General features: G+C 61.9%; 51 protein-coding genes and 1 tRNA gene (2 of these 52 only partly in view). 20 read left to right on the top strand and 32 right to left on the bottom strand.

Annotation, left to right across the window (positions count from 1 at the left end):
• Positions 1-484, bottom strand: the beginning of a protein-coding gene (msrP, locus tag I6L38_RS20730) for a protein-methionine-sulfoxide reductase catalytic subunit MsrP (RefSeq protein WP_201885268.1). The gene continues 518 nt to the left of window position 1, outside the view; only the first 484 of its 1,002 coding nucleotides appear in the window; its start codon is at positions 482-484; the stop codon falls past the left edge of the window.
• Between the two features lie 370 nt (positions 485-854).
• On the opposite strand from msrP, the gene I6L38_RS20725 reads away from it, so the two are divergent.
• Positions 855-1,355, top strand: a complete 501-nt coding sequence (locus I6L38_RS20725) for a DUF1097 domain-containing protein (protein ID WP_201885269.1) — start codon at positions 855-857, stop codon at positions 1,353-1,355.
• Between the two features lie 73 nt (positions 1,356-1,428).
• Here the strand turns inward: I6L38_RS20725 and I6L38_RS20720 are convergent, their stop codons facing one another.
• The 4 genes from I6L38_RS20720 to I6L38_RS20705 all read right to left on the bottom strand — a co-directional run bounded on the left by I6L38_RS20720 (position 1,429) and on the right by I6L38_RS20705 (position 4,820).
• Positions 1,429-2,709, bottom strand: a complete 1,281-nt coding sequence (locus tag I6L38_RS20720; protein ID WP_017779308.1) for a sigma 54-interacting transcriptional regulator — start codon at positions 2,707-2,709, stop codon at positions 1,429-1,431.
• Positions 2,706-3,221 (bottom strand): hypothetical protein, encoded by a 516-nt coding sequence (locus tag I6L38_RS20715; protein ID WP_017764803.1) that lies wholly within the window; start codon positions 3,219-3,221, stop codon positions 2,706-2,708. The genes I6L38_RS20720 and I6L38_RS20715 overlap by 4 nt, the downstream gene beginning before the upstream one ends.
• An 8-nt stretch (positions 3,222-3,229) precedes the next feature.
• On the bottom strand, positions 3,230-4,630 hold the full coding sequence (locus I6L38_RS20710; RefSeq protein ID WP_201885270.1) for a HAMP domain-containing sensor histidine kinase: 1,401 nt from the start codon (positions 4,628-4,630) through the stop codon (positions 3,230-3,232).
• Positions 4,631-4,727: 97 nt separating this feature from the next.
• Entirely contained in the window at positions 4,728-4,820 is a 93-nt protein-coding gene (locus I6L38_RS20705; protein ID WP_005306410.1) for a YnhF family membrane protein, read from the bottom strand.
• A gap of 129 nt (positions 4,821-4,949) precedes the next feature.
• On the opposite strand from I6L38_RS20705, the gene I6L38_RS20700 reads away from it, so the two are divergent.
• Entirely contained in the window at positions 4,950-5,453 is a 504-nt protein-coding gene (locus tag I6L38_RS20700) for a 2-amino-4-hydroxy-6-hydroxymethyldihydropteridine diphosphokinase (protein WP_201885271.1), read from the top strand.
• 3 nt (positions 5,454-5,456) lie between these two features.
• On the opposite strand, the gene I6L38_RS20695 is transcribed toward I6L38_RS20700, so the two are convergent.
• A complete protein-coding gene (locus tag I6L38_RS20695) occupies positions 5,457-6,161 on the bottom strand; it encodes an SDR family oxidoreductase (protein ID WP_017787107.1) in 705 nt (234 codons plus the stop codon).
• Between the two features lie 116 nt (positions 6,162-6,277).
• Between I6L38_RS20695 and I6L38_RS20690 the strand changes: the two genes are divergently transcribed.
• Positions 6,278-6,682, top strand: coding sequence for a CBS domain-containing protein (locus I6L38_RS20690; RefSeq protein ID WP_201885272.1), 405 nt, complete (start codon positions 6,278-6,280; stop codon positions 6,680-6,682).
• Here I6L38_RS20690 and I6L38_RS20685 read toward each other — a convergent pair.
• Positions 6,679-7,215, bottom strand: a complete 537-nt coding sequence (locus I6L38_RS20685) for a DUF2301 domain-containing membrane protein (protein WP_201885273.1) — start codon at positions 7,213-7,215, stop codon at positions 6,679-6,681. The genes I6L38_RS20690 and I6L38_RS20685 overlap by 4 nt on opposite strands.
• An 86-nt stretch (positions 7,216-7,301) precedes the next feature.
• Here I6L38_RS20685 and I6L38_RS20680 point away from each other — a divergent pair, with 86 nt between their 5' ends.
• Positions 7,302-8,066, top strand: coding sequence for an ABC transporter substrate-binding protein (locus I6L38_RS20680; protein ID WP_005306420.1), 765 nt, complete (start codon positions 7,302-7,304; stop codon positions 8,064-8,066).
• Between the two features lie 82 nt (positions 8,067-8,148).
• Here I6L38_RS20680 and asnC read toward each other — a convergent pair whose 3' ends face one another.
• On the bottom strand, positions 8,149-8,610 hold the full coding sequence (gene asnC, locus I6L38_RS20675) for a transcriptional regulator AsnC (protein ID WP_005306422.1): 462 nt from the start codon (positions 8,608-8,610) through the stop codon (positions 8,149-8,151).
• Between the two features lie 153 nt (positions 8,611-8,763).
• On the opposite strand from asnC, the gene asnA reads away from it, so the two are divergent.
• Positions 8,764-9,756, top strand: a complete 993-nt coding sequence (asnA, locus tag I6L38_RS20670; RefSeq protein WP_010635824.1) for an aspartate--ammonia ligase — start codon at positions 8,764-8,766, stop codon at positions 9,754-9,756.
• A 210-nt stretch (positions 9,757-9,966) separates the two neighbouring features.
• Here the strand turns inward: asnA and I6L38_RS20665 are convergent, their stop codons facing one another.
• From I6L38_RS20665 to rluD, 4 genes are all read right to left on the bottom strand, one after another.
• Positions 9,967-10,791 carry an MBL fold metallo-hydrolase gene (locus tag I6L38_RS20665; RefSeq protein WP_216988891.1) on the bottom strand — a complete coding sequence of 275 codons (825 nt, stop codon included), beginning with the start codon at positions 10,789-10,791 and terminating at the stop codon, positions 9,967-9,969.
• Positions 10,792-10,849: 58 nt separating this feature from the next.
• Positions 10,850-13,423 (bottom strand): ATP-dependent chaperone ClpB, encoded by a 2,574-nt coding sequence (gene clpB, locus I6L38_RS20660; protein ID WP_010635822.1) that lies wholly within the window; start codon positions 13,421-13,423, stop codon positions 10,850-10,852.
• 173 nt (positions 13,424-13,596) lie between these two features.
• A complete protein-coding gene (pgeF, locus tag I6L38_RS20655; RefSeq protein WP_043170616.1) occupies positions 13,597-14,334 on the bottom strand; it encodes a peptidoglycan editing factor PgeF in 738 nt (245 codons plus the stop codon).
• Between the two features lie 119 nt (positions 14,335-14,453).
• A complete protein-coding gene (rluD, locus tag I6L38_RS20650; protein WP_010635820.1) occupies positions 14,454-15,434 on the bottom strand; it encodes a 23S rRNA pseudouridine(1911/1915/1917) synthase RluD in 981 nt (326 codons plus the stop codon).
• Between the two features lie 117 nt (positions 15,435-15,551).
• On the opposite strand from rluD, the gene I6L38_RS20645 reads away from it, so the two are divergent.
• The gene (locus I6L38_RS20645; protein ID WP_005306434.1) at positions 15,552-16,307 is read left to right on the top strand and encodes an outer membrane protein assembly factor BamD; all 756 of its coding nucleotides are present in this window, start codon (positions 15,552-15,554) and stop codon (positions 16,305-16,307) included.
• 142 nt (positions 16,308-16,449) lie between these two features.
• On the opposite strand, the gene I6L38_RS20640 is transcribed toward I6L38_RS20645, so the two are convergent.
• The 7 genes from I6L38_RS20640 to yqhD all read right to left on the bottom strand — a co-directional run bounded on the left by I6L38_RS20640 (position 16,450) and on the right by yqhD (position 26,589).
• Positions 16,450-17,778 carry a CoA-disulfide reductase gene (locus I6L38_RS20640; protein ID WP_043170615.1) on the bottom strand — a complete coding sequence of 443 codons (1,329 nt, stop codon included), beginning with the start codon at positions 17,776-17,778 and terminating at the stop codon, positions 16,450-16,452.
• A gap of 78 nt (positions 17,779-17,856) precedes the next feature.
• Positions 17,857-19,257: an L-cystine transporter gene (locus tag I6L38_RS20635; protein ID WP_005306439.1), complete on the bottom strand. Its 1,401-nt coding sequence runs from the start codon at positions 19,255-19,257 to the stop codon at positions 17,857-17,859.
• Positions 19,258-19,423: 166 nt separating this feature from the next.
• Positions 19,424-20,731, bottom strand: a complete 1,308-nt coding sequence (locus tag I6L38_RS20630; protein ID WP_043170633.1) for a serine dehydratase subunit alpha family protein — start codon at positions 20,729-20,731, stop codon at positions 19,424-19,426.
• A gap of 315 nt (positions 20,732-21,046) precedes the next feature.
• Entirely contained in the window at positions 21,047-21,799 is a 753-nt protein-coding gene (locus tag I6L38_RS20625) for an ABC transporter substrate-binding protein (protein ID WP_017781197.1), read from the bottom strand.
• Between the two features lie 96 nt (positions 21,800-21,895).
• Positions 21,896-23,380 carry a Re/Si-specific NAD(P)(+) transhydrogenase subunit beta gene (gene pntB / locus I6L38_RS20620; RefSeq protein WP_005306445.1) on the bottom strand — a complete coding sequence of 495 codons (1,485 nt, stop codon included), beginning with the start codon at positions 23,378-23,380 and terminating at the stop codon, positions 21,896-21,898.
• 11 nt (positions 23,381-23,391) lie between these two features.
• Positions 23,392-24,918 carry a Re/Si-specific NAD(P)(+) transhydrogenase subunit alpha gene (gene pntA, locus I6L38_RS20615; protein ID WP_010635814.1) on the bottom strand — a complete coding sequence of 509 codons (1,527 nt, stop codon included), beginning with the start codon at positions 24,916-24,918 and terminating at the stop codon, positions 23,392-23,394.
• 507 nt (positions 24,919-25,425) lie between these two features.
• The gene (yqhD, locus tag I6L38_RS20610; protein WP_043170614.1) at positions 25,426-26,589 is read right to left on the bottom strand and encodes an alcohol dehydrogenase; all 1,164 of its coding nucleotides are present in this window, start codon (positions 26,587-26,589) and stop codon (positions 25,426-25,428) included.
• 145 nt (positions 26,590-26,734) lie between these two features.
• On the opposite strand from yqhD, the gene I6L38_RS20605 reads away from it, so the two are divergent.
• Positions 26,735-27,637 (top strand): AraC family transcriptional regulator, encoded by a 903-nt coding sequence (locus I6L38_RS20605; RefSeq protein WP_019839392.1) that lies wholly within the window; start codon positions 26,735-26,737, stop codon positions 27,635-27,637.
• Between the two features lie 17 nt (positions 27,638-27,654).
• Positions 27,655-28,182 carry a lipocalin family protein gene (locus I6L38_RS20600; protein WP_216988890.1) on the top strand — a complete coding sequence of 176 codons (528 nt, stop codon included), beginning with the start codon at positions 27,655-27,657 and terminating at the stop codon, positions 28,180-28,182.
• 49 nt (positions 28,183-28,231) lie between these two features.
• On the opposite strand, the gene I6L38_RS20595 is transcribed toward I6L38_RS20600, so the two are convergent.
• Positions 28,232-30,124, bottom strand: coding sequence for a methyl-accepting chemotaxis protein (locus tag I6L38_RS20595; RefSeq protein ID WP_043170612.1), 1,893 nt, complete (start codon positions 30,122-30,124; stop codon positions 28,232-28,234).
• 242 nt (positions 30,125-30,366) lie between these two features.
• Here I6L38_RS20595 and I6L38_RS20590 point away from each other — a divergent pair, with 242 nt between their 5' ends.
• Positions 30,367-30,885 (top strand): class IV adenylate cyclase, encoded by a 519-nt coding sequence (locus I6L38_RS20590; protein WP_043170611.1) that lies wholly within the window; start codon positions 30,367-30,369, stop codon positions 30,883-30,885.
• A gap of 49 nt (positions 30,886-30,934) precedes the next feature.
• On the opposite strand, the gene I6L38_RS20585 is transcribed toward I6L38_RS20590, so the two are convergent.
• Positions 30,935-32,305, bottom strand: coding sequence for a phosphatidylserine decarboxylase family protein (locus tag I6L38_RS20585; RefSeq protein ID WP_216988889.1), 1,371 nt, complete (start codon positions 32,303-32,305; stop codon positions 30,935-30,937).
• Between the two features lie 294 nt (positions 32,306-32,599).
• Positions 32,600-32,676: transfer RNA gene (locus I6L38_RS20580), tRNA-Trp, on the bottom strand.
• A gap of 209 nt (positions 32,677-32,885) precedes the next feature.
• Between I6L38_RS20580 and I6L38_RS20575 the strand changes: the two genes are divergently transcribed.
• From I6L38_RS20575 to I6L38_RS20555, 5 genes are all read left to right on the top strand, one after another.
• Positions 32,886-33,428, top strand: a complete 543-nt coding sequence (locus I6L38_RS20575) for a hypothetical protein (protein ID WP_216988888.1) — start codon at positions 32,886-32,888, stop codon at positions 33,426-33,428.
• A gap of 99 nt (positions 33,429-33,527) precedes the next feature.
• Positions 33,528-33,722, top strand: coding sequence for a hypothetical protein (locus tag I6L38_RS20570; RefSeq protein WP_139431056.1), 195 nt, complete (start codon positions 33,528-33,530; stop codon positions 33,720-33,722).
• On the top strand, positions 33,703-34,623 hold the full coding sequence (pyrB, locus tag I6L38_RS20565; protein WP_005306463.1) for an aspartate carbamoyltransferase: 921 nt from the start codon (positions 33,703-33,705) through the stop codon (positions 34,621-34,623). Before I6L38_RS20570 ends, pyrB begins: the two co-directional genes overlap by 20 nt.
• A gap of 16 nt (positions 34,624-34,639) precedes the next feature.
• Positions 34,640-35,104, top strand: coding sequence for an aspartate carbamoyltransferase regulatory subunit (pyrI, locus tag I6L38_RS20560; protein WP_005306465.1), 465 nt, complete (start codon positions 34,640-34,642; stop codon positions 35,102-35,104).
• A gap of 218 nt (positions 35,105-35,322) precedes the next feature.
• Positions 35,323-35,814 carry an arginine repressor gene (locus tag I6L38_RS20555; protein WP_005306467.1) on the top strand — a complete coding sequence of 164 codons (492 nt, stop codon included), beginning with the start codon at positions 35,323-35,325 and terminating at the stop codon, positions 35,812-35,814.
• Between the two features lie 156 nt (positions 35,815-35,970).
• On the opposite strand, the gene I6L38_RS20550 is transcribed toward I6L38_RS20555, so the two are convergent.
• The 4 genes from I6L38_RS20550 to arcA all read right to left on the bottom strand — a co-directional run bounded on the left by I6L38_RS20550 (position 35,971) and on the right by arcA (position 40,794).
• A complete protein-coding gene (locus I6L38_RS20550) occupies positions 35,971-37,377 on the bottom strand; it encodes a YfcC family protein (protein ID WP_005306469.1) in 1,407 nt (468 codons plus the stop codon).
• A 123-nt stretch (positions 37,378-37,500) separates the two neighbouring features.
• A complete protein-coding gene (gene argF, locus I6L38_RS20545) occupies positions 37,501-38,505 on the bottom strand; it encodes an ornithine carbamoyltransferase (protein WP_005306471.1) in 1,005 nt (334 codons plus the stop codon).
• A 79-nt stretch (positions 38,506-38,584) separates the two neighbouring features.
• Positions 38,585-39,511: a carbamate kinase gene (gene arcC, locus I6L38_RS20540; protein WP_010635806.1), complete on the bottom strand. Its 927-nt coding sequence runs from the start codon at positions 39,509-39,511 to the stop codon at positions 38,585-38,587.
• Between the two features lie 62 nt (positions 39,512-39,573).
• Positions 39,574-40,794 carry an arginine deiminase gene (gene arcA / locus I6L38_RS20535; protein WP_005306475.1) on the bottom strand — a complete coding sequence of 407 codons (1,221 nt, stop codon included), beginning with the start codon at positions 40,792-40,794 and terminating at the stop codon, positions 39,574-39,576.
• Positions 40,795-41,540: 746 nt separating this feature from the next.
• Here arcA and I6L38_RS20530 point away from each other — a divergent pair.
• From I6L38_RS20530 to I6L38_RS20520, 3 genes are all read left to right on the top strand, one after another.
• The gene (locus I6L38_RS20530; RefSeq protein ID WP_010635804.1) at positions 41,541-41,717 is read left to right on the top strand and encodes a hypothetical protein; all 177 of its coding nucleotides are present in this window, start codon (positions 41,541-41,543) and stop codon (positions 41,715-41,717) included.
• A gap of 98 nt (positions 41,718-41,815) precedes the next feature.
• Entirely contained in the window at positions 41,816-42,463 is a 648-nt protein-coding gene (locus I6L38_RS20525) for an AAA family ATPase (protein WP_005306480.1), read from the top strand.
• 1 nt (position 42,464) lies between these two features.
• Positions 42,465-42,833 carry a hypothetical protein gene (locus tag I6L38_RS20520; protein WP_005306483.1) on the top strand — a complete coding sequence of 123 codons (369 nt, stop codon included), beginning with the start codon at positions 42,465-42,467 and terminating at the stop codon, positions 42,831-42,833.
• A gap of 601 nt (positions 42,834-43,434) precedes the next feature.
• Here the strand turns inward: I6L38_RS20520 and I6L38_RS20515 are convergent.
• The 6 genes from I6L38_RS20515 to I6L38_RS20490 form a co-directional block, all read right to left on the bottom strand.
• Entirely contained in the window at positions 43,435-45,168 is a 1,734-nt protein-coding gene (locus I6L38_RS20515) for a methyl-accepting chemotaxis protein (protein WP_043170610.1), read from the bottom strand.
• 51 nt (positions 45,169-45,219) lie between these two features.
• Entirely contained in the window at positions 45,220-46,230 is a 1,011-nt protein-coding gene (mglC, locus tag I6L38_RS20510) for a galactose/methyl galactoside ABC transporter permease MglC (protein WP_017779549.1), read from the bottom strand.
• Positions 46,231-46,246: 16 nt separating this feature from the next.
• Complete coding sequence (mglA, locus tag I6L38_RS20505) at positions 46,247-47,767, bottom strand: galactose/methyl galactoside ABC transporter ATP-binding protein MglA (protein ID WP_017781206.1); 1,521 nt, start codon at positions 47,765-47,767, stop codon at positions 46,247-46,249.
• Between the two features lie 52 nt (positions 47,768-47,819).
• Positions 47,820-48,806, bottom strand: a complete 987-nt coding sequence (gene mglB / locus I6L38_RS20500; RefSeq protein WP_094698389.1) for a galactose/glucose ABC transporter substrate-binding protein MglB — start codon at positions 48,804-48,806, stop codon at positions 47,820-47,822.
• Positions 48,807-49,040: 234 nt separating this feature from the next.
• Positions 49,041-52,118, bottom strand: coding sequence for a beta-galactosidase (locus I6L38_RS20495; protein ID WP_201889679.1), 3,078 nt, complete (start codon positions 52,116-52,118; stop codon positions 49,041-49,043).
• A gap of 218 nt (positions 52,119-52,336) precedes the next feature.
• Positions 52,337-53,341: a substrate-binding domain-containing protein gene (locus I6L38_RS20490; protein ID WP_201881037.1), complete on the bottom strand. Its 1,005-nt coding sequence runs from the start codon at positions 53,339-53,341 to the stop codon at positions 52,337-52,339.
• A gap of 205 nt (positions 53,342-53,546) precedes the next feature.
• On the opposite strand from I6L38_RS20490, the gene galE reads away from it, so the two are divergent.
• From galE to galK, 3 genes are all read left to right on the top strand, one after another.
• Positions 53,547-54,560 carry a UDP-glucose 4-epimerase GalE gene (gene galE / locus I6L38_RS20485; protein ID WP_201881039.1) on the top strand — a complete coding sequence of 338 codons (1,014 nt, stop codon included), beginning with the start codon at positions 53,547-53,549 and terminating at the stop codon, positions 54,558-54,560.
• Between the two features lie 107 nt (positions 54,561-54,667).
• A complete protein-coding gene (locus I6L38_RS20480) occupies positions 54,668-55,714 on the top strand; it encodes a UDP-glucose--hexose-1-phosphate uridylyltransferase (RefSeq protein ID WP_043170604.1) in 1,047 nt (348 codons plus the stop codon).
• Positions 55,711-56,521, top strand: the 5' portion of a protein-coding gene (gene galK / locus I6L38_RS20475; RefSeq protein WP_005306510.1) for a galactokinase. The gene runs 338 nt beyond the window's last position; 811 of the gene's 1,149 nt are visible here — the first part of the coding sequence; its start codon is at positions 55,711-55,713; the stop codon falls past the right edge of the window. Before I6L38_RS20480 ends, galK begins: the two co-directional genes overlap by 4 nt.

Below are 56,521 nucleotides of genomic sequence, written 5' to 3'. Positions count from 1 at the left end.
CCGCCAGCGCGAGACCGCTCCAGGGCAGCACCATGGACCAGGCCTCCACGCAGCGCAGCCGGTAGATGCGCTCCTCCAGCGTGCTCTTGTTGATGAGATCCCACACATCCAGGGTAAACGGCTTGGCTACCTCCCCTTCCACCTTCAGGGTCCAGGGCTCGGGTTTGAGGTAGTGGCCGTTGCGGGCCGGATCCCCCTTGTCGGTGCCGAGCTCGTAGAAGTTGTTGTGGGTGGTGGCCTTCTCCTCCGGCGTGAGGATCAGCCCCTCCGGCCGGGCGGCAGCGTGGATGTTGAGCGCCCGGGTGGAGACCGGTGCCGGCTTGTCGCCAGAGAAGAGATCGAGCACCCCGGCCTGGGTCGGCAACGCCAGGGTGGCGGCGCCGAGCCCCAGCCCTTTCAGGATCAGGCGACGATCCTGATAGACGGCTTCCGGCGTGACATCCTGTTCGGTGAGGTGATGGGCAGAGCGGCGCTTGAGCAACATGGAAAAACTCCCGGGGCGATGAGGGTAACAATCATAAGACCCGCCCCGGCCGAGTTTTATTTCACGGAAAATTACATGAACTGATAGAGGGGCAGTGCCTTGGCCATGGTTCCGACCAGAAACAGCACTACGAACACCAGCAGGGGAACGATCACATTTGGCACCATCAGACTCACTCCATGAGCAGGACAGGGCCTCTAACTATGGTGCAGACACGACCGCCTCACCATGAATTTTTTTCGCGAGCGCAAGCGTATTCCTGAGTTGAAATGAGTGATGCAGATCACACACAATTCCGCCCCTGCTTGCCGCCCCCCCTGCGCGGGGTAGGCTCCCCTTTTTCCGGATTTCACTACTGAAGAGTCACGCCATGAGCCCATTGATCGCCATCGCCATCACGACCGGGATCCTCTCCGCCGTCTGGGGCTGGGTCGCCGTCACCCTCGGCCTCATCTCCTGGGTCGGCTTCCTCGGCTGCACCAGCTACTTCGCCTCCAGCGGCGGCTACAAGGCGCTGCTGCAGACCCTGCTGTGCAATGCCAGCGGCATGCTGTGGGCCCTGTTGCTGATCCATGGCGACGCCTGGTGGGGCGCCGGGGTGGCGGGCTACCTGATGACCGGGGTGGTGGCGACCCTGATGTGCGTGCAGGCCAGGCAGCAGTGGCTCTCCTACATTCCCGGCACCTTCGCCGGTTGCTGCGCCACCTTCGGAGCGGCGGGAGAGTGGCGACTGATCCTGCCATCCCTGGTGATAGGTGCGCTGTTCGGCTACCTGATGAAGGCGAGCGGCCTCTGGCTCTCCCATAAAACCCAGAAAACCCAGAAAACCCAGAAAACCCAGGCCACGGCGGGCGTCACCGACCCGGCTTGAACCGGCCTAACGTGACCGATCCGGTCTGAAACCAGAGGGGCGGCCCGTCATCAACGGGCCGCCCCTCTGTCATTTATCCCTTCGACTTGAAGTTCGCCGCTTCGATGCCGTGCCGGTTCAACAGCTTGTAGAAGTCGGTGCGGTTTCTGCCCGCCATGCTGGCCGCCAGGGTGACATTGCCCTCGGTGGTGCGCAGCAGCCGGATCAGATACTCCTTCTCGAACTCGGCCCGCGCCTCGTTGAACGAGGGGATGCCACCACTGCCGCCACTCAGGGCAGACTCCACCATGGCGGCGCCGATCACCGGGCTGCAGCAGAGACTGGCCAGCTGCTCCACCACGCTGTAGAGCTGGCGCACGTTGCCGGGCCAGGCCGCCGCCGCCAGCAGCGCCAGCGCCTCCGGCGAGAAACCGAGGGCGGCGCATTCGCCGTGGCGGCTGCGATACTCGTCCAGCGCCTGCCTGGCCAGCAAGGGGATATCCTCGCTGCGGGCACTGAGGGGCGGCATTGTGATGTTGGCCACGTTGAGCCGATAGAAGAGATCTTCCCGAAAGCGCCCCTCCTCCATCGCCGCCACCAGATCCTGATGGCTGGAGCTGATGACCCGCACCTCAGGCGTGCCCTGGCCGTACTCCTGCAATACCTGCAGCAGCTTGGCCTGCAGCGACTCCGACAGATCCCCTATCTCGTCGAGAAACAGGGTAGCCCCCTTGGCCTGCTCAAACAGGCCGGACTGGCCATCCTCGCCGAACAGCTGCAGATCCAGCGCCGCCCAGGGCAGCGCGGCACAGTTGATCACATACAGCGGCTGATCACGCCGGCTGCTGGCCTGGTGCAGGGCCTGGGTCATCACCCCCTTGCCGGAACCGGAAGGGCCCATGATCAGCACCGGCACCTCCATGGTGGCGATGCTGCTGGCCTGGATCAGCAACTGCTCCATCTGCGGATTGCGGGTCAGGATCAGCGACTGCCACTCCTGGCGCTGCTTTGGGCGCGTCAGGCTCAGCGCATGCTCTATGGTGGCGAACAGCTCGTCCTTGTCGATGGGCTTGGTCAGAAAACTGAATACCCCGGAGCGGGTCGCCTGAATGGCGTCCGGGATGGTGCCGTGGGCGGTCATGATGATGACCGGCAGCCCCAGCCACTGGGACTGGATCCGCTCGAACAGCGCCAGCCCGTCCATGCCGGCCATGCGCAAGTCGCTCAGCACCAGATCGGCCCGTTGCTGACGCAGCCGGTCCAGCGCCCCTTCGGCGCTGTCGGCGGTATCCACCTCATAGCCCTGGCTGCGCAGACGCATGCTCATCAGCTTGAGCAGGCTGGCATCATCATCAACCAGCAGGATGCGACTCATTTCAGCGCCTCGCCGTTGCCATTCAGCTTGCGCTGATTGAGCTGCTCATCGATGGCGGAGAGCTGCTCGATCTGGCGGCGCAGACGCTGCACCTCCTGACTCTGATCGTCGCGCCGGCTGTCACGGGCCAGCAGCTCCTCGCCGAGGGCAATCCAGCTGCGCAGGAAGGCCTGGGCATCCAGGCCGAGCTCGGGCAGCAGGCTCTTGAGCTTGTCCAGACCGGCTCGCCGGCTGGCCACCGATTCGGATGGGTGGGTGTTGACCATGGCCAGGCTGACCCGGCTCTCGAGGTCGGTAGCCCCCTTGAGGCGCTGGCGCTCCTGGGCCCGTTGCTGGGCATGGCTGGCCAGCAGCCAGTCCGAGTATTGCAGGCGCACCTGCATCTCCTTGTTGGCAAACTCCATCCGCTTGGCGAGGGCAAGATCCGGCGACGCCGCCGGGTCACGCGCTGGCAGCAGGGAACAGCCTGTGAGCAGGCTCATCATCAATACCGGAACAACACATTGTTTCATCTTGGGCTTCACTTCAACGTCAACCGGAAACAGACATCCGCCTGTTCATCTTCAACCAATACCAACTCGCCGCCAAGGCTCATCGCCGATTCCCGGGCGATGGAGAGCCCCATTCCGGAGCCTTTCAGCAAGCCCTGGCGCACAATACTGCCCTGCTCGAAGGGTTCGAAGATCCGCTCCCGTTCGGCCACGGGAATGGCGGGCCCCTCGTTGGCCACCTCCAGCCAGCTGCCGTTGCCATCCTGCCCGGCACGGATCCAGATCTGCCCTCCCTTGGCGCCGTAGCTGACCGCATTGGAGAACAGATTATCGAGGATCAGCCGCAAGCGATATGGCTCAGCTTCCAGCGTGATCGGATCGGTCGGCAAGTGTACACTGATTTGTTTGGATTCCAGCGCCAGCCGGTATTCTGCAGATAATTCTGACAGCAGGGGCGCCAGCGCCACCGGCGTCAAAGTGAACACCTCCTGCTGGCTGAGCCGGTTGAAATCGAGCAGCCGCTCAATAAGGGTCTGCAGACGCCGGCTGTTCTCCTCCAGCATCTGGCAGATCTCCTGCTGATCCTGGGTGAGCGGCCCTACAAGCTGCTCGGAGAGCAGATCCGCCCCCTCCCGCAGCACCGCCAGCGGGGTCTTCAGCTCGTGGGAAACGTGGCGCAGGAACTGGTATTTCTGCTGCTCCAGCTCCTTCAGTTTGTCGTGCAGCCAGCCGATCCGCTCCCCCAGCAGCACCAGTTCGGCCGGCCCGTCCACCGGCCGCTTGTCCGGCTCCACACCGGCCCCCAGACTCAAGATCCGCGACTCAATCTGACGCACGGGGTGGATGATCAGGTAGGTAAACAGCAAGACCAGCAGCAGGCTGAGCACCGCCACGAAGCCGCTGACCCACCAGATCTCGGTCATCAGGGCGGCGATGGTGGCCCGCACCTTGCTGACGTGATCGTCTACCTGACTGCGAGTGATGATCTCGAGCTGCTGGTTGGCCTCGTTGAACTCGTCAAACTTGGGGCTGTTGGATTCGGCCTTGGCACGTGCGAGATCCTGCAGGCTGTCGAGCCAGACGAGGGCCTGCTCGATGCCGCCATAGGCCTCGGCGTCAGGAATAGAACTCTGGTGGGCGGCCAGCTGGTCGCGGTAGCTCGCCAGCTGCTGCTGGTAACTGGTCAGGATGCGCTCATCCCCGAGCACCGCATAACGGCGCAGGGTGCGCTCAAGATCGATGGCCTGGGTGGTCAGCAGAGTGGCCCGGCGGGTATCGCGCACCGCCCGCTCCAGCTCATCGCTGGTCAACTGGCTGAGGTGGTCGAGGGCCTGGCTGTCATGCCAGATCATGCCGCCCAGCGGCATCAACACCAGGACGAACCCCATCAATACCACTTGCAGCAGGGAGCGTGGGCGTACCTTGGTCATCTTGTGCAGTCTCACTTCATCTGGGGTGGGTCAGCATATCCGCACTCCCCCAAAAAGCAAAACCGGCCAGAAGGCCGGTTCATGCTCTCTTCCGGGGTCACGCCAGACCCACGGATACCACACAGATAATCAGGATCATGGCCAACGCACCCGAGGCGGTCAGCAGTGCCCATTTCAGTTCCACACTCATGCAAATCTCCTTTCTTGCCAAGATGATAGAGCCTGATCACAACAGACGAACAGATGTTAATGCATAGTTAAGCCGATAACCGTGAGCTGTGTAAGAATTTCAGATGAGCCCTATCAAAGGACTGATGACATGTTCTATCTGTGTAGCATAGGGTCGAATCTTGACCCCCACCAGCATGTCGGCCAGGCGGTTGCCGAGCTGCTTGCCCACTTTGGCCGCCTGCGGCTCAGTTCGGTGATCCAGACCAAGCCGGTCGGCATGCATTCAAGCCATGACTTTCTCAATTGCCTGTTCGTCGCCGAGAGCGAGCTGGCCCAGCCCAGACTCAAGGCACACTTCGTCGCCATGGAGCTGGCCCACGGCCGGGATCGCAGCGATCCGCACTGCAAGGTGCAGGACCGCCCGCTGGACATCGACATCCTGGCCAGCAGCGAGGACGACGACTTCTCCGCCGCCCAAGTTGACGCCTATCTCGACGAGCTGTTGGCAGAACTCTACGGCAAAGGAGAGGTGCACGACCCCAAGGTGACCCTGCCGCTGCACACCCGGCTGATGGCGGGCAAGGTGATCGAGGAGGGGCAGGTCGGCCTGGCCCCCGTCGCCCTGCAGCACGACCTGGCCATCCCCTGTTGATGGCTAGATGACGGCCAGACCGCGGCCACCATCCACCCGGATGCTGGCCCCGGTCATGTAGTCGTTCTGCATCAGCAACTGCACCGCCTGCCAGATGGGCGCCAGCCCCCCTTCCCTCGCCAGTGGCGTCTTCGCCAGCACCTGTTCACGCCACGCATCCCCATGCTCGTCGAGAAACAGAATGGGGCCAGGCTCTATGGTGTTGACCCGGATGGCCGGCGCCAGCTCGCGAGCAAAGCTCATGGCGAGCGAATGGGCTCCCGCCTTGGTGGCCACATAGCTGGCGAACTGGGGCGCCGGGGCGTGGATATAGATGTCGGTGATGTGGATGATGCTGGCGTTGGGATGGCGCGCCAGCTGAGGGGCCAGCCCCCGGTTGAGCTGGAAGGGGGCCGCCATGTGCACCCGGTAGAATTGATCAAACTGGGCCAGCTGGGCCGCCGGCTCGCTCGCCTGCGGCTCAAAGGCCGAGGCGTTGTGGATCACCAGCGCCAGATCTGGCTGGGAGGCCAGCACCTCGATGAGCCGGCCCACCTCTTGCTCCCGGTTGAAGTCGGCCTGCACCAGCGTCACCCCCAGCGCCCGCAACCGCGCCAGCTCCGGTCGCTCGCTGCGATAGCTGCCGGTTACCTGCCAGCCTGCCGCCACCAGCTGTTCGCACAGATAGAAACCGAGCCGACGGCCACATCCTGTCACCAATGCACGCATAATCCCTCCTCTCTTATCCGCAGGAATGCCTATCGATCCCCACGGCACAAGCCATTGGCCGTTGCCGCCATCCGGTGGGCATAGTGGCACCATTGCCACCCTACGGAGCCACGTCCATGTTAAATATTCGCGACCACATGAGCCGCCTGACCCACTCCCTCACCCCGCAGCTCGGCCTGGCCGACGCGCTGGACCGACTGCATGACGCCGGCCTGAGCGGCCTGCCGGTGCTGGACCCGCAGCAGCGGCTGATCGGGTTTCTCTCCGAGCAGGATTGCATCCCCAGTCTGCTCACCGGCAGCTACCACTGCGATACCCGCACCCGGGTGGAAGACCTGATGAACCGGACACCGCTCTCGGTCAGCCCGGACGACAGCATACTGGAGCTGGCCCGCCAGATGACCGAGGCCAAACCCAAGGTCTATCCGGTGCTGGAGGGCAATCGGGTAATAGGCATCATCAGCCGCCGGCAGGTGATGCAGGCCCTCAACACGCAGATGAAGGCCTGCCTGCCCACCTAAATCTGGTAACGCCCCTTGTCGCCGATGTCGAAGTGCAGGGGCATCCGCCACTTGGCCAGCGCGAGCAGGCAGAGCAGCGCGCCACACACCAGCGCCACCAGGGCGGCGGCCCAGCCGATGCCGGTCAGCTCCAGCAGCCACAACAGGGGCAGCAGCAGGGGCACCGCCCTGATCCCCGGAATGGCGAAGCAGAACTGCTCCTTGAAGGCCAGCCCCGCCAGCGTGGCAAGGGCCGCTCCCAGCACCAGCACACCCGGCGCCCCGCTCGCACTGAGCAACAGGGCGCCCCAGCCCAATCCCTGCAGCAAGAAGCGAATGCGCTTGTCATAGACATGCAGGCACAGGCCGCATACCCCGCTGGCCACGGCCAGCGCCGTCAGCCACTGTGCCGGCGTCAAAAAATCCTGCCCGATCAGCAAGCTTGCCCCTCGACACAGCAGCAGCAAGGCTGCCAGACTCAAGCTCAGGCGATAGAGGCAGACCGACAGCCTGTCGATGCCGTCCAGCTCGCTTTCAATTTCAGGGTTTGCCATATACAGTCGCCTCTACGAATCAGGGGCAACCCAATATACTGGTATCAGGTGCCAAATAATCTTCAAATGGGTTCAGGAGAGGTAGTTTGCGTGTAATCCACCTGCTTTGGCTACTGTTCCCGCTCAGCCCCTTTGCCAGGGAGCTGATCGTCTGTGGCACGATGGAACCCCCGCTCAAATACCTCGATGCCGCTCAGCAGCCCAGGGGGCTCGATGTCGACATCGTCACCGCCATCTTCGGCAGACTCAAGATCCCCATCAAGATCGAGCTGGCCGATTCCGGTGCCCGTCTCACCCGCAACGCAGAAACCGGTGTTTGCGATGTGGTGATGACCCACTCCTACAAGGCGGAGCGGGAACGCTACCTCATCTACCCCCAGCAGGCCCATATCCGCCACAGCTGGCACTTTTTCGTGCGCAAGGCCGATCTGCTGAAGATCCGCTACGAGACGCTGAGCGATCTGAAACCCTGGCGCATCGGAGTGACCAAGGATTTCTCCTATACCCCCGAGCTGGCCGCCGCCCTCACCGATCCCTCCTATCACTTCCAGGAGATCACCATGAACCAGCTGCAGCTGCGCAAGCTGCTGGCCGGACGGATCGATACGGTCCCCATGCCGCTGGTCACCGCCTTCGCCCAGATCAGGGAGGAGGGACTGGAGGGCAAGCTCGACTACCTGCCCAAACCGCTCAAGAGCAGTCCCTACTTCAACACCTGGGCCCGCGCCCGCGCCGACCAGAATACCCCGGCCCAGATGGCGGCCTACGACGCCGAGCTGCTGCGCATGAAACGCGATGGCCGGCTCAAGGCCCTCTACGACAAGTACGGCATCCCCTATATCGAACCCTGATCGGCCGGTCAGGGCTTCACATCCCGCAAGCTCGAGTTTTGCAGCGAGACAAGCGTCTCGCAGCCCCCTCATGCAACCCGGCTCAAGGCTTCACATCCCGCAGGATCGGGTTCTGCAGCGAGATCAGGGTCTCGGTGGACTGTATCTCGTCGATGGTCTGGATCTTGTGGATCAGCACGGTCTGCAACTCGTCGATGGAGCGGGTCATCACCTTCATGAAGATGCTGTAGTGGCCCGTGGTGTAGTAAGCCTCCACCACCTCGTCCAGCGCCTGCAGCTTGGCCAGCGCCGAGGGGTAATCCTTGGCGCTCTTCAGGTTGATGCCGATGAAGCAGCAGACGTCGTAGCCCAGCTTCTTGGGGTTCACCTGCACCCGCGTTCCCTCGATGATCCCCGCCTGCTTCATCTTCTCCACCCGCACATGGATGGTACCCGGGCTGACCAGCAGTTGTTTTGCCAGCTCGGCGTAAGGCAGACGTGCATTCTCCATCAGGGCGGTGAGGATGGCCTGATCGAGATTATCGATCCGATAATTTTCCGGCACTTTTTTGCACTCCCTTTGATGATTCATCATTAATCACCCGCATATTTTGAAGAAAAAAATACACAAAGCCTATTTCTATTATCGAATATTGAATTTAGTTGGCGATCTGTTGAAGAATCCTCACATCCAACGGGTTCAAGACAGGTATTCAGCATGAAACAGCACTACATTCGCAGCCAGCAACAGATCAGCTTCGTCAAAGAGATGTTCTCCCGCCAACTCGCCCAACAACTGGGTCTGATGGAGGTACAAGCCCCCATCCTGAGCCGGGTCGGTGATGGCACTCAAGACAACCTCTCTGGCCACGAGAATGCGGTGCAGGTCAAGGTGAAGACTCTGCCGCAGCACAGCTACGAAGTGGTGCACTCACTGGCCAAATGGAAGCGCCAGACCCTGGGCCGCTTTGGCTTCGGTCCGGGTGAAGGCATCTACACCCACATGAAGGCACTGCGTCCGGACGAGGATCGCCTCACCCCCATCCACTCCGTCTACGTGGATCAGTGGGACTGGGAGAAGGTGATGCCGAGCGAGCGCCGCGATCTGGCCTACCTGCAGGAGACGGTGCGTGGCATCTGGGCCGCCATCAAGGCCACCGAGCGCGCGGTCTGTGCCGAACATGAGCTGACCCCCTTCCTGCCGGCCGAAATTCAGTTCGTGCACAGCGAAGAGCTGCTGACCCGCTACCCGGATCTCGACGCCAAGGGGCGCGAGCGCGCCATCGCCAAGGAGCTGGGTGCCGTGTTCCTGATCGGTATCGGCGGTGCCCTCTCCCACGGTGAGCGCCACGACGTGCGCGCCCCGGACTATGACGACTGGAGCAGCCACAGCGAGCTGGGACTGGCCGGTCTGAACGGCGACATCCTGGTGTGGAACCCGGTGCTGCAGGACAGCTTCGAGATCTCCTCCATGGGGATCCGGGTCGACGCCGAGGCGCTGCGCCGCCAGCTCGCCATCACCGGCGACGAGGATCGCCTGCAGTACGACTGGCACCAGGATCTGCTGGCCGCCCGGATGCCGCAAACCATCGGCGGCGGCATCGGTCAATCCCGTCTGGCCATGCTGCTGCTGCAAAAAGAGCACATAGGTCAGGTTCAGGTCGGTGTCTGGCCGGCCGAGATGAAAGCCGCCGTGCAAGGCATGCTGTAACGAATGAAGGCCAGGCCGGCGCGATCGCCGCCGGCATGGCGACAGGCAAGTGGCCGTCGGGGTTGAGCGAGCGCAACCCCGGCAGGCTGTAAGAGGCAAGACCGGCAGCGGCCTTGCTTCGCCATCGGGGGCTTGCCCCTGCGACCCGCTCAACCCACGTCAGGTCGCTTCACTACATTCCTCCCGGCAATCTTCGGATTGCCGTTTTTTTTACGCCGAAAACCGGTATTCGAAACCGGCTCCGATCTGGCACTGGCGCGGCAGTTCCGCTTTCCTGCTGCCGGTACAGTGGCAGGCAAACAGCTTCTCCACCGCCTCCTCCTGCAGATAGGCGCCAAGCGCCGCCGCCCGCTGCGAACCGGAAAACTTCAGGTGCAGACCGCCGATGACGGCGTGGATCCGCTCATCGCCACATACCTCCCTGGCCCGCTCGATAATGTTCTCGGTCCCGGCGTGACCACAGCCGATAAAGACGATGAGCCCCTGCTCACTCTTGTAGGCCAGCGCGGAATCGTCGCTGATAAGGTCTTTCTCCACCCGTCCGTCCCGCATGATGTAGCCAAGCAGCGAGGGGGGGGCCCGCTCGCGCCGCGCAATGCTGCCGAGGAACACCAGACGCTCCGAGAGCCACACAGGCTCGGCCGAGCAGTGGGGGAACAAGCCTCTGACCGCCAGCGACTCCCGTTCCAGCACTCCCGACAGGCGATAGAGGTTGCGCCGCCAGAAGGGAAGCGGCAGGAAGTAGCCCCGCTCGCAGAACACGTCCGGGCAGGCGATGAGAGGAATGGGAGTCGGATAGACGGGCAGCGAGCCTACCCCGCCCACATGGTCGTAGTGACCGTGAGAGAGCACCACATGGGTAAGCGAGGCGAGATCGATCCCCATCACGGCGGCGTTGTGGCACAGCGCCCGGCCACGGCCGCTGTCGAACAGCACCCTGAGGCCGTCGCACTCCAGCAGCAGCGACAGCCCCTTCTCGGGCAGACAGCCAGGCAGATGGACATCGTCATCCACCAGTACGGAAAAGGTGAGCATGCAATTACCCCTCAAAAAAAACGCAGGCTCGGGGCCTGCGTTTTTATCAGCGATCCAGTTATTGGGTCATGGTGAGGCCGTTGCTGTCGGCCCCCAGCAGCAGTTTCTTGCCGGGGACGATGCGGCCGGAGAGCAGCGCCTGCGCCAGCGGGTTCTCCACCTTGTGCTGGATCGCCCGCTTGAGGGGACGCGCACCGTAGACGGGGTCGAACCCGGCGTGCACCAGCTTGTTCAGCAGCGCTTCGCTCACCTCCACCTCGTAGCCCTGGGCCTCCAACCGGCTCATCAGGCTCTTGAGCTGGATGCGGGCGATGGACTTGATGTGCTCCTCGCCAAGCGGGTGGAACACCACTGTCTCGTCGATCCGGTTGATGAACTCCGGCCGGAAACTGCGTGCCAGCACCTCCATCAACATGGCCTTCATCTCGTCGTAATCCTTCTCGGAGTGGTGCTCCTGAATCAGATCCGACCCCAGGTTGGAGGTCATGATGACCACGGTGTTGCGGAAGTCCACGGTACGACCCTGACCATCGGTCAGGCGGCCATCATCCAGCACCTGCAGCAGGATGTTGAACACATCGGGGTGGGCCTTCTCCACCTCGTCCAGCAGGATCACCGAGTAAGGGCGACGACGCACCGCCTCGGTCAGATAACCGCCCTCCTCGTAACCCACGTAGCCGGGAGGCGCCCCCACCAGACGGGCCACGCTGTGTTTCTCCATGAACTCGGACATGTCGATCCGCACCATGGCATCCTGGGTATCGAACAGGAACTCGGCCAGCGCCTTGCACAGCTCGGTCTTGCCCACCCCGGTGGGCCCGAGGAACAGGAAGGAGCCGATGGGGCGGTTCGGATCGGAGAGACCTGCGCGGGAGCGGCGAATGGCGTTGGAGACCGCCTCGACCGCCTCCTCCTGGCCGATCACCCGACTGTGCAGTTGATCTTCCATCCGCAGCAGCTTCTCGCGCTCCCCTTCCAGCATGCGGGCCACCGGAATCCCGGTCCAGCGTGCCAGCACGTCTGCGATCTCCACGTCGGTGACCCGGTTGCGCAGCAGGCTGGTCTCCTGCATCTCGGCCTGGGTGGCGAGATCCAGCTGTTTCTCCAGCTCCGGAATGCGGCCGTACTGCAGCTCGGACATGCGGCCCAAGTCCCCTGCGCGGCGCGCCACGTCGAGATCCTGACGGGCCTGCTCCAGTGCCGCCTTGATGTGCTGGGTGCCGGCGAGGGCGGCCTTCTCGGCCTTCCACACCTCTTCCAGCTCATTGTATTCCCGATCTTTTTCACCGATCTCCTGGTTGATCAGCTCGAGCCGTTTGCGGCTGGCGTCGTCATCCTCCTTCATCAGCGCCTGCTGCTCCAGCTTCAGCTGGATGATGCGCCGCTCGAGCCGGTCGAGGGACTCGGGCTTGGAGTCGATCTGCAGCCGGATGCTGGCCGCCGCCTCGTCGATGAGGTCGATGGCCTTGTCCGGCAGCTGACGATCTGCGATGTAGCGGTGCGACAGCTGGGCCGCCGCCACGATGGCGGGGTCGGTGATCTGCACGTGGTGGTGCAGCTCGTAGCGCTCCTTCAGGCCGCGCAGGATGGCGATGGTATCCTCCACGCTCGGCTCTTCCACCAGCACCTTCTGGAAGCGGCGCTCCAGCGCGGCATCCTTCTCGATGAACTGGCGATATTCATCGAGCGTGGTGGCCCCGACACAGTGCAGTTCGCCCCGCGCCAGCGCAGGTTTGAGCATGTTGCCCGCGTCCATGGCCCCCTCGCCCTTGCCGGCGCCGACCATGGTGTGCAGCTCGTCGATGAAGAGGATGACGTTGCCCTCCTCCTTGGCTAGGTCGTTCAGCACCGCCTTGAGCCGTTCCTCGAACTCGCCGCGATACTTGGCACCGGCCACCAGGGCCCCCATGTCCAAGGAGAGCACCCGCTTGTTCTTGAGCCCCTCCGGCACCTCGCCGTTGATGATGCGCTGGGCCAGCCCCTCGACGATGGCGGTCTTGCCGACGCCGGGGGCACCGATCAGCACAGGGTTGTTCTTGGTGCGGCGTTGCAGCACCTGGATGGTGCGGCGAATTTCGTCATCCCGGCCGATCACCGGGTCCAGCTTGCCGATCTCGGCCCGCTCGGTCAGATCGATGGTGTACTTCTCCAGCGCCTGGCGATTCTCCTCGGCGTTGGCATCCTCCACCTTCTTGCCGCCACGCACCTTGTCGATGGCCGCTTCGAGTTTCTCCTTGGTCAGCCCCTGGGCACGCAGCAGTTCGCCCAGCGTCCCCTTCTCGTCGAGGGCCGCCAGCACGAACAGTTCGGAGGAGATGAACTGATCCTTGCGCTGCTGGGCCAGCTTGTCGCAGACGTTGAGCAGCCGGCCGAGGCCGTTGGAGAGCTGCACGTCCCCCTCCACGCCGCTGACACGCGGCAGGCGGTCGAGCTCTTCGCCCAGACGCGAACGCAGGGCATTGATGTCCAGCCCGGTCAGGGTCAGCAACGGGCGAATGGAGCCGCCATCCTGGTTGACCAGGGCGGTCATCAGGTGAACGGGTTCAATGAATTGGTGGTCACGACCCAGCGCAAGAGACTGGGCATCGGAAATAGCAATCTGGAATTTGCTGGTCAGGCGATCGAGGCGCATTGCACTCCCCCTTCAAACAGGCAGACGCCGCTTGCGCGGCAAACAACATAACTTTCTGAGATGAAAGATGAGGCCCGTACGGACTATTTCAAGGGGTGAGGCTGGTTATTTTTTCTGCAGATGCAGGCGTGAGGGGATCACGGCCCCTTGGCAAACAAGGGGCCGCTCAGTATTTATTCGGCCAGCCAGATGATGGAAGCCATGCGGCCGGTCTGGCCGTCGCGACGATAAGAGTAGAACTGCTCGCTGTCGCTGAAGGTGCAGTGCTCGCCACCATATACGGCGGTGACGCCGGCGCGGGCGAGGCGCAGCCGGGCCAGCTGGTAGATGTCCGCCAGCCACTTGCCCTCGTTGGGCGAAGGCACAAACGCTGCCTCTGCTGCAGCCTGCTCCGCCATAAAGGCCTCGCGCACCTCGCCACCCACCTCGAAGGCCTGCGGACCGATGGCCGGGCCGAGCCAGGCCAGGATCTCGCCCGGCTCGCAACCCATGGCGGCGATGCTCGCCTCCAGCACGCCCCCCTGCAGCCCGCGCCAGCCGGCGTGAGCGGCGGCCACCCGGGTGCCAGCCCGATCGCAGAACAGCACAGGCAGGCAGTCGGCAGTCATCACGATGCAGGCCTGCCCCGCGTCTCGGGCGCAGGCGGCATCCGCATCCGGTGCACAGCCATAGTCATTGCTGACACCATGCACCGCAGTGCCGTGCACCTGGTTGAGCCAGTTGAGAGTGCCGGGGATGGAGGCCGCCTGCTGCAGCCGGGCCCGATTGGCCTCGACCCTGGCCGGCTCGTCCCCCACGTGGGCCCCCAGGTTGAGGCCGGCAAAGACCCCCTCGCTGACGCCGCCGTCACGGGTGGTCGACAGGGCTCTGACCCTGGCCGGGGCCGGCCAGTCGGGTTCGATCCATTTCATCTGTGGCTCCTTTCGTTCATATGAAAACGGGGCCCCTTGGCTGCAACCAGTCAAGGGGCCCCGTTTCGAGTCATGCAGGGCGGGTTACGGCAGGAGTCGTCGCAGAGCCGCCCTCTTCATCAGTTCCAGACCAGATCGTCCGGATTGGCCAGGGTATCGGCCCGCAGCACTTCCATCAGATCCAGCATGTCCTGGGGCGTCGGCGAATGCCACTGCATCACCTCACCGGTGATGGGATGCGCCAGCTGCAGCATGGTGGCGTGCAGCGCCTGGCGATGGAAGTTGCGCAGGGCTTCGGTCAGCTCGGGGATGGCGTTGCGCAGCGGACGCAGACGACCGCCGTAGGCCGGATCACCCACCAGCGGGTGCTTGATGTGGGCCATGTGCACACGGATCTGGTGGGTACGACCGGTTTCCAGCCGCAGCCGCAGCCGGGTGTGACCGCGGAACTTCTCGTGCACCCGGTAGTGGGTCACGGAAGGACGGCCATTGGGCACCACGGCCATGTGGGTACGCTGGGTCGGGTGACGGCCGATGGGGGCATCGACGGTGCCGCCGGCGGTCATGTGACCGATGGCGATCGCTTCGTACTCACGGGTGATCTGGCGCGCCTGCAGGGCTTCCACCAGATGGGTCTGGGCCGGCACAGTCTTGGCGACCACCATCAGACCCGTGGTGTCTTTATCCAGACGGTGCACGATACCGGCGCGGGGCACTTCGGCGATGTCCGGGTAGCGGTGCAGCAGGGCGTTGAGGATGGTGCCATCGGGCGTACCGGCGCCCGGGTGAACCACCAGACCGGCCGGCTTGTCGATCACCAGAATGTGTTCATCTTCGTAAACGATGTTGAGCTCGATATCCTGCGCATCGAAGCGGGTGTCATCTTCCAGCTCGACATCCACATGTACCTTCTGCCCGGCCAGCACCTTCTCGCGCGGGGTATTGGCAACCTGACCATCCAGGGTCACTCTGTCCTGTAAAATCCACTCCTTGATGCGGGTGCGGGAGTAGTCTGGAAACAATTCGGCCAGGGCCTGGTCGAGTCGCTGCCCGAATTGGTGATCCTGGAATTCGCCTGTCAGTTCAATATGCTGGCTCATGTATGGTCTCTTGAGCGGGGGGTATCAATTCGAAATAATCCGGGTATTCTAGCTTTTCTTTTAGCCAAGCATAACGGATACTTTGCCAATTTCGTGGAAATGGACCGGATGTTGTTGATGGGAAAGAAGTCTCACCTGCTGATGTCACTCGCCTTGGTCGCTACCTTGATCACAGGCTGTTCCAGCACCAAACCCAAGGTACCGGACGAACCGCCGGAGACCCTGTACCAGAAAGCACGCGTCAAGCTGGATGCCGGTAACTACCTGAATGCTATCGAGTTACTGGAAGCGCTGGATTCTCGCTATCCTTTCGGTGCCTACTCCAACCAGGTTCAGCTCGACCTCATTTACGCCTACTACAAGCAGGATGACACTGCCCAGGCGATCGCCAATATCGACCGTTTTATCCGCCTCAACCCGGCGCATAAAAATATCGATTACGTCTTCTATATGCGCGGTCTGACCAACATGGCCGGCGATTACAACTTCTTCCAGGACTTCCTGGGCATCGATCGGGACGACAAAGACCCCTCCTATGCCCGTCAGGCCTTCCAGGATTTCAAGACCCTGTTGCAGAACTACCCCAACAGCGTCTACGCCGCCGATGCTCGTGCCCGCATGATCGGTCTGAAGAACCGGCTCGCCCGCTACGATCTGAGCGTGGCCGAGTACTATGTGAAGCGTGATGCGCTGATCGCCGCCGCCAACCGCGCCAAGCTGATCGTCGAGACCTATCCCGACACGGCCGAAACCGAGAAGGCGCTGGAGATCATGATCAACTCCTACGACACCCTGAAGATGCCGACCCTGGCCCAGCACGCCCGCGAAGTGCTGGCCAAGAACTACCCGGACAATCGTCTCGGTCGCAGCTGATCGCTTGCCGCACAATGAAAAACCGGAGCCTTGGCTCCGGTTTTTTTATGGGCGCGGTTCATGAACGACATGCCCCTTTACCACCCCGTGCCGGCGGCATGGGGAAAGACGGCGCACATCAGCCACGCCGTCATGCCTTGTATTACTTGGCGACGTTGCCCGCCACGTTGAGCACATCCCAGGTGCGGGAGAAGGGCGGCGCGTAGGCAAAGTCCAGCATGCCGAGCTGCTCCGTGGTCACCCCCATGGTGATGGCGACCGCCAGCGCATCGATGCGGTGCACCGCCCCCTTGCGCCCGAGGATCTGACCACCCAGCAGCCGCTTGCTGCCCGCCTCATAGACCAGCTTGACGTGAATGTCTGACTGACCTGGGCAGTAGTTGGTGTGGCACTTGTCCTTGATCACCACGGTACGATAATCAAGGCCCATCGCCTTGGCCTCCTGCTCGGAAAGACCGGTACGGCCCGCCTCCAGCCCCAGCACCTTGAGCGCGGCAGAGCCGAGGGTGCCCGGGAATTCCTGCTCGGCGCCCGCCAGGTTCTCGCCCACCATGCGTCCCAGCTTGTTGGCGATGGTAGCGAGCGGCACATAGACCTGCTGCTGCTTCACGCCGTGCCAGACGCTGGCACAGTCACCGGCCGACCAGACGTTGGCCAGCGAGCTGCGCCCCTGCCGGTCCACCTTGATGGCGCCGTTGCCGAGCCGCTCGATGCCGGTATCGGCCAGGAACTCGGTATTGGGTTTGACCCCGGTGCAGACCACCACGATATCGGCCTCGTACTCGCCATGGCTGGTGCGCACGCCGGTCACCCGGCCCTCTCCCAACAGGGCTTCTACCCGCTCGCCGAGATGGAGGGAAACCCCCTGCTCGCGCAGCTCGGTCTCGATATGCTGGGTGATCTCCCCATCAAATGCCTCCGGGATGACCCGCTCCGCCAGCTCGATCAGACGCACCTCCTTGCCCTGATGGACCAGCGCCTCGACCACCTCCAGCCCGATAAAGCCGGAGCCGATCACAACAGCACGGGTGTTGGCCTTTTCCTGCACGGCGGCCTTGAGGGCCAGCCCATCGGCCATCCGGCGCAGGCCGAATACCCCTTCCTGCTGCAGGCCCGGGATGGGCGGCATCACTTCGCGGGCGCCGGTGGCGATCATCAGCCGATCGTAGCGATCGGTGAAGGTGTCGCCGTTATGTTCGACCTTCAGCGTCTGAGCATTGGCATCCAGGCTCAGCACCCGGTGGCCGGTCTTGACCTCGATCCCCTTGGCGGCGAACTGCGCCGGGGTGAACTCGGCCATGTAGCCGGGCTCCTGAAACTCGTCGCCGACGAAATAGGGCAGACCGCAGGCACCGAAGGAGATCACCTCGGACGCCTCATACACCACGATTTCGGCATCGATGGCCAGTCGGCGCGCCTTGGCAGCCGCACTCATACCGGCGGCTTCGCCACCGATAATCACGATTCTCATACTTGCTCCTGTCAATGACGCAGGGAGGGCATGCCCTCCCTGTGGTTGATGGCGGAAGGGATCCCCTCCCGCGGCGGATCAGATGGTTGACTCTTCACCGTCCAGACAGACTTCCTGCTCGCTGTTGAACACCGCCATGTCGGTCTCCCCCAGCAGACGGCTGGTGACGGTACCGGCGGTGATGGAGCCGGAGACGTTCAGCGCGGTACGGCCCATGTCGATCAGCGGCTCGATGGAGATGAGCAGACCGGCCAGCGCCACCGGGAAGTCCAGCGCGGAGAGCACGATCAGGGCGGCGAAGGTGGCGCCGCCACCAATGCCGGCTACCCCGAAGGAGCTGACGGTGATGATGGCGATCAGGGTCATGATGAAGGCCGGATCCATGGGGTTGACCCCCACGGTCGGCGCAATCATGACCGCCAGCATGGCCGGATAGATGCCGGCGCAGCCGTTCTGGCCGATGGTCGAACCGAACGAGGCGGCGAAGTTGGCGATCCCCTCCGGAATACCGAGCGCCTTGGTCTGGGTCTGCACGTTCATCGGGATGGAACCCGCGCTGGTGCGGGAGGTGAAGGCAAAGGCCAGCACCGGCATGATCTTCTTCAGGAAGCGGGCCGGGTTGATGCCCACCAGCGCCACCAGCAGCAGGTGCACGGCGAACATGATAGCGATGGCACCGTAGGAGGCCAGCACGAAGTTGAGCAGGTTGATGATGTCGGCGTAGTTGGAGCCGGACACCACCTTGGTCATCAGCGCCAGCACACCGTAGGGGGTCAGGCGCAGCACCAGGGTCACCATCCGCATCACGATGACGTGGGCCACCTGCATGAAGTGGCCGAAGCTCGCGAAGATCTCAGGTTTCTTGCGGGCGATGCCGGTGGCGGAGAGGCCGATGAAGATGGAGAAGATCACCACGGCGATGGTGGAGGTCTTGCGCGCCCCCGTCATGTCGAGGAAGGGGTTGGCCGGGATGAACTCCAGCACCATCTTGGCAAAGGACATGCTCTCGACGCTGCCGAGGGTGGTCTGCAAGGCCGCCCCGCGGGCGGTTTCGGCGGCGCCGGCGGTGAGCCCCTCGGCGGTCAGGCCGAACAGGTTGGACATCAGGATGCCCGCCCCGGCGGCGATCATGGTGGTGAAGATCAGCACACCTATGGTCATGGCGCTGATCTTGCCAAGGGCGGTGCCACCGTTGAGCTTGAGGATGGCCCCTATGATGGAGACCATGATGAGCGGGATGATGATCATCTGCAGCAGTTTCACGTAGCCGCTGCCGACGATATCCAGGTAGTCGCCGGTCTGCACCAGCACGTCGGAACCGGCCCCGTAGAGCAGCTGCAGGGCGGCGCCGAACAGGATACCCAGCCCCAGCCCCGAGAAGACCCGGCGGGTGAAGCTGACGTGGGTCTGCTGCAACCGATAGAGAAACAGCAGCAACATGGCCAGGATGGCCAGATTACCTATAACGCTAAGAGTCATGACGATATTCCCCAAAATGATCGGGCCAGGCCCGAAGTGTGCGGACGAGTGCCCAGTACGCACTCCTCCCTGAAACCTGCCGCGTCGTGGCGGCGCGCCCCCCGGTATGGCCGGGGTGGCGTCAACTGGCAGAAAAACGGAGGGTGGCCTGCGCCACCCTCTTGCATCACTCGGCCTTGCCTTGTTGCTTGGCCCGCATGATGTTGATGATCTCGATATCGGTATCCAGCATCCCCTGTTTGGAGAGGCGGCCCAGGTTGGCGATGGTCTGATCCACATCGTCGGAGACGATGCCTTCGCTCTGGGGGACCCGCAGATTGTTGATGGCCATCAGCGAGGATTTCACCGCCGCCGAGGTGGAGGTAGAGACCTTCATGGAACAGGCGCTGCCGGCACCGTCGCAGATGATACCGGAAACGTCACCAATCATGTTGTTGATGCAGTGACTAATTTGCTCGAACTGACCACCCAGCAGCCAGGTGATGGCGGCCCCCGCCCCCATGGCGGCGGTGCTGGCGGCACAGAGGGCCGACAGCTTGTTCTGGTAGGTCTTGATGTAGATGGCGACCAGGTGGCTCATCACCAGCGCCCGAGTCAGCTGCTCGTCGCTCGCCTTGAGGAAGCGGGCGGCGGCGACCACCGGCATGGTGGCGGCAATGCCCTGGTTGCCGGAGCCCGAGTTGGACATGGCGGGCAGCATGGCGCCATCCATCCGCGCGTCGGAGGCGGCGGAAGAGAGGCGCATGGCCAGGGTCATCAGATCATCGGAGAGCAGCTTGCGCTCCACCTGCTCGGTGAGGATCTTGCCGATGCGCAGGCCATACCCCTGCAGCCCTTCGTCCGCCAGCGCCTGGTTCATGGTAGCCGCCTCGCGGATGAAGTCGATCTCGACCAGCGGCACCTGCAGGGCGAACTCGACAATCTCGCGCAGGGTCATGGCGGGCTTGCTAGCAGGGGCGGCCTGGATCTGCACGCCAGGGGCACTGTCCTGCGCCATCAGCACCTCGCCATCGCGCTCCATCAGGATGATGCGGGTGTGGTCGGTACAGATCACCACCCGGGCGCTGTGGCCGTCCACTTCCGCCAGCACCTCGGCGTAGAGCACGTCCGGCACGTCCTTCACGTCCACCTTGATGGCGGGCAGCAGCGCCTTGGCGGCCTCGACCTGATCCGGTGTGAGGGTCTTGAGCACCTCCAGCCCGGCATCCGGGTTGCCGCCGGTGATGCCGACCGCCGCTGCCACCGGCAGCCCTATCATGCCGGTGCCCGGCACCCCGACCCCCATGCCGTTCTTGAACAGGTTGCCGCTGACCCAGACGCTGACGCGGGTCGGCACCTGCCCCAGCAGCTTGCGGCAGTTGGCCGCCGCCAGCGCCACCGACATGGGCTCGGTGCAGCCAAGGGCCGGCACCACTTCACGCTTGAGCAGGGTAATAAAGTCGGTCCATTGTGCGTTCATTGCGATGTGTCTCATGTTCATGGTGCCCGCATGGGGGCGTGTATTGTGCTGTCCGGCCCGCCGTGCAACGGCGGAGCGACATATAACCAGTATGGCGGGAGATGCCGGGCTGGCGGCAGCCGAATGAGGGCCACGCCTATGATCGGAGCCGCTGCGGCGCTGGGCAATCCGATCAACTTTTGGTAACGCTAAAGCAATAGGACTCAAATAAAATTGAGCCGACTCGCTTTTTGCACAGGCATTATGCCCCACTGGCGGTGAAGTGCCACAAAATGTGAACAGGCGCACAACAAGGCGATAGCGGCCCGGTACCGCCGGTTCAAGACGGGGTCAGAGCCCGTAGCGGGTCAGCAGGGCCTGATACTCGGGGGTCTGCTTGAAGGCCTTGAGGGCGAGGGAAAACTGATAGGCCAGCCGTTCGTTGCCGGGCCTGTGGGTAAAGGCGAGAAAGTTGCGGTTGCTCTCGGTCACCATCTTTTCGCTGTGACCTACCTGATCCTGCAGCCCCTGCCCCTTGAGCAGGTAACGGCCCACTATCTGGTTCATCACCACCGCATCCAGCCGGCCGGCCATCATCAGGTGCAGCTGCTTGATCATGTTGCTCTCCCCGGTCATGGGCACCCGGGTGAACAGGGCCGAGGTCAGGAAGGGCTCGCCATAGGCGTAATCTGCCTGGGTGCCGATACGCAGCCCCTTGAGGCTCTCCAGGCTCTGATAGTCGACAGGCTTGCTGAAGGGGAAGAAGATCACTTCGCCGCTCTGGGAGAGGGGTTCATCCGGATAGTGCAGCCACTCCAGCCGCCGCTCCTCGAAGAAGACGTCGACCACGGCATCGCCGCGCTGGAACCTGGCCTCCTGCAGCACCCGCTTCCAGGGCAGCACCTTGACCGTGGTCTGGTAGCCCATCCGTTTGAGCACGGTGCGGGCCAGCTCAAGATCGGCACCACCCAGACTGCCGTCGTCGAGGCGCATCACATAAGGCGGCCACAGTTCGGTGAGCAGAGTCAGGGTCGGCGGCTCGGCGGCCTGCACCAGGCTCCCCCACCAGAGACAAAACAGGATCCATCCTTTCCGCCACACCATGCCACGCTCTCCCTCTGTGCATTGGCTGAGGATATACCAAAAAGTAAGTAATAAAAAAGGAGGCCGCAGCCTCCTTTTTGCTTTCCTCTCCGGCGCTTACAGCGCTTTCAGGATGGCCTCGACGCTGGCCTTGGCATCGCCGAACAGCATCTGGGTGTTCTCTTTGAAGAACAGCGGGTTCTGCACACCGGCATAGCCAGTGTTCATGGAACGCTTGAAGCCGATGACGTTCTGCGCCTTCCACACTTCCAGCACCGGCATGCCGGCGATGGGGCTACCCGGATCTTCCATGGCAGCCGGGTTGACGGTGTCGTTGGCACCGATCACCAGCACGGTGTCGGTATCGCTGAAGTCTTCGTTGATTTCGTCCATTTCCAGCACGATGTCGTACGGGACTTTCGCTTCCGCCAGCAGCACGTTCATGTGGCCAGGCAGACGACCGGCAACCGGGTGAATACCGAAGCGCACCTTGACGCCGCGGTCACGCAGCTTCTGGGTGATCTCGGCCACCGGATACTGGGCCTGTGCCACCGCCATGCCGTAGCCCGGGGTAATGATGACGGAGCTGGAGTTTTTCAGCAGCTCGGCCACGTCTTCGGCGCTGGTCTCGCGGTATTCGCCCATCTCCTGGTCGGCCGTGGAGGCCACACCGTCGGAGCCGAAGCCACCGGCGATCACGGAGATGAAGGAGCGGTTCATCGCCTTGCACATGATGTAGGAGAGGATCGCACCGGAAGAACCCACCAGGGCACCGGTGACGATCAGCAGGTCGTTGGAGAGCATGAAGCCCGCCGCCGCCGCCGCCCAACCGGAGTAGGAGTTCAGCATGGAGACCACCACCGGCATGTCGGCGCCGCCGATGGAGGCAACCAGGTGCCAGCCGAAGGCGAAGGCGATCAGGGTCATCACCAGCAGGGCGAAGGTGGAGCCACCGGCGTTGACGAAGTGGATCATCAGCGCGATGGAGACCACCACGGCCAGCAGGTTCAGCTTGTGGCGGTGCGGCAGCATCAGCGGCTTGGAAGAGATCAGGCCACGCAGCTTGCCGAACGCCACCACGGAACCGGTGAAGGTCACCGCACCGATGAAGACGCCCAGGAACACTTCCACCAGGTGGATGTTCAGCATGGCGCCGGTCAGGTGCTCGACCTGGGCGACGCTGTTGGCCTGTTCGAAGGCGGCGCGGGCCGCAGCCAGAGTGGCATCCAGGTTGGAACCGACAGAGACCACCACTTCAGCCGGAGCAGACGGGTGCAGATCGATGAAGCTGTTGAAGCCCACCAGCACGGCCGCCATACCCACGAAGCTGTGCAGCACGGCCACCAGCTCGGGCATTTCGGTCATCTCGACCTTGAGCGCCAGACGCACGCCGATGGCACCGCCGATCACCATGGCCAGGATGATCCAGTGAACGCCACTGGTTTCCGGGTTGAATACGGTGGCGAGCAGGGCGATGGCCATACCCGCGATACCGAACAGGTTGCCATGTTTGGCCGTCTCTTGCTTCGACAGTCCCGCGAGACTGAGGATGAAGAGCACGGCGGCAACGATATAGGATGCTGTTACCAGTCCTTGAGACACGTTAAACCCCCTTAATCCTTACGGAACATCTTCAGCATGCGCTGAGTGACGGTGAAGCCGCCGAAGATGTTGATACTGGCAATCAGCACGGCGATGAAGGCCAATGCAGTGACCAGGGTCGACCCTTGCCCAATCTGCAGCAGGGCACCGACCACGATAATGCCGGAGATGGCATTGGTGACCGACATCAGCGGCGTGTGCAGGGCGTGAGAGACGTTCCACACCACGTAGTAACCGACCACACAGGCCAGGATGAATACGGTGAAGTGAGAGAGGAACGCGGCAGGCGCCACGGCAGCAACCCAGCCGAAGGCGGCGATGCCGAGGGCACCGAACACGAACTTCTTGTTGGAGGGTTTGGCCTCTTCTTTCTTGGCAGCCGGTTTGGCGGCGGCTGGCTTCTGCGGGGCGGCAGAGACGGAGATGGCGGGCGGCGGGAAGGTCACTTCACCGGCCTGGATCACCGTCATGTTGCGCTGCACCACGTCTTCGAAGTCGATGGCGACGTTGCCGTCCTTCTCCTTGCACATCAGCTTCATCAGGTTGACCAGGTTGGTACCGTAGAGCTGGGAGGATTGGGCAGGCAGACGACCCGGCAGATCGGTGTAACCGATCACCTTGACGCCGTTGTCGGTGACATGCAGTTCACCCGATACCGTGTATTCGCAGTTGCCGCCAGCCTGGGCAGCCATGTCCACGATGACGGAACCCGGCTTCATGCTGTCCACCATCTCTTTGGTGATCAGCTTGGGTGCCGGCTTGCCCGGGATCAGGGCGGTGGTGATGATGATGTCCACTTCCTTGGCCTGCTGGGCAAACAGCGCCATCTCGGCCGCGATGAACTCTTCGCTCATGACCTTGGCATAACCATCGGAGGAGGAACCATCCTCGCCGCCGAAGTCGAGCTTGAGGAATTCGCCACCCATGGACTCGATCTGCTCGGCCACTTCCAGACGGGTATCGAACGCACGCACGATGGCACCGAGGGAACCGGCAGTACCGATGGCGGCCAGACCGGCGACACCGGCACCGATCACCAGCACCTTGGCGGGCGGCACTTTACCGGCGGCGGTGATCTGGCCGGTGAAGAAGCGACCAAACTGGTGCGCGGCTTCAACGACGGCGCGATAGCCACCGATGTTGGCCATGGAGGAGAGGGCATCGAGGGACTGGGCACGGGAGATCCGCGGCACCATGTCCATCGCCATCACATTGATGTTGCGCTCGGACAGCTTTTTGACCAGCTCAGGGTTCTGGGCGGGCCAGATGAAGCTCACCAGAGTGGCACCATCTTTAATTTGTGCGATCTCGGCATCGGTCGGCGCATTGACCTTGAAGATGAGGTCGGCTTGCCAGACGCTCGGCACCACGCTGGCACCGGCAGCCTCGAAGGCGGCATCATCGAAGCTGGCCAGCAGGCCGGCACCGGCCTCGATAGCGACCTCGAAGCCGAGCTTTTTCAGCTGCTCAACGGTGGCCGGGGTCGCTGCGACCCGGGTCTCACCGGCGAGACTCTCTCTCGGTATTCCAATCTGCATGACTATTCCCTGATGGTTAATAAACAATCGCTGCCCAGTGTCGCATTTCTGGCGAAACAAGACATGACCAAAGTGCAGGTCACGGGCCCTTTGTTATGAAAATCAGTAGGCTTTACCTCAACCTCCTGTCATGGTCAGGCCCCCGCTTTTCAGGCGCGAAGGTGATTAGTATCAAATTTTGGAGTTTTATTACAACCGCAGTCCCGGCAGCGCGCGTACAGAATTCAGCCCGTCCCGGACCATGATTTAAAAAAACAAACCAAATTAGCGACTTATACCAGTAAAAAGCGCTGGAAAAAGTGATCCAACCAGTCAAAAAAAATGTTTTACCGGCCCTCTATCTTAGCGCTTTTTGTTCTTACGAAATCCGCACGGATCACAGATATCAGGCCGAAAACGAAAAAAGTAACTGTTTTGTAACAGACAAGGGGCCGTCTACCCGCCAAATAGGCGGATCCGGCCCCTGTTATTTAATCGTTTCGATGGTGACTGACCGGTGTGCCCGGCTTACCAGGCCGCCTCATAAATATGCTGGCTCTGCACCAGGTCGATATCGCCATGCTCGCCGATGGCGATCATGCCGTGTTCCGCCAGCTTGCCGAGCAGGGTATCAATTCCTGCGTCCGCCACGCCGTAATCCCGCAGCCGGGTCTTGATCCCCATCCGCTCGAAGAAGTCGCGGGTGGCGGCGATGGCGTCGTCGATGCGCTCAGCCTCGCTGCCACTGCGCAGATCCCACACCCGCTCGGCGTATTGCAGCAGCTTGGCGTGTTTCTGCTGGCGCTTGGCCTGCAGCAGGGCCGGCAGCACCACCGCCAGGGTCTGGGCGTGGTCGAGGCCGTGCAGGGCGGTGATCTCGTGGCCCAGCATGTGGGTGGCCCAGTCCTGCGGTACACCGGCTCCGATCAGGCCGTTCAGCGCCAGGGTGGCACTCCACATGATGTTGGCGCGCACCTCGTAGTTTTCCGGTTCCACCAGCGCCTTGGGGCCCTCTTCCAGCAGGGTCAGCAGCAGGCCCTCGGCGAAGCGATCCTGCACCTTGGCGTTGACCGGGTAGGTGAGGTACTGCTCCAGGATGTGCACGAAGGCATCCACCACCCCGTTGGCCACCTGACGGGCCGGCAGGGTGTAGGTGAGCACGGGGTCGAGCACGGCAAAGCGCGGCATCACGAAGGGCGAGAAGAAGTGCACCTTGTCGCCGCTGCTGCGCCGGGTCACCACGGCACCCATGTTCATCTCGGAACCGGTGGCCGGCAGGGTCAGCACGGCGCCGAGCGGGATGGCGGAGCGCACTTCGTTGCCCACTGTCTCGAGGATGTGCCAGGGATCCCGGGCCGGATCATAATGGGCAGCCGCGGCGATGAACTTGGTGCCGTCCAGCACGGAGCCGCCGCCGACGGCCAGCAGGAAGTCGACCCGCTCGGCGCGGGCCAGCTCGACCGCCCCCATCAGGGTCTCGTAGGTGGGGTTGGGCTCGATGCCGCCGAATTCAAACAGGGTCATGCCGGCCAGTTCGCTGCGGATCTGGGCCAGCAGGCCGCTGCGCACCACGCTGCCGCCACCGTAGGTGATGAGGATGCGGGCGTCGCGCGGCAGCTGTTCACGCAGCTGGGCGACCTGGCCCTTGCCGAACAGGATCTTGGTCGGGGTATGCAGGGTGAAGTTGTTCATCGACATTGCCTTTTTAGTCTCTGGCGGCCAGGCCGCAAAAATGTAATTGCATTTTTCTCCAGACAACCAATACCATCAAGACAACATCCTGCTAGTTCTTTGCCTATTTCTACAAAGCAGCCAGAACAGACTCCAAGAGCATCCCATGCAGACACGCTACACCGACCTCGCCGCCAAGCTGACTCGCCACGTCACCGCTCCCGGCATCACTCCCTCGCCGGTGGATCAGGTGAGCCTCATCTACACCACCGAATACCACGGCCGCACCCCTGTACTCTACCAGCCGCGGATGATAGTGATCCTGCAGGGACACAAGGTGGGCTATCTGGCGGACCAGGTGTTTCGCTACGACCCCAACCACTACCTGCTGATGACCCTGCCGCTGCCCTGCGAGTGCGAGTGTTTCGCCTCCCCCGAGCAGCCCCTCATCGGCTTCTCCCTCGAGATCAACCTGGTGACCCTGCAGGAGCTGTTGCTGGAGCTGGGGGATGCCCTGCCTGCTCCCGCTCCGCAGAAGAGCGGCGTGCATTCGGTGCCCCTGTCGGAGGCCATGTTCTGCGCCGCCGAACGGCTGATCGATCTGATGGACAAGCCCCATCACGCCCGGGTGCTGGGGCCGCAGACGGTACGGGAGATGCTGTTCTACGCCCTGCACGAAGGGGGTGGCCCGGCGCTGCAGGCGCTCGCCAACCGCCACAACCATGTGGGCCAGATCGCTCGGGTGCTGCGTATGATAGAGCAGCGTTTCGCCGACAACCTGACCATGGAGGAGCTGGCGCGGGAGGTGAACATGAGCGTCTCCGCCTTCCACCACCACTTCAAGGCGGTCACCGCCACCTCGCCGCTGCAGTACATCAAGTCGTTTCGCCTCCACAAGGCGCGGATGATGATGCTGCACGACGGCATCAAGGCGGGCACCGCGGCGGCCAGGGTCGGCTACGAGAGCAACTCCCAGTTCAGCCGGGAGTACAAGCGCTTCTTCGGCAGCACGCCGACGGATCAGGCCTCCCGCTTTCGGGAAGGCCAGCTGCGCATCATAGAGGGATAACCAGAGAGGAATTGTTCATGCGTGCACTGCTTTGCCTGCTCACCGCCTGCCTGCTGACGGCCTGTACCGGCCTCGCCGACGGCATCCGCCCCGTTACCGGCTTCCAGCTCGACCGCTACCTCGGCACCTGGTACGAGATCGCCCGCCTCGACCATAGCTTCGAGCACGGACTGGAGCAGGTGAGCGCCACCTACAGCCTGCGCGACGACGGCGGCGTCAGGGTGCTCAACCGCGGCAAGCAGAGCGATGGCAGCTGGCGCAAAGCCGAGGGCAAGGCCTACTTCGTCGACAAGCCGGACGAGGCACGGCTCAAGGTGAGCTTCTTCGGCCCCTTCTATGGCGGCTACAACGTCATCGAGCTCGACCCCGACTACCAGCTCTCGCTGGTGACCAGCTACAACCACGACTACCTCTGGATCCTCGCCCGCTCCCCCAATCCACCCAAGGCCAACGTGGATGCGCTGGTCGCCAAGGCGGCATCGCTGGGCTTTGCCACCGATCAACTCATCTGGGTCAAGCAGACCTCTGAGCCTGTCGTGAAATAACAAAGGGCAGCCCGCGGGCTGCCCTTTTTCATGGAAGATTGTCTAAGGATCAGAGCCGGAAGCGGCCAATCTCCTGCTCCAGCCGCTCGGTCAGCCCCTTCAATTCGGCCGCCTGCGCCGCCTCCTGATTGGCCTGCTCGGCCAGCTCCTGGGAGACGTGGCGGATGTTCTCGGTGTTGCGGCTGATCTCGCTGGTGACCGAGGTCTGCTCTTCGGCCGCCGCCGCAATCTGGGTCGCCATGTCGCTGATGGAACCGATCGCCTCGTTGATCCGCGCCAGGCTCTGGTTGGCGGACTCCGCATCCTCCACGCTGGTCCCCGCCAGCTGGCGGCTGGTCTCCATGCCGCCCACCGCCCGGCGGGTGGTCTGCTGCAGGGTCTCGATCATCTGCTGGATCTCGTCGGTGGAGTCGTGGGTGCGGCGCGACAGCACCCGCACCTCGTCCGCCACCACCGCAAAGCCGCGCCCCTGCTCGCCGGCCCGGGCCGCTTCGATGGCGGCGTTGAGCGCCAGCAGGTTGGTCTGCTCGGCGATACCGCTGATGGTGGCCAGAATGCCGCTGATCTTCTGGGCATGGGCATCCAGCTCCACAATGATCTGGCTGGCGTCGGCCACTTCGTCCGCGAGCCCCGTGATGCTGCGCTGACTCTGGCCGACCTGCGACTGGCCGGATACCGCCAGCTTGACCGCATCGCCCGAGGTAGTGGCGGCAAACTCGGCGTTGCCGGCGATCTCCTGAGTGGCGGAGGCCATCTCGGTCACCGCGGTGGCCACCATCACGATCTCGTCCTGCTGCTGGCGCACCCGCTGGCTGCGGGACTGAGCCCCGGCCGCCTGGGCGCGGGACTGGGCCGCCAGCTCGACGGTGACGTCACGCAACCGGCTGACGATGCCGTGCAGCCGCGCCACGAACTGGTTGAAGCTCTCCGCCAGCTGACCCACCTCGTCCTTGCTGCGGGTGTTGATGTGGACAGTGAGGTCCCCCTCGCCGTGGGCGATGTCGTGCAGCGCGCCAGCGACCCGGCCCAGATCGGCAAACAGATACTTGAACATGGCGGTGAGCAGGGCGCTGAACACCAGCATCAGTACCAGGGTCAGCCCCACCAGTTGCCACAGCAGGGTGGCGAGCGGTGCCTCCAGCACGTCGCGATACATCACCATGGCCAGCAGCCAGTCGGTGCCCGCCACCGGTTGCACTGCCAGCAGCACGTCGCGCCCGTCGAGGGTGGCGGCGTGCAGCTCGTTGTTCTCGCGGCCCCACTGCTGGAAGGTGGCCGCCGACAGCTCGGGGGAGAGCTCAGCTATCTGCTTGAGCGCCAGCTCCTTGTTGGGGTGACCGACGATGAGGCCGCTGCTGTCGAGCAGCATGGCGTACCCATCCCCCTGCACCTGCATCGCCAGTACCTCGTCGATCAGCTTGTCGAGCGCCAGGTTGGCCCCCACGGCGCCGACCAGCTCGCCCTGATGGCGTACCGGTTCGGAGAGGGTGACCACCAGCTTCTGCATGGTGACGCTGACATAGGGAGCGGTGACGATGAGCTGCCCCGCCTTCACCGCGTCCTGATACCAGGGGCGCTCGCGCGGGTCATAGTTGCCGGTATTGAGGGAGGGGTCCTGGCGGGTCATCACCCCCTGGGTCGAGCCAAAGTAGGTGAGCCCGAACCCGCCCGAGGTGTAGGCCTGCTTCAGGTGCGGCACCAGCTCGGCCTGCGGGTTGTCGGCGATCAGGTTCACCAGCGCGTGCACCGTGTTCTTGCGATCCGCCATCCAGTCGCCGATGGCGACCGAGTAGGCGTGGCCATAGTTGACCGCCTCGCTCTGGATGGCGCTCATGGTGCGGGATTTGAGGGTGTGAAAGGCAACGATGCCGAGCAGTGAGGCCATCAGCAGCACCACCCCCAGACTGGTGGCCAGCAGCTTGCCGCGCAACGAAAGTGTCATGACTACGGATCCTTGTTGTTGTGACGGGCCAGGGAGAGACCCTTGTTTAATCAAGGCTATCGGCCACATGCTGAACAGACTTTAGTGAATCCTGTCGATTTATCATGACTCGGCAACAGGTTGTGCCACAGCTCACGAAAAACCACCCACTCTTCGGCCGATATCCATCTCGACAAATGGCTATGCAGGGACGCAATCCGTGCTAGGTTGGACTCCTTCAAACCCTGATGGATAAGCCTGCCATGCCCCGAAATATCGAGATAAAAGCCAGCATAGAGCGGATAGATGACCTGCTCCCCAAGGCACTCGCCATCGCCGATCAGGGCCCCGTCGAGATCGAGCAGGATGACACCTTCTTTCGCTGTGACGCCGGTCGTCTGAAGCTGCGAACCTTGTCCCCCTCGGCCGGCGAGCTCATCTTCTACCGCCGCGCCGATCAACAAGGCCCCAAGGAGAGCTTCTATCAGCTGACCACGACACATGAACCGGATCGCCTGCGGGAGACCCTCAGCCTGGCCTGGGGCCAGATCGGCAGGGTGCAGAAGAAGCGCACCCTGTTGCTGGTCGGCAGAACCCGGATCCATCTCGATCGGGTGCAGGGGCTCGGCCACTTCCTCGAACTGGAGGTGGTGCTGGAGGAGGACGAGCCGCTTGAGGCGGGGATGCAGGAAGCCAACGACATCATGGCGCAGCTTGGAGTTGAGCCCTCCCGGCTGATAGAAGGCGCCTATCTGGATCTGCTCCTCCGGCAGCAGGCCTGAATGCAACAAGGCCGCCCGCAGGCGGCCTCCCATACTCTGCCCGGCAGGGCTACTTGACCCGGGCGATGGCGGTATTGAGCCGCATATTGGTCGCATCCAGCCCTGGGGTCTGACCATGAAAGTCAAACTCCAGCCTGACGCCGGGGCGAAACAGCAGACAGTGGGTGGAGCCGCCGAAGTGGAACATGCCGAGCGGATCCCCCTTCTTCACCCTGTCCCCCGCCTGCACCGTGATCTCGCAGCTCGACACCTCGGCCATCCCCACCGGTACCACGCACATCAGGCCGATTTTGGGGTTGTCCGCCTCGATGAAGATGAGTGCCCGGGTCGCCACCGAGGTGAGGAACGGCTGGGAGTTGTTGGGGGCGCTGGGATCCGCCCCCTGCGGGTCGGCAAAGCCTTCGAACTGGTTCTCCAGATAGTAGGTGCCGTTGACGACGCGTACCTTGCGGATGGTGCCGCTCACCGGGCTGTGCCAGCGGTGGTAGCTGAGCGCGCTGAGGAAGGCCTGATAGACGGTGCCGCCCTCGAAACGGGGGGCCAGATCGTCAAAATCGAGCATGTTCTCCAGCGAATAGGGCTGCCCCTTGAGCCAGAACTGATCGCTGCGGCTCACCTCTTTGCGCACCTGCAGCGGCGCCGATTCGCAGGCGTTGACGATGACATTGTCATCCGTTGGCGCCGAGACCGGCCGCACTCCGGCCCGAAAACGTCGGGTGAAGAAGTCATCCCAGCAGCCGAAGCCGTGGTATTCGGCCGCCGGCTCGCACTCGAAGATCTGCTCGAAGCTGCCCGGCGTGGGGTTGGGCCCCTCCCCGACCGCTTCGTTCGCCACCTGCACCATCTCGGCCTTGGCCGCCTTGCCGAGCCAGGGCACCACCAGGGTCTCGCGATCCAGCCGGCTTACCGGCTCGGTCAGCACATAGCGGGAAGCCGGGCTTTGCAGGAACTGGGCCCAGTAGTCGAGGATCTTCTTGAACTGCTGGTTGACCAGGGCATTGGCAAAAAACTGGTAGCCGGAGCGGGTGGCCATGGGCCAGTCGAGCAGGGCATTGATGGGAAAGCCGATGAGGCCGGACGGTTCCTGGCTGGGGATGTCCTGATAGGCCTCGGGGGCCGTGGTCATGATGCCATTGAGCAGACCGAGGAACTCCTCGAACGAACGCACCTCAGGCTGACCGAGCGGGGTCTGGTGCTTGTGGCGCCAGGCCTCCTTGAACATGGCCTCGGCCTGGGCATGCAGCGCCGGGTCGGCATTGACCAGGTCACGCAGCTCGGCGATGGGGGGGACCAGCGCCCTCGGCTGCTGGTTCACGTAGTGCTTGATCCGCCGGATCCAGCGCTCGACATGGGCCCCATCCTGGGGGATCCAGCCGCCGGGTCGGGACTTGTTCAATCGGGTTTCCACTGCCTTGTTCATGGTTCGCTCTCCTCAGCTGATGTTCACGCCCACAATCCACGGCTTGAGCATTGAGTGCCGACCTGCCAGCGGCATGCCAGGGCACCGACCCTGTTATGTAGCACAGGGGGCCCGGCAGCACGATTGCCAGAAACGACAGGGCAGAGTGGCGCAATAGCGACTAGCGGTTGGGATAGACGGGTATGGAGAGAGCAACCAGGCCAGGAGAGCAGGCGGCACAAGGGATGTGCAAAAGGAGAGTGGCAGGCCCGCAAATGCGAAAAGCCAGCTCAATGAGCTGGCTTCTCTGAAAAATGGCAGGGGCGGCAGGACTCGAACCCGCAACCATCGGTTTTGGAGACCGCTGTTCTACCAATTGGAACTACGCCCCTGCAACAAACGAGGCGAATTATACAAAGCCGGGATCAAAGGTAAAGGCTTTTTTCTCACTTTCGGTGCGATTGCGCAAAGGACGAGCAGATCCTGCCAATTTATGCAGCTCCAATGGGTAACCTGCTGTATTTACAGCCTTGTTTGGGTAGGAAACTGACCGCAATGGGGGTAGGGTTAAGCTTGGGGCCAGGCAAGAAGGGGGCTGCACATGCTCAATTACCGGTTACTGCAACAACTTGCACCGCTCAACTTCAGGGATGAAAACAAAACCGAGACGCTGCCCGACTATCTGGCGCGGGTCGCCCCGCTGGTGCCCTTCATTCCCGAAAATGTGCTCATCCAGTGGATTTATCGCCATTGGCGCGGTTTTGAGTCCAACTGGAGCTTTATCGATCTCGCCCGCCATCAGTTCGAGTGCGAGAGCTGGCCCACCGCCCGGATCATCGACCAGATAGACTCCCGCCATATGGAGGTGATCGAACGCTGGGGCGAGATGTTGCGCAGCAACCGCTACGTGCGCAGCTCCTGGCTCGGGGAGAGGATGTTGCGCGAAGGGAGCTGGCCAGAACCCATCATAGTGCTGGCATCGACGGCAGGGGACAGCTACCCGAACGGACAGCCCCTGCCCCACCCCTACTGTCTGCTGGAAGGGCACCACAGGCTCGGCTATCTGCGCGCCATGGTGCATGATGACGAGCCACTGCAGCCCCAGCATCAGGTGTGGGTTTGCCGACCTTTTCGCAGCACTTAAACGTTTTTCCGTGCAAATCTTGCCTTTGAAATAAATTTTTGACAATTCAAAATGCGACTCTATAATCTGTCCGGTTTGAAAAAAGGTCAGGACAGGACGATGCAGTTTTTGATGAAAAAAACAGCCTTGCAGACGGGTGGAGCGCACCAGAGCGGCCCCGTTGTTTCCGGTTCCCGACCCACAGATCCCCAATTGTTTTCAAAAAAAGCCCCTGTTTCAGGGGCTTTTTTTTGTGCCCGAAAAACCTTCATTGATGTCAAAGGGAATGCAGACGATGACCAATCCACTCTATAAGAAACATGTCATCTCCATCACGGACCTGACCCGGTCTGAAATGGAACTGGTAGTCTCAACCGCACAACGGTTGAAGGCCGAGCCCGACACCCGCTTGCTGAAAGACAAGCTGGTCGCCAGCTGCTTCTTCGAAGCCTCTACCCGCACCCGCCTCTCCTTCGAGACTGCGGTGCAGCGCCTGGGTGGCAACATCATCGGCTTCGCCGACGGTGGCAACACCAGTGCCAAGAAGGGTGAAACCCTGGCCGATTCCATCAAGATCATCGGCTCCTACACGGATGCGGTGGTGATGCGTCATCCGAAAGAGGGGGCGGCCCGCCTCGCCTCCGAATTCTCCCGCGTGCCGGTCATCAACGGCGGCGACGGCTCCAACCAGCATCCGACCCAGACCCTGCTCGACCTCTTCTCCATCCGCGAGACCCAGGGCAAACTGGACGGCCTCAACGTCGCCTTCGTCGGTGACCTCAAGTACGGCCGCACCGTGCACTCCCTGGCCCAGGCCCTCAGCCTGTTCAACTGCCGCTTCTTCTTCATCTCGCCGGAAGCGCTGGCGATGCCGGACTACATCTGCGAAGAGCTGGAAGAGAAGGGCATCCAGTTCAGCGTGCATGAAACCATGGAAGAGGTGATGCCGGAGCTCGACATCCTCTACATGACCCGGGTCCAGAAAGAGCGCTTCGACGAGACCGAGTACAAGCACATGGCCGCCAAGTTCGTGCTGGAACTGGCCACCCTGGAAGGGGCCAAGCCCACCATGAAGATCCTGCATCCCCTGCCCCGCGTCGACGAGATCGACGTCGCGGTCGACAAGACGCCCCACGCCTACTACTTCCAGCAGGCGGAGAACGGGGTCTATGCGCGCCAGGCACTGCTGGCTCTGGTACTGAACGAAACTGTCTAACGGAAAGGGGAACATCATGTCTGACAAGAACCAACTGCAAGTCGAAGCCATCCGTCACGGCTCCGTCATCGACCACGTCCCCGCCGGCCAGGGCATCAAGATCCTCAAGCTGTTCCAGCTGGTAGAGACCCAGGAGCGGATCACCGTCGGCTTCAACCTCAAATCCGGCGCCCTCGGCAAAAAGGATCTCATCAAGATCGAGAACACCCGCCTGACCGAGCAGCAAGCCAACCAGCTGGCGCTGTTCGCCCCCAAGGCGACCGTCAACATCATCGAAGACTTCGCCGTGGTGAAGAAGCACCAGCTCAAGCTGCCGGAGTTCATCGCCGGGGTGTTCCACTGCCCCAACTCCAACTGCATCTCCCACAACGAGCCGGTGGAGAGCTACTTCCGGGTGCGCGAGGTGAAAGGCGCGGTACGGATGAAGTGCAAATACTGCGAGAAGTCCTTCACCCAGGACATCGTCAGCGAACGCTACTGAGAACCAGACTCAAAAAGATATCCAGGTGGGCCCCAAGGGGCCCATTTTTGACCCCTGTCACATCACCAAATAACCAGTTGGTTATAATTTGCCATCCAAAGAGAGTTATTCCCGCTCATTTCCTGCCAGTGCATTGATTGCCAGTATTTTTTGCTGATATTCAGCAAATGCGGCAGATATCGAGCGTTTACCGTCGGTCATCATCAAAGGAATTCGCCGTGGTCAAGACCCTCAGCCGTCCCGTTGCCCAAGAGCCCGACCTGGCCCAGCTGGATGCCTGTCGCCAGATCATCGGCCAGCACTGCTACAGCACTCAGGAAGAGATCCGCCGCGAGCTGTCGGAGCGCGGCTTCGCCGACATCAGCCAGTCCACCATCTCCCGCCTGCTGCGCCGTCTCGGCGTCGCCAAGGCGCAGAATGCCAACGGCAAGAAGGTCTACACCCTGGTGGACGAACAGCTGGAACCCGCCGGCAGTACCCGCTCCATTCACGACATGGTGCGCGCAGTGGTGCACAACCAGCAGATGGTGCTGATCCATACCACGCCAGGAGCCGCCACCGTGGTGGCCCGTCTGCTGGATCGCAACGCCAATCCCGAGATCATGGGGGCCGTCGCCGGCAACGACGTGGTGCTGGTCGCCCCGCGCCACATCAGCCGCACCCGTCAGGCCCACGCCGCCGTGGTGCGCACCCTGGAGCAGGCGCGCTAGCCTTCCCCCAATGTAGCAAGGCGACCCAGGGTCGCCTTTTTGTTGTCTGCCAATCCGTTTGCCATCTCACCCAAGCGCTGTCTGGGCCCGCCCCGTGGTCGGCCATAAAAAATGGGAGCCAGCGGCTCCCGTTTTTACGGCTATGTCTGTCGGCGTTTATGCCAGCACGGCACCCAGGCTCAGGCAGACCACGATCAGCACGGTCAGCAGGCCGAGCAGCGGGGCTACCCATTTCAGCCAACGTACATAGGGAACCTTGGCGATGGCCAGGCCGCCCATGACCACGGCGGAGGTCGGGGTCACCAGGTTCACCAGACCGGAGGCTGACTGGTAAGCGGTGACCACCAGCTCGCGACCCACGTTGGCGAAGTCGGCCAACGGCGCCATGATCGGCATGGTCAGCACGGCCAGACCGGAGGAGGACGGCACCAGGAAAGAGAGCACCACTTCCAGCACGAACATCACGTTGATGAACACCACGGTGGAGAGGCCGGTCACTATCCCTTCTGCACTGTGCAGTATGGTGTGGGTGATCATGCCGTTGTCCATCACCACCACGATACCGCGGGCGATACCGATGATCAGGGCCACGCCGAGCAGGTCGCGGGCACCGTCGATGAAGTTGGAGGTCAGCTCCTCTTCACTCATGCGGGAGATGACACCGACGATGATGGCGGCAGCCAGGAAGACGCCGGAGATCTGCGCCATCCACCAGCCCAGCACGGCCACCCCATAGATCATCACGGCGAAGGCGGCGACGAAGATGCCCAGCACGATCTTGCGGGTCAGGGTGAACTCCAGCATCTGGTCGCTCTTGTTGCCGAGGAAGTGGGCACGGTTCTCTTCCCACTTGTCAGCCACCAGGGATTTGCTGGGGTCGCTGCGCACCATCTTGGCGTAGCGCATCACATAGGCCACGCAGAGCAGCCAGCCGGCCACCAACATGGCGACGCGCAGCCAGATACCGTCGGTAAAGGAGATGCCGGCGGCGTTGGCGGCAATCACGGTGGCGAACGGGTTGATGGTGGAGCCCAGGGTACCGATACCGGCCCCCAACAGCACGGTGGCGGCGGCGACGACCGGGTCGAAGCGGGCGGCCATCATTACAGGCACCAGCAGGGTGTAGAACGGCAGGGACTCTTCCGCCATGCCGTAGATGGTGCCGCCTGCGGCGAACAGCGCCATCAGGATCGGGATCATCCACTCTTCACGGCCGCGCAGGCGGTCGGTTACCCGTTCGATACCGGCATCGATGGCACCGGTCTTGGTCACTATGCCAAGAAAACCACCGATGATCAGGATGAAGAGGGAGACGTCGATGGCGCCTGCCTCGTAGGTGTCATGGTTGTAGAGACCATCGATCGGCGCCAGCAGCACGTCGACGATCCCCTGGGGATTGCCCTCTACCAGCTTGTAGGTACCGGCCACCGGCACTTCCTTGCCGAGGGCTTCGTTCATGGTCATTTCGTATTTGCCGGCCGGCACTATCCAGCTCAGGGCGGCCACCAGGGCGATCAGCACGAACAGTATCGTGTAGGCTGACGGGAACTTGAATTTGGTCATGGTCCAGCTTCCTTCTGTGGGTGTGGTATCCATGCAGGCTGCGGGTCGTAGGGTTGGAGGTATTATGCCGCTGTCACATGGTCGAAAAGCCGGGGGTCACCCCCCGGCACCACTACTGCGACCTTAGTCGCCCAGCGTAGCAACCATCACTGCCTTGATGGTGTGCATCCGGTTTTCGGCCTCGTCGAACACGATGCTGTGCTCGGATTCGAACACGTCCTCGGTCACTTCCAGGCCTTTCATGCCGTATTTGTCTGCCACTTCCTTGCCCATGGTGGTCTCGTCGTTGTGGAACGCCGGCAGGCAGTGCATGAACTTCACATCCGGGTTCTTGGTTGCGTTGATGACGTCCATGTTGACCTGATACGGGGTCATCAGTTTGACGCGCTGATCCCAGGCTTCTTTCGCTTCACCCATGGAAACCCAGACGTCGGTGTAGAGGAAGTCGGTACCCAGCACACCCTCTTTCACATCTTCGGTCAGGGTGATGCGTGCGCCTGTCTCTTCGGCGATCAGGCGGCACTTGGCAACCAGCTCTTCTTCCGGCCAGAAGGCTTTCGGCGCGACCAGGCGGATGTCCATGCCCATCTTGGCGGCACCGACCATCAGGGAGTTACCCATGTTGTTGCGAGCGTCACCCAGGTAGGCGAACTTGATTTGATCCAGGCGTTTGCCCTTGCCGTGCTCCAGCATGGTCATGAAGTCGGCCAGGATCTGGGTCGGGTGGAATTCGTTGGTCAGACCGTTCCAGACCGGGACGCCGGCGTGGGCACCCAGCTCTTCGACGATCTCCTGGCCATAGCCACGGTATTCGATGCCGTCATACATGCGGCCCAGCACCCGGGCGGTGTCTTTCATGGACTCCTTGTGGCCGATCTGGGAACCGCTCGGGCCGAGGTAGGAGACCTGGGCGCCCTGGTCGAAGGCGGCGACTTCGAAGGCGCAGCGGGTGCGGGTGGAGGTCTTCTCGAAGATCAGGGCGATGTTCTTGCCGGTCAGGTGTTTGCGCTCATAGCCACCGTATTTGGCTTTCTTCAGGTCGATGGCCAGATCGATCATGTATTGGATTTCGCGCGGGGTGAAGTCCAGCAGTTTCAGGAAGTTACGGTTACGCAGATTAAAAGCCATGATGAGTTCTCTCTATATTTGTTTCAGACCAATTCAGGCAGTAGTGTTGACTACGCATTCTCAGTACATATGTCGGTAATTACGCATTTACGGTACGGGTGGCGACGATATTGGTGCCGGCTTCGCCCTTGAGGATGGCCAGGCCATCGTCCAGTGCACCTATGCCGACCATCCCGCCGGTCGCCTTGACGAATTCGCAGGAGGCTTCGACCTTGGGCCCCATGGAGCCTGCGTCGAACTTGACCCCGGCCAGCTCGTCCGGGCTGGTGATCCGCAGCGGACGCTGGGTCGGTTTGCCCCAGTCCAGGTAGACGGCATCGGCATCGGTCAGGATCAGCAGGGCGTCGGCCTTGATCTGCTTGGCCAGGTAGGCGGCAGACATGTCCTTGTCGATGACGGCTTCGATACCGGTCAGGCTCTGACCATCCCAAGTCACAGGGATGCCACCACCACCGGTACAGATGATGAGGTGGCCCTGGGCGATCAGGGTTTCGATGGCGTCGCCTTCGACGATGCGCTGGGGCAGCGGAGACGGCACCACGCGGCGGAAGAACTTGCCGTCAGCCTTCACCACCCACTGCTTCTCTGCAGCCAGGGCGCGGGCCTCAGCCTCTTCGTAGACGGGACCGATGAATTTGGTCGGATTGACGAAGGCCGGATCTTGCGGGTCAACCTGCACCTGGGTCAGCAGCGCGGTGACGTTGCGGCTCGGCATCAGGTTCTTCAACTCCTGGATCAGCATGTAGCCGATCATGCCCTGGGACTCGGCACCCAGCACATCCAGCGGATAGGGGGATACCTTGGTGTAGGCACTGTTCTGCAGAGCCAGCAGGCCGACTTGCGGGCCGTTGCCATGCACCAGCACCACGTTGTACTCCTGAGCGATCAGGGCGATGGTCTTGGCGGCGGTGGCGATGTTCTTGCGCTGGATATCTGCTTCGAGCGGCTCGCCACGACGGAGCAGGGCATTGCCACCCAGGGCGACGACGACAGTTGGTTTTTTCATGAGTGTTACTCTCGAGTTTGATGCTGTGTGGCGCCAGCCTCTGCCGGCGCCACGCCGTCTTGTTAGATGCCGTCGCGTTCCATCGGGCAGCTCATGCAGCGGGCGCCGCCGCGGCCACGTCCCAGCTCTTCACCCGGGATGGGCAGCACAGTGATGCCGGCCTTGTCGTACTTCTCGTTGGTGTAGGTATTGCGCTCGTAACCCACCACCACGCCGGGGCGCACGGTCAGCACGTTGTTGGCATCGTTCCACTGCTCGCGCTCGGCCTCGAAGGTGTCGCCACCTGTGGTGATGAGCTTGAGCTGATCGACACCCAGTGCCTTCTCGATGGCGGTGACGAAGTAACCCTCTTCCTTGATGTTCATGCCGGTGGCACCACCCGGAGTCAGGCTCCAGCAGTTCACATCCTTGCGGATGACTTCCGGATAGACGGAGAAGGTGTCTATGTCCATGTGGGTCATGACGGTATCCAGGTGCATGCAGCTGCGGTGTTTAGGCAATTGCATGGCGATGACCTGTTTGGCCTGGCCGTGCTTGAACAGGCCGCGAGCCAGGTGCTCGACCCCTTGCGGTGTGGTGCGCTCGGACATGCCGATGAGCACGGCGCCACGACCGATGACCAGTACGTCGCCCCCTTCGATGGTGGAGTTGTCGTAGTCGCGATCCTCGTCACCGAAGTATTTGATGAAGTCCTGACCGGCAAACTGCGGGTGCCAGCGATAGATGGCCTTCACGTGGTTGGTTTCGCGACGGCGGGCCGGTTTGGCCATCGGGTTGATGGAGACGCCACCATAGACCCAGCAGGAGGTGTCACGGGTAAAGAGGTGGTTGGGCAGCGGCTCGATGATGAAGTCGGTCGGTGCGTGCATGCCTACTACCATGTTGACGCCGCTGTAGGGCATCTCGGAGTAGGTCAGGCCACCGGAGAGAATGCGGGCCAGCTCGCGGTGCGGCATGTCAGCCAGGAAGCAGCGCACGTCGTTGGCAAAAGAGGAGCCGAGGCGATAGTCGGAGACCTGATGTTGCAGCAGCCAGGTTTTGGCTTCCGGCACGTCCAGGGTTTCCGCCAGCAGATTGGTCAGCAGGAAAACTTCGACATTCTGATCGCGCAGTACCTGAGCGAATTTGTCGTGCTCCTGACCGGCACGTTCAACGGACAGGACGTCATCGAACAACAGATCCTGGCAGTTGGAAGGAGTCAGACGCTTCAGACTGAGGTTGGGGCGGTGCAACATGACACGGCGCAATTGGCCAACTTCAGAACCTACATAAAATTTGCTCATGATTATATTCCGTCTAGCAGTGGTCCCTGCGAGTGATTGAATAGATTCCTTCTATTCATGCTCGTGGCTAAGGCGGGATATTCTTTATGTAGGGTAATCGGCTTGTGTTCTATCCTGCCCTTGCCTTTCGAGACCGAGGTTAGACCTGCCAATCACGATAAACTTAGACATTGATCACATTCACCCAGAACTGAATAAATTCACGGTTTATTCTTTGATAGGGGTAACAGAACTGACAATCTCCCATTCACCTCTCCCGTTTAAATACGCACTTTCTTCGGCACATATTTCATATTTCACCTTGTTTCATTCACGCCAAATATCTACAAAGGGATAAACACAAAAACAAAAAACCTTTAATTTCATGAAGATAAAAACACAACCAACACAGAATGAATTTTATATGCAGATATTTGAATTTTCCGCGCTCTTTACGAGGTGCTCGCAGCAAATAAAAAGTCACGGCCAGGCTCCGCGCTGAATAATCTGTTTGTTGTTCCAGATCATGGCATCGCGTCTGTTCCGCTTGCCGGGCCAGACTACAGGCAGTGTTGCCTCTTCACCTCTTATATGGATATGCACGAATTGCGCATCTTGGCCGGCCAATTTTCAACTGGCCGGCGCAGGGGCTTTTTCAAACTTTTTTCATTAGTTGAATTTATTTCAGCAGCTTGCGTCACAAGCCGGCTCGGCTTAACTCAGAAAGTGATCAGGATCACACCTGTTATGTCACCAAGGAGATAGCCATGAAGATGAAGTCACTGCTGCTGCTTTCCACTCTGCTGCTGCCCATGACCCCGGCACTGGTCCATGCGGAGGGTGCCCCTGCCATGCCATTGGTGGTGTGCCATGTCGATCAGGCCCCCCAGATGCTGGTACCCGCCTACGTGTGTCAGTGGCACGGCGGCAGTCAGCACTACTGAGCGAAACCCCGGGAGGAGGTCTTCTCCTCCTGGCTTGTCATGGCCCAACCCCCTCCTATACTCAATGCAGCTGTTTTTCATAGGGATAGGAGACGGTCATGATCCTGCTGGTCGGTGGTGAAAAAGGAGGGAGCGGCAAGAGTTGTCTGGCCCAGAATCTGGCGGTCTACCTCAGAACCCAGTTTCACGGCGAAGTGCTGTTGGTGGACTGCGATCCGCAGCGCACCACCTCGGACTGGATCCAGGAGCGCAACGACAATCCGGATCTGCCCCAGATAAACTGCGTCCAGCTCTACGGCAACATCCGCAACGATCTGCTCAGCCTGAAGAACCGCTATGACTACCTGATCGTCGACTGTGGCGGCCAGGACAACCGGGCACTGCGTTCCACCATGGCCGTCGCCACCCATGCTCTGATCCCGCTGCGTCCCAAGCGCCGCGATCTCAAGACTCTGCCGCACATGGAAGACCTCATCACCACCTGCAAGATGGTCAACCCGACCTTGCGGGCTGCCGTGGTACTGACCCAATGCCCCGCCCTGCCCAACCAGGCGAAGCGGATACTGGAAGCCAAGGAGGTCTGCTCTTCCTTCGGTGTCGACGTGCTCAATTCCATCACCTATGGCCGCAACGTCTACGACGACAGCGAGGAGAAGGGATTGTCGGTGATGGAGATAGAGCCGGATGGCAAGTCTGCCGAAGAGATCCGCGCCATCGCCAAGGAGTTTCTGGAGCTGGGGGTATGAGATGGGACTTGCCGACCTGAAGAAGAAACACAATCTGCATCACCAGAAGAAGTTCACCATAGACGAGTTCATCGAGGACGCGGATTTTTATGCCAAGGGCAAGCCCAAGGTCGTCAGCCTGGAGCTGACTCTGCATCGGGACGAGGCTCTGACCGCACTCGCCTTCATCGAGAGCGGTGAACATCTCAAACCCAGCTTCAAGAAAGCCACCTTCTCGCTCAGCACCACGGCCATCGATGAGCTTGGCAACCTGACCCAGCAGGACGGCATGAACAAATCTCTGCTGCTGCGGTTGTTTACCCACTACTTCTCCTCCCTGAGCCCGGAAGAACGCCAGACCATCTATGAGCGACTGCAGGCACACAACTGACGCTATCTTCCTTCAGCCATGCTTCGTTGCCAGCATGGCCCTTCTCTGCTCGCTTCCCCTTTCTGAATCCCAGTTGAACAAGGTGTAAGACATTCGCCATAGACGATGTAGGTAAAGCGCCAGAAAAGATCCCGCGATAGTCGGAAGATAAGATCGTAAAACATGAACGAAAAATACCTATACCAATGAAATTAAAGGATAAATATTGAAACAAGTTTCCTTCGTAACGAGATGCGTAAAAACGTTTTTCACTCTGCCGTTGTCCCGCCCCATGAAATCCTTATAGTTACTCCTGCACGGACGCAATGAAGTCGGTCAGGAAGACTGGCTGCCAGGGTTGGGCAAATGGACTCACCACAGGATGTGGTAAAGGACACCTCCCAGGACGGAGAAAGTGCGACGGGAACGGATGACTCGTCAGGCCATGATGGCTAAAGGACACCCCAAAGGATTGGGAAGGGGAAACCTAAAGGAAGAGGTATAGTCAGGGATTGCAGGGAGCAACTTCGTTCAAGGATATGAGCGATAAGACTATCGGGGGCGACGCAAGTCGCCCCCATCTTTTTTGGCCATTTTTACCCCGGCCTACCTTTCTATCTGCTCATTCCAGCCGGAAGTGCCCCACAATCTCCCGCAGCCTGTCATAGGTCTGCTGCATCGAGCCGGCACTGGCCACCGTCGCCTCGCCGTTGTGGGTCAGCTGGCGGATCACCTCGGCAATGGCGCTCATGTTGCGATTGATCTCCTCGGCTACCGCGCTCTGCTGCTCCGCAGCCGTGGCGATATGGCTGATGAGATCGTTGATCTCCACTACCTCGCCCGCCATCAGATCCAGTGACTCGTTGACCCGAGTGGTGTTCTCGGCGGCGCCCTGACAACTCTGCTTGGTATTGCTCATGGCATTCACCACGGTCCGGGTCCCCTGCTGCAGGCTGGCCAGCATGGTCTGGATCTCCGCCGTACTCTGCTGGGTACGGGCGGCGAGTGAACGCACCTCGTCAGCCACCACGGCAAAGCCACGCCCCTGCTCGCCGGCGCGGGCGGCCTCTATGGCAGCGTTGAGGGCCAGCAGGTTGGTCTGCTCGGCTATGCTGCCGATGACCCCGAGCACCGAGCCAATCTGCTGCACATCCTGCTGCATCGCCTCGATGGAGCGGGCGGTGGTTTCCACCTCATCTACCAGCGCCATCACGCTGGCCATGGCCTGATCGACCACCTGACGGGACTGGCTCGCCAGTTGCTGGCTCTGGCCGGTGAGCTGGGCCGTGCTGGCCGCGCTCTCCGAGACGGAGACCGCGGTGCGACTCATCTCGTTGATGGCGGTCACCACCTGCTCGGTCTCCCGCACATGATCCGCCAGCAGGGACTGGGCAGCACCGGTCTGGCTGGCCAACCCTTCGATACCGCTGTTGAGCTGGCCGCTGGCCTTCCTCACCTCGTTCATCATCTCCTGCAGCCGCTCGATAAAGCGGTTGATACCGGCCGAAATCTGGCCCAGATCATCGGTACTGGTTACCGCCAGCCGACGGGTCAGATCGCCGCTGCCACGGGAGAGCTCCAGCACCAGGTCCCGCAGCGAGAGAATCGGGCGATAGGCCACATTGAGCGCCAGCACGGCGAGCACCATCACCACCACGGCCACCCCGAGCAGCGCCATGATGATCTGGCCGTTGAGTGCCTGGGTCATGGTGTGGATGTAATCGAGATCGATGTAACCGGTCAGGGTCCAGCTGCTGCCGCGAATATCCAGCGAATTGGGGCGCGCTTCGCTCTCCCCCTGCGGCTTGCTGCTGTAGAGCTCATTGCCCTGCCCGTCAGCCAGCGAGAAGTAGCGCCCTTCGCCACTGACGCTGGCCAGCAGGTTCTTGAACTCGCTCATGTCGAGGTAATAAAGGTAGGCAGAGTCGGCACCGCGCGGCACCAGAATCGAGATGACGGGCTTGCCATCCACCTGCTGCAGCGGACTGACGGTGATCTGGTTGTTGGCGGCGGGGATAAGCTTGCGCAGGGCATCGACCTTACTGCTGTCGTTGATGACGCCGCTCACGTCGAACGCCATGTCGCCGATCACCTTGACGATGTTGTGAAAGCCGGTCTCTTCCAGCGTCTTCTTGACGTTGGTCACCCCGAAGTTGAGGTTGGCTGCCAGCAGGATTTTCTGATTGATGTCGCCGGCCAGCTTCTCTTTGACCAGGGAGATCTGTTCGTTGATGTTCTTGGTCGCCTGGGTGCGGATGTAGGCGCTGATGAAGTGATTGACGCTGAACCAGGCGGTACCGATGGTGACCAGGATGGCCAGCAGCAACAGGACGTAAATCTTGACCTTGAATGGCATGGGATCCCTCCAGAAGAGAGGGCCGGCACTGCCAACCCTCCCTGCCAATCGTTATTTCTTCTTGGCGTACTTCATGGAGTCCAGTGCCACCGCCAGAATGATGATGCCGCCCTTGATGATGAACTGCCAGTAAGGGCTGACGCCGATATAGGTCAAACCATAGTTGATCAGGGTAAAGATGAGCACGCCGGTGATCACCCCGGCCACGGTACCCACGCCACCCGCAAACGACACCCCGCCCACCACGCAGGCGGCGATGGCATCGAGCTCGTACATGAAGCCCAGGTTGTTGGTGGCGCTGCCGATCCGGCCCGCTTCCAGCATGCCGCCGAAGGCGTAGAAGACCCCCGCCAGCGCATAGATCATCACCAGATTGACCGCCACGTTGACGCCGGAGACCTTGGCCGCTTCCGGGTTGCCGCCGATGGCGAAGATGTTCTTGCCAAAGCGGGTCTTGTTCCACAGCACCCAGACGAACACGCTGGCGATGGCGGCGTAGAAGGTCAGATAGGATAGCTTGAAGCCACCCAGCTTGATGAACCCCTGCGCGAAGCTCGAGAAACGGGGGTCGAAGCCAGCCACCGGCGAAGCCCCTACCGAGTCAAAGTAGAGGGAGTTGATGCCGTAGACGATGATCATGGTGCCCAGGGTGGTAATGAACGGGGTGACGTTCAAATAGGCCACGATGAGGCCGTTGACCAAGCCAATCAGGGCTCCCACTGCGCACACCAGCAGGATCACCGCCGGAATGGGCACTTCGCCCAGGCTGGGAAACACCTTGTTGACGTTGGTCAGCGCCTGCAGCATGGTCGCCGCGATGAGCGCCGCCAGACCGACCTGACGACCGGCCGACAGATCCGTCCCCTGGGTGATGATGATGCCAGCCACCCCGAGCGCAATGATGACCCGCACCGAAGACTGGGTCAGGATGTTGCTGAAGTTGGTGAGACTCAGGAAGGAGGGTTCCTTGATCACGATGATCATGAGCAGCACCAGCAGCACCACGTAGATGCCGTTCTCCTTGAGCGCCCGCATCAGATTGAAATTTTTAGCCGACTCCATAAATGTCTTCCTGTCTCTAGAGGTACAGAGATGCCAGGCGCAGTATCTCGCTCTGGTCAGTTTCTTTGGTATTGACGATCCCGGCGACCCGGCCATTGCTCATCACCATGATGCGATCCGTGATGCCGAGCAGTTCGGGCATTTCCGACGAGATGATGATGATGCCCTTGTCCTTCTTCGCCAGCTCCAGGATGAGCTGATAGATCTCGAACTTGGCCCCCACGTCGATGCCGCGGGTCGGTTCGTCCAGCATCAGGATCTCCGGCTGGGTCAGCAGCCAGCGGCCGATGATCACCTTCTGCTGGTTGCCCCCCGAGAGGGAGCCGATCTGGGTCTGCTGGGTCGGCGTCTTGACCCGCATGGAGTCGATGACCCACTGGGTGTCGCTCTTCATCTTGTTGTCGCTGAGCAGCCCCATGGAGCCCTTGTAGTTGTCCATATTGGCGATCAGGGAGTTGAAGGCGATGTCGAGGCGCGAATAGATGCCGGTGGAGCGGCGCTCCTCGGTCACCAGCGCAAAGCCGTTGCGGATCGCCTCGTGGGCGTTGTGGTTGGCCACCTCTTTGCCGTGCAGCTTGATGGAACCCTCGCTGCGGTCGCGAATGCCGAACAGGGTCTCGACGATGTCGGTCCGCTTGGCCCCCACCAACCCGGCCACCCCGAGGATCTCCCCCTTGTGCAGGTTGAAGGTAATGTCCTGGATGGAGGGCTGATTCTTCGCCGTCAGGTGCTCGACCTCGAGGATCACCTCTTTCGGCTGGTTGGTCTTCTCCGGGAAGCGCTGGGTGAGCTCGCGACCGACCATCATGCCGATGATCTGATCCATGGTCATGCCCTTGAGCGGCTGGGTCGCCACCCACTGGCCATCCCGCAATATGGTGATCTCGTCACACAGCTGGAAGATCTCTTCCATCTTGTGTGAGATGTAGACGATGCCGCAGCCCTTCTCCTTGAGCTTGTTGATGATCTTGAAGAGGTGGCTCACCTCTTTCTCGGTCAGCGAGGAGGTGGGTTCGTCCATGATGACGATCTTGGCGTCATAGGAGAACGCCTTGGCGATCTCGATCATCTGCATCTGGGAGACGGAGAGGGTACCGACCTTGACCCGCGGGTCTATGTCGATGTCCAGCTCGTCGAAGATATGCTTGGTGTCCTGATACATCTTGCCATGGTCGACGAACAGCCCCTTGGTGGGATAGCGGCCGAGCCACATGTTGTCCATCACCGAGCGCTGCAATACCAGGTTCAGTTCCTGATGCACCATGGAGACACCGTTCTCCAGCGCCTCCTTGGAGGAGGTGAAGTTGATCTCCTGCCCCTTGAAGAAGATCTTGCCCTCATCCTTCTCGTAAATGCCGAACAAGCACTTGAGCAGCGTCGATTTTCCTGCCCCGTTCTCGCCCATCAACGCATGCACAGAATGAGGACGGACCCGTAAATTGACATTATCGAGTGCCTTGACGCCAGGAAAGCTCTTACTGACGCCAATCATCTCCAACAGCCATTCTGATTGTTGCTGTGTTGTCATATCAGCCATCACATCTGGTTGAAAAAAGGGCAAGGGATCTCCCTTGCCCTGGAGGAGGGAATTATTCGAATTTGGACAGGTTGTCTGCGTCTACGCCAACGTAGGGAACACGCACTACCTTGTTGACTATGTTCCAGCTGGTGCCTTCACCGGCCGGTTTGCCTTCAGCCAGGTTCTTGGTCAGCTCAAAAGTGGCCTTGGCCTGGTTGGCGGCATCGTTCAGCACGGTACCGGCCATGGCGCCGCTTTTGACCAGCGCCAGCGCTTCAGGCAGTGCATCCACGCCGAACACAGGGATGGCGGTCTTGCCCTGGGCCTTCAGCGACTCCACGGCACCCATCGCCATGCCATCGTTGTTGGCAATGACCACTTCGATCTTGTTGGCGTTCGGGCCGGAGATCCAGGCGTCCATCTTGTCCTTGGCCATGGCGGTATCCCACATACCAGTATCCATGTGCAGCTGCTCGGTCTTGATGCCGCCATCGTTCAGAGTCTTGATGACGTAGGTGGTACGGGCTTCGGCATCCGGGTGACCCGGCTCGCCCTTCAGCAGCACGTACTGGATGACGCCATCCTTGTTCAGATCCCAGGCCGGGTTGGCTTTCCAGTGCTTGGCGATCAGCTGACCCTGAATGATGCCAGACTCCTTGGAATCGGTACCCACGTAGTAGGCCTTGTCATAGCTGGCCAGATCGGCGGCATTAGGCTCCTTGTTGTAGAACACCACGGGCACGTCCTCGCCACGGGCTTTCTCGATCACGACCGGGGCCGCCGCCGGGTCAACCAGGTTGATGGCCAGCGCCTTCACCCCCTTGGCCAGCAGCACGTCGATCTGGTCGTTCTGCTTGGACTGGTCATTCTGGGAGTCGTTCATCAGCAGCTCCACCCCCGGATTGGCAGCCGCTTCCTTCTCGATTGCCTTGCGCACTACCGCCATGAAGTTGTCGTCGTATTTGTAGACGGTCACCCCGATACGGGTTTCGGCATGGGCGGTGGCTCCTGCCATCAAGCTCATCAGTACGGCGGCAATGGTCGTGATCTTTTTCATTGTTATGCTCCGATCTCTCTATCTGTTTTTGTAGGGAATGCTGTACACCAAGTGAACTGGCGCCAGCCTAATGTAATCAGTTTGTTGTATGTCGTTCTGTGATCATGACAACAAAATGAAAACGTTTACACTCTGTTACATAGCAACAAATCAATTAAAAATCATATAGTTATGTTTATCTGGTGACACTGAGGCTCTGAACGGGACTCTTTCTTGTTAAGCAATCGCTCAGATTCAGCGTAGAACACAGTTCCAATAGTAGCCGCCCGGCTGCAACCAATATTCCGGCCGCACGCTCTGGCTCCAGGAGTCATCGCCCCCAATCCCCATATGAAAACCATCCAGACAGAGATGGAGCCCGCCTGCGGCCACCAGATCGGTCTGGTGACGAGCCTGGGCCAACTGCTGCTGGCTGAAACGGCTCAGGCTGAAATGAAACAGTCCCTCGACCTCGACGGAGCCGCATCGCAGCTGACGGGTGTCACAGCACAGCCCGTTGTCGGTCGGGAACACATACGCGGTGTGCAGCGCATCGAGCGACGACTGCCAGCGACCGAGGTCGGCAGCCAGCAGGCGATCCGGATAGTTCTCGTGCGGACCACGCCCCAGCCAGCTCACCTCCTCCCCTGCCGCCAGCACCTCGTCGGTCAGCCAGAGCAGGGCGCCGATGCGCGGCAGGGAGGGCATCTCGGCTGCCACCTCCACCTCGATGGCGAGGTGCATGGCCCCATCCTGATCGAAGGAGTGGCGCCAGCAAGTCAGCAGCTTGAGCGCCTCGCCGACAAAGTAGCCGTGGCGTACCGTCACAACCCCTTGGTCAGGGCTCACTACCAGCTCGAGACAGCGATGCTGCAACTCATTGAGCCCGGCCAGCTGCCAACGGGCGATCCAGGCGTTGGGATCGGCGTGGTCCGCCTCGCTGGTGCCGATGTCGTTGTCGAGCGGCGCCCGATAGAAGTGATCGGCGATGGCCTCTTTCAGTTGCTCGCGCCCCAGCTTGCGCCAGCTGTGGACGCGGCCGCTGGCCTTGTCCAGCCGCCACTCGCTGTTGGCCGCCCGGATCTGCCAGCTATCCGCCAGCTCGATGAAGGTGGCCGGTGTGCGGGCGGCAGGCAGCGCCAATGGCGCAGGCAACATGCATTGCTGGCGCGCCACCTCGTGACCGGCCGCTGACCAGGGCGTGGCAGCGGGCTGCACGATGGCGAGATCCAGCCAGGCGAGCACCCCCGGCTCAAAGGCCGGCAACCGCTCCAGCAGGGTCAGCGTCACACTCCCCTGCGGCGCCAGGGTGAGTGGGCATTCACCCTGGCTCACCACCACGCCGTCTTCGCACAGCCGCCACTGCAGAGTTTCGTTGTCCGTCTCGCGAAACAGGTATTCGCTGCGGATCTCGACCGTCAGCGGCTGGCGGTGTTGCAAGGTCAGTACGAAGGGCTGTTGGGCCCGCTTGGCCTCGAACAGCGACGGATGGGGCGTGCGGTCGGGGAACAGCAGACCGTTGCAGCAGAACTGGCGATCATTCGGGGTATCGCCGAAATCACCGCCATAGGCCCAGAAGTGGCGGCCGTCATCGGTCAGCTTGTCCAGCCCCTGATCGACCCAATCCCAGACGAAGCCACCCTGCAACCGGGGATGATCGCGAAATGCCTGCCAGTAGTGGGCATAGCCCCCCAGGCTGTTACCCATGGCGTGGGCGTATTCACACAGGATCAGCGGGCGGGTCTCCCCCGGCAGGCCAATCCACTTGGCCAGCGCCCACTTGGGCACCGCCGGGAAGGGTTGATCCTGATGGGTGCGGGCATACATGGGGCAGATGATGTCGGTGGCCGGCGTATCGGCACCACCCCCTTCGTATTGCACCAGGCGGCTCGGATCCGCCCCCTTGACCCAGCCATACATGGCATCGTGGGCCGGGCCGTAGCCCGACTCGTTGCCAAGGGACCAGATGATGATGCTGGGGTGGTTGAAGTCGCGGGCCACCATGCGGGTCACCCGCTCCAGGAAGGCGTTGCTCCAGGCGGGATCCCGCGCCAAGCGCCCCATGGGGGTCATGCCGTGGGTCTCCAGGTTCGCCTCGTCCACCACATAGAGACCGAGCCGGTCGCACAGCCGATAAAGCTCGGGGTGATTGGGGTAGTGGGAGCAGCGCACCGCGTTGAAGTTGTGCTGCTTCATCAACAGCAGATCCTGCTCGATGGCGGCGGGGGTCACCACGTGACCCGTTGCGGGGTGGTGCTCGTGGCGGTTGGCGCCACGGATCAGCAGCGGCTGGCCGTTGACCCGCAGCAGGCCGCCACGGACCTCCACCGCCCGAAAGCCCACGTCACAGGCTTCGCTCTCGATGGGCTCCCCCCGCTCGTCCAGCAGGGTCAGGGTGAGGCGATAGAGGTGGGGGGTCTCGGCGCTCCACTTGCGTGGGGCCGCCACCTCGAGCCAGCACTCGGCGCGATCGTCATACGCCCCTTTCTCGTCAATGGTTTGCGTGCCGATCGGCTGGCACAGGGTCGCCACCCGATCACCGCCGTCATAGAGGTTGAGCTCCACCGACAGGCCGGTCCCATTGGCTACCTGCAATGCGATCTTGAGGCGGCCATCTCGGTAGCAGGCGTCGAGCTCGGGCGTTACCCGTATATCCATCAGATGACGAGCCGGTTTGTGCAGCAGGCTGACGGAGCGGAAAATACCGCTCATGCGCCACATGTCCTGATCTTCCAGATAGGAGCCGTCGGACCAGCGCAGCACCAGCACTGCCAGCCGGTTGTCGCCGGCCTGCAGGAAGGGGGTCAGATCGAACTCGGCGGGCAGCCGGCTGTCCTGGGAGTAACCGACCCAGCGACCGTTGCAGAAGAGGTGAAAAGCGCTGTCCACCCCGTCGAAGATGATCCGGGTCTGGCCGCTGGTGAGCCAGTCGGCTGGCACGCTGAATTCGCGGGAGTAGCAGCCGGTGGGATTCTCGGCGGGCACCCGGGGCGGATTACAGGGGAAGGGGTACTTGATGTTGGTGTAGATGGGCACGTCGGTCGCAGGCCGCAACCCTGGGTAGGCCGCAGCCAGCTGCCAGTTGCCCGGCACCTGGATGGGACAGGCATCGGCCAGATCCTGCGCCAGCCACTGCTCCGGCACCTGCTCGGGCGCCGTGAAGAAGGAGAAGCACCACTCCCCATCCAGCAGGGTGCGCGAAGGCGAGGCGAGATCATCGCGCGCCGCGGCCTCGTTGCGCCAGCTGAACAAGGGGGTATGGGCGGGCAGCCGATTCACTGCGGTAATCGCCTGGGTCTGCCAGTCCTGACGGGCCACTATCTCCCTGAGCATTCGTCTCTCTCCCTGCATGAACGCCGAAAACGTATGCAGTGTAGGGGAGATTTGCCCAGTGATCGGCGATCCCGCTCACACAGATGTAAACGATTACACTTAATTTGTTAAGTAAAACAGGGTAAAAATGCGCTAAATGCAGGTAAAAGACCAAGGCTCCGGATCGAGCGCCTTAAAAGCGGCAATCCGGAGCGATAAACGGAGGTAAATGAAAGGGATCAGCTTCGAACGGGCGCCACCGAGTGGCGGTTGATCAGGGTCGGGGTGTAAATGCGGCTCTGTACCACCTCGCTTTCCCCTGCTGCCAGCTGCAGGGCCAGCTTGGCCGCCTGGGCTGCCATCAGTTCAACCGGGTAGCGCATGGTGGAGAGCTTGGGGCGCAGGTATCTGGCATAGATGATGTCATCGAAGCCCACCACCGACACCTCCTCCGGCACCTTGAGGCCGTTGTCCGCCAGCACCGAGATGGCACCCGCCGCCATGGCATCGTTGTAGGCCATCACGGCCGTGATGGGCAGCCCCTTGGCCAGCAGGTTGAGCATGGCCCGCTCGCCGCCTTCCTCGTTGGGCATGCCGCTCTCCACCAGCTCGGGGTCGGCGCGCACGCCCGCCTCGGCCAGCGCATCCTGATAGCCCTGCAGCCGCAGGATGGCATCCTCGATGGCGTGATCGGAGCTCAGGAAGGCGATGTGACGGTGGCCCAGCTCCAGCAGATGCCGGGTCGCCGTGGCCGCCCCCTGCCGGTTGTTGAGGGCGATACAGCGCCCCTTGAGTGCCGGGATGTCGCGGTTGATCAGCACCATGCCGGGCACCCGCAGCGCATAGTCGATCAGCTCCTCGTCGCTCAGCGCCTTGCTGTGCACCACCAGCGCCTCGCAGCGCTTGCCGATCAGCAGCTCGATGGATTCGCGCTCCTGCCGTGCCGTGTGAAAACCATTACCCATCAACAGGTGCAGCCCCTGTTCCACCGCCACCGCGGCGACCCCCTTGACCAGGGCGCCGAAGAAGGGATCCGCCACATCGCCCACCAGCACTCCCATGGTGTCGCAGGTCTGGCTGACCAGCGCCCGTGCGTTGGCATTGGGGGTGTAGCCCAGTTCGGCCATGGCTTTCAACACCACCTCGCGGGAGGCGGCGCTGGCCTTGGGTGAGTTGTTCATCACCCGTGAAACCGTTGCCACCGATACGTTGGCCAAACGGGCGACATCCTTGATGGTACTCATGCTGTTTTCACTTATTTCACGGTTCGGGACTAGGCCATTATACCGAGCAATGTCACTGATAACAGGGGGAAAAACCATATTGCTGAAATGATGACCACCAAAACAAGTGTAATCGTTTACACATATTTGTTAGCCAGTTCACAGTTTGCCCGCCAGCCCCTCGGCTAGACTCCTTCACAGGCTTTTTTTGAGCGTGGAGATGAGGATGAAAGTACTGGTCACCGGCGGCTGCGGTTACATCGGCAGCCACACCTGCCTGGCACTGCAGGCGGCCGGCATGGAGCCCGTGGTGGTGGACAACCTCTGCAACAGCAAGGCCGGCGTGCTGGCCCGCATCGCCGCCATCAGCGGACGCGAGCCCCGCTTCTATCGGGGGGACATCCGTGACCCGCTCCTGCTGGATCGCATCTTCAGCGAGCAACGGATCGACGCCGTGATCCACTTCGCCGCCCTCAAGGCGGTTGGCGAGTCCACCCGCATCCCCCTCGACTACTACGAGAACAACCTGAACGGCCCCCTGGTATTGCTGCAGGCAATGAAGCGGGCCGGCGTCCACAACCTGGTGTTCAGCTCGTCGGCCACCGTCTACGGTGACCCCGCCAGCACGCCCATCCGGGAAGATTTCCCGCGCAGCGCCACCAATCCCTACGGCCGCTCCAAGCTGATCATCGAAGAGATCCTCGAGGATCTGCAGCGGGCCGAGCCGCACTGGAGCATGACCCTGCTGCGCTACTTCAACCCGGTCGGCGCCCACGAGTCGGGCACCATGGGGGAGGATCCCCAGGGGATCCCCAACAACCTGATGCCGTTTTTGACCCAGGTCGCCATCGGCCGGCGCGACTGCCTCTCGGTCTTTGGTAACGATTACCCCACCGTCGACGGCACCGGTGTGCGTGACTACATCCACGTGATGGATCTGGCCGAAGGGCACGTCAAGGCGTTGCAGCACTGCGCCAGCAAGGGCGGCGTGCACGTCTACAACCTGGGCACGGGCCAGGGCCAGAGCGTGCTGCAGATGGTCGCGGCGTTCGAGGCGGCCAGTGGTCGCCCCTTGCCCTATCGCATCGAACCAAGACGCCCAGGCGACATCGCCGAATGCTGGGCCGATCCCGCCAGGGCCGAGCGCGAGCTGGGCTGGCGTGCCCGGCGGGATCTGGCCGCCATGTGCGCCGACAGCTGGCGCTGGCAATCCGCCAACCCGCAGGGGTACGAGGCGTGATGCCCGTTTTGCTCCCTTCTCCCTTTGTGGGGGAAGGGTCACAGATGAGAGGCGCACCCGCCCTCATCCCTGCCCGCATTTTCTTTTATTGAGCTTGAGGAGTGATGATGTTCAACCCGGTTGATCACCCCCACCGTCGTTTCAACCCGCTGAGCGGCCAATACGTGCTGGTCTCCCCTCACAGGGCCAAGCGCCCCTGGCAGGGTCAGGTCGAGAAGGTGAGCCAGGCGCCGAGCCAGGCCCATGACCCCGACTGCTTCCTCTGTGCCGGCAACAAGCGCGTCACCGGCGACCAGAATCCCGACTATCGGGACACCTTCGTGTTTACCAACGACTTCGCCGCCCTGATGCAGGACACCCCGGCCGCCAGTGGCGAGCAGGATCCCCTGCTCAGACTGGAAGCCGCCCGTGGCACCAGCCGGGTCATCTGCTTCTCGCCGGATCACGGCAAGACCCTGCCCGAGCTGCCTCTGCCCGCCATCGAGCAGGTGATCACCACCTGGATGGAGCAGGTGACCGAGCTGTCGGCCCAGTGGGAGTGGGTGCAGGTGTTTGAAAACAAGGGCGCCGTCATGGGCTGCTCCAACCCGCATCCCCACGGTCAGCTGTGGGGGAGCGACTTCCTGCCCAATGAAATTGCCCGCGAAGAGCAGCACCAGCGCGCCTGGCTGGCGGAGCACGGCCGCCCGCTGCTGGTCGACTACGTGGAGCGGGAGCTGCAGGATCGCTCCCGCATCGTGGTGGAGACCGAACACTGGCTGGCGGTAGTGCCCTTCTGGGCGGCCTGGCCGTTCGAAACCCTGCTGCTGCCCAAGCGCCATGTCCCCTCTCTGCTCGAGCTCACCCCCGAGCTGCAACAGGATCTGGCCATCGCGCTCAAGGAGCTCACCAGCCGCTACGACAACCTGTTCGAGTGCAGCTTTCCCTACTCCATGGGCTGGCACTTTGCGCCGCCCCGCTCCGACTGCCCAGAGGCGTGGCAACTGCATGCCCACTTCTACCCGCCCCTGCTGCGCTCCGCCACGGTGCGCAAATTCATGGTGGGCTTCGAGATGCTGGCCGAGACCCAGCGCGACCTTACCCCGGAGCAAGCCGCGGAGCGCCTGCGTACCCTTTCTCCCGTTCATTACAAAGCCAATGAGGTGACCCCATGACCCCGAGCCAGCGCGTCAGCGCCGTGTTTGCCGAGCAGTTTGAGCAACAACCCGACCTGCTGGTGCGGGCCCCCGGCCGCGTCAACCTCATCGGCGAGCACACCGACTACAACGACGGCTTCGTGCTGCCCTGCGCCATCGACTACGAGACCTGCGTCGCCATCGGCCTGCGCGATGACAGCCTGGTGCACGTGGTCGCCGCCGACTACGGCAACCAGCGCGACCTGTTCGATCTCGGCCAGCCCATCAATCATCATGCCGACCAGCGCTGGAGCGACTACATCCGCGGGGTGGTGAAGTACCTGCAGGAGCGCGGCTATCCCCTGCGCGGCCTCAATCTGGTAGTCTCCGGCAACGTGCCGCAGGGGGCCGGCCTCTCCTCTTCCGCCTCGCTGGAGGTGGCCATTGGCCAGGCCTTCAAGGAGGCGCTGGGGCTCACCATCAGCCAGGCCGAGATTGCCCTCAACGGCCAGCAGGCGGAGAACCAGTTCGTCGGCTGCAACTGCGGCATCATGGACCAGATGATCTCCGCCAGCGGCAAACAGGATCACGCCCTGCTGCTCGACTGCCGCTCGCTGGAGACCCGCCTCATCCCCATGCCCACCGACCTGGCGGTGCTGATCGTCAACTCCAACGTCCGTCGCGGCCTGGTGGACAGCGAATACAACACCCGCCGCCAGCAGTGCGAAGCAGCCGCCCGTCACTACGGGGTCAAGGCGCTGCGCGATCTCGATCTGGCGGCGCTGGAAGCGGGCAAGGCCGGGCTGGATGAGGTCTGCTACCGCCGTGCCCGTCACGTAGTGGGCG

The organism is Aeromonas sp. FDAARGOS 1408 (assembly GCF_019048665.1).
GTDB lineage: Bacteria > Pseudomonadota > Gammaproteobacteria > Enterobacterales > Aeromonadaceae > Aeromonas > Aeromonas dhakensis.
This window is presented reverse-complemented; position numbering and strand designations above follow the sequence as displayed.

What these genes read in the sequence shown, in the direction of transcription:
- I6L38_RS20725 (WP_201885269.1), top strand. Translation starts at nt 855, where the DNA reads ATGAGCCCATTGATCGCCATCGCCATCACGACCGGGATCCTCTCCGCC.
- I6L38_RS20720 (WP_017779308.1), bottom strand. Translation starts at nt 2,709, where the DNA reads ATGAGTCGCATCCTGCTGGTTGATGATGATGCCAGCCTGCTCAAGCTG.
- I6L38_RS20715 (WP_017764803.1), bottom strand. Translation starts at nt 3,221, where the DNA reads ATGAAACAATGTGTTGTTCCGGTATTGATGATGAGCCTGCTCACAGGC.
- I6L38_RS20710 (WP_201885270.1), bottom strand. Translation starts at nt 4,630, where the DNA reads ATGACCAAGGTACGCCCACGCTCCCTGCTGCAAGTGGTATTGATGGGG.
- I6L38_RS20705 (WP_005306410.1), bottom strand. Translation starts at nt 4,820, where the DNA reads ATGAGTGTGGAACTGAAATGGGCACTGCTGACCGCCTCGGGTGCGTTG.
- I6L38_RS20700 (WP_201885271.1), top strand. Translation starts at nt 4,950, where the DNA reads ATGTTCTATCTGTGTAGCATAGGGTCGAATCTTGACCCCCACCAGCAT.
- I6L38_RS20695 (WP_017787107.1), bottom strand. Translation starts at nt 6,161, where the DNA reads ATGCGTGCATTGGTGACAGGATGTGGCCGTCGGCTCGGTTTCTATCTG.
- I6L38_RS20690 (WP_201885272.1), top strand. Translation starts at nt 6,278, where the DNA reads ATGTTAAATATTCGCGACCACATGAGCCGCCTGACCCACTCCCTCACC.
- I6L38_RS20685 (WP_201885273.1), bottom strand. Translation starts at nt 7,215, where the DNA reads ATGGCAAACCCTGAAATTGAAAGCGAGCTGGACGGCATCGACAGGCTG.
- asnA (WP_010635824.1), top strand. Translation starts at nt 8,764, where the DNA reads ATGAAACAGCACTACATTCGCAGCCAGCAACAGATCAGCTTCGTCAAA.
- I6L38_RS20665 (WP_216988891.1), bottom strand. Translation starts at nt 10,791, where the DNA reads ATGCTCACCTTTTCCGTACTGGTGGATGACGATGTCCATCTGCCTGGC.
- clpB (WP_010635822.1), bottom strand. Translation starts at nt 13,423, where the DNA reads ATGCGCCTCGATCGCCTGACCAGCAAATTCCAGATTGCTATTTCCGAT.
- pgeF (WP_043170616.1), bottom strand. Translation starts at nt 14,334, where the DNA reads ATGAAATGGATCGAACCCGACTGGCCGGCCCCGGCCAGGGTCAGAGCC.
- rluD (WP_010635820.1), bottom strand. Translation starts at nt 15,434, where the DNA reads ATGAGCCAGCATATTGAACTGACAGGCGAATTCCAGGATCACCAATTC.
- I6L38_RS20645 (WP_005306434.1), top strand. Translation starts at nt 15,552, where the DNA reads ATGGGAAAGAAGTCTCACCTGCTGATGTCACTCGCCTTGGTCGCTACC.
- I6L38_RS20640 (WP_043170615.1), bottom strand. Translation starts at nt 17,778, where the DNA reads ATGAGAATCGTGATTATCGGTGGCGAAGCCGCCGGTATGAGTGCGGCT.
- I6L38_RS20635 (WP_005306439.1), bottom strand. Translation starts at nt 19,257, where the DNA reads ATGACTCTTAGCGTTATAGGTAATCTGGCCATCCTGGCCATGTTGCTG.
- I6L38_RS20630 (WP_043170633.1), bottom strand. Translation starts at nt 20,731, where the DNA reads ATGAGACACATCGCAATGAACGCACAATGGACCGACTTTATTACCCTG.
- I6L38_RS20625 (WP_017781197.1), bottom strand. Translation starts at nt 21,799, where the DNA reads ATGGTGTGGCGGAAAGGATGGATCCTGTTTTGTCTCTGGTGGGGGAGC.
- pntA (WP_010635814.1), bottom strand. Translation starts at nt 24,918, where the DNA reads ATGCAGATTGGAATACCGAGAGAGAGTCTCGCCGGTGAGACCCGGGTC.
- yqhD (WP_043170614.1), bottom strand. Translation starts at nt 26,589, where the DNA reads ATGAACAACTTCACCCTGCATACCCCGACCAAGATCCTGTTCGGCAAG.
- I6L38_RS20605 (WP_019839392.1), top strand. Translation starts at nt 26,735, where the DNA reads ATGCAGACACGCTACACCGACCTCGCCGCCAAGCTGACTCGCCACGTC.
- I6L38_RS20600 (WP_216988890.1), top strand. Translation starts at nt 27,655, where the DNA reads ATGCGTGCACTGCTTTGCCTGCTCACCGCCTGCCTGCTGACGGCCTGT.
- I6L38_RS20595 (WP_043170612.1), bottom strand. Translation starts at nt 30,124, where the DNA reads ATGACACTTTCGTTGCGCGGCAAGCTGCTGGCCACCAGTCTGGGGGTG.
- I6L38_RS20590 (WP_043170611.1), top strand. Translation starts at nt 30,367, where the DNA reads ATGCCCCGAAATATCGAGATAAAAGCCAGCATAGAGCGGATAGATGAC.
- I6L38_RS20585 (WP_216988889.1), bottom strand. Translation starts at nt 32,305, where the DNA reads ATGAACAAGGCAGTGGAAACCCGATTGAACAAGTCCCGACCCGGCGGC.
- I6L38_RS20575 (WP_216988888.1), top strand. Translation starts at nt 32,886, where the DNA reads ATGCTCAATTACCGGTTACTGCAACAACTTGCACCGCTCAACTTCAGG.
- I6L38_RS20570 (WP_139431056.1), top strand. Translation starts at nt 33,528, where the DNA reads ATGCAGTTTTTGATGAAAAAAACAGCCTTGCAGACGGGTGGAGCGCAC.
- pyrB (WP_005306463.1), top strand. Translation starts at nt 33,703, where the DNA reads ATGACCAATCCACTCTATAAGAAACATGTCATCTCCATCACGGACCTG.
- pyrI (WP_005306465.1), top strand. Translation starts at nt 34,640, where the DNA reads ATGTCTGACAAGAACCAACTGCAAGTCGAAGCCATCCGTCACGGCTCC.
- I6L38_RS20550 (WP_005306469.1), bottom strand. Translation starts at nt 37,377, where the DNA reads ATGACCAAATTCAAGTTCCCGTCAGCCTACACGATACTGTTCGTGCTG.
- argF (WP_005306471.1), bottom strand. Translation starts at nt 38,505, where the DNA reads ATGGCTTTTAATCTGCGTAACCGTAACTTCCTGAAACTGCTGGACTTC.
- arcC (WP_010635806.1), bottom strand. Translation starts at nt 39,511, where the DNA reads ATGAAAAAACCAACTGTCGTCGTCGCCCTGGGTGGCAATGCCCTGCTC.
- arcA (WP_005306475.1), bottom strand. Translation starts at nt 40,794, where the DNA reads ATGAGCAAATTTTATGTAGGTTCTGAAGTTGGCCAATTGCGCCGTGTC.
- I6L38_RS20530 (WP_010635804.1), top strand. Translation starts at nt 41,541, where the DNA reads ATGAAGATGAAGTCACTGCTGCTGCTTTCCACTCTGCTGCTGCCCATG.
- I6L38_RS20525 (WP_005306480.1), top strand. Translation starts at nt 41,816, where the DNA reads ATGATCCTGCTGGTCGGTGGTGAAAAAGGAGGGAGCGGCAAGAGTTGT.
- I6L38_RS20520 (WP_005306483.1), top strand. Translation starts at nt 42,465, where the DNA reads ATGGGACTTGCCGACCTGAAGAAGAAACACAATCTGCATCACCAGAAG.
- I6L38_RS20515 (WP_043170610.1), bottom strand. Translation starts at nt 45,168, where the DNA reads ATGCCATTCAAGGTCAAGATTTACGTCCTGTTGCTGCTGGCCATCCTG.
- mglC (WP_017779549.1), bottom strand. Translation starts at nt 46,230, where the DNA reads ATGGAGTCGGCTAAAAATTTCAATCTGATGCGGGCGCTCAAGGAGAAC.
- mglA (WP_017781206.1), bottom strand. Translation starts at nt 47,767, where the DNA reads ATGGCTGATATGACAACACAGCAACAATCAGAATGGCTGTTGGAGATG.
- mglB (WP_094698389.1), bottom strand. Translation starts at nt 48,806, where the DNA reads ATGAAAAAGATCACGACCATTGCCGCCGTACTGATGAGCTTGATGGCA.
- I6L38_RS20495 (WP_201889679.1), bottom strand. Translation starts at nt 52,118, where the DNA reads ATGCTCAGGGAGATAGTGGCCCGTCAGGACTGGCAGACCCAGGCGATT.
- I6L38_RS20490 (WP_201881037.1), bottom strand. Translation starts at nt 53,341, where the DNA reads ATGAGTACCATCAAGGATGTCGCCCGTTTGGCCAACGTATCGGTGGCA.
- galE (WP_201881039.1), top strand. Translation starts at nt 53,547, where the DNA reads ATGAAAGTACTGGTCACCGGCGGCTGCGGTTACATCGGCAGCCACACC.
- I6L38_RS20480 (WP_043170604.1), top strand. Translation starts at nt 54,668, where the DNA reads ATGTTCAACCCGGTTGATCACCCCCACCGTCGTTTCAACCCGCTGAGC.